Genomic DNA, 57,671 nt, shown 5'->3' on the forward strand with positions numbered 1-57,671 from the left:
CTACTTCTCCTGGTCGAAAGTGGTGATGCATTCACCGCCTGAACCTACCGTCTGAAAGTGTCATAAACTCACACAGTTTCAAATTTGCAGCCCTCAATTTTTGTTACGTAACCCTGTTGTGAGTTGAACTCAGAGCCGAAAATCCCCTGTCGGTGGAAGAAAAACTTCCGCCGACAGGGGATTTTTGTGTAGGGCCCAACCCCAGGCCCAGGCACCTACACCCAACGCCGGCGCGGCTAGTGCCGCTCAATCAGCACGATGGTCGAGCGGGCTGGGACACGGAGTTCTCCCTCCGGCTCAACGATGCGCTCGCGAGTCGGACGGCCGGTGATCTCTGTGGTGTCGATGATGATTTCCCAGCTGTGTGCGTATTCAGTGCCCGGAATTTGGAACATGATGTCCTCGTGGTGGGCGTTGAAGCACATCAGGAAGGAGTCGTCCTCAATCCTGTGACCTCGGCGATCAGGCTCAGTGATGGCATCGCCGTTGAGCCAGACCATCAGAGACTTACCAAAGTCGAAGTTCCAGTCATCGGTGGTCATGACACGGCCCTTGTAAGTCAACCAGGCAATGTCACGATCGTCGGTTTCCGCACCCAGCGGGCCACCGCGCAGGAAGCGACGGCGACGGAAAACCGGGTGCTCAGCGCGCAGCTCAGCCAGGAACTGGGTGTATTCGACCAGCTCAGAGTTGGTGCGAGTCTGATTCCAGTCCACCCATGACAAACGGTTGTCCTGACAGTAGACGTTGTTGTTGCCCTTCTGGCCACGTCCCATTTCGTCACCATGGCTAATCATCGGAGTGCCCTGGGACAGTAGGAGAGTGGTCAGGAAGTTACGATGCTGACGGGAGCGCAGAGAAAGAATGCGCTCGTCGTCGGTCGGGCCTTCCACACCGCAGTTCCACGAACGGTTGTGGGACTCGCCATCGCGGTTGTCCTCGCCGTTGGCCATATTGTGCTTTTCGTTGTAGCTGACCAAGTCGTTGAGAGTGAAACCGTCGTGCGCGGTCACGAAGTTAATCGACGCAGTGGGGCGGCGGTCATTGTTTGCATACAGGTCCGAGGAACCGGTGATACGTGACGCGAACTCGCCGAGCGTGGATGGCTCGCCGCGCCAGAAGTCACGGATAGTGTCGCGGTACTTACCGTTCCATTCAGTCCACTGTGGTGGGAAGTTACCGACCTGGTAACCGCCTTCACCGACATCCCATGGCTCTGCGATGAGCTTGACCTGGCTGACAATCGGATCCTGCTGCACCAAGTCAAAGAAGGCGGACAGGCGATCCACATCGTGGAATTCTCGGGCGAGCGTGGAGGCCAAATCGAAGCGGAAGCCGTCGACATGCATCTCGGAAACCCAGTAGCGCAGCGAGTCCATAATCAGCTGCAGGGAGTGCGGGTGGCGCACATTCAGGGAGTTACCGGTTCCGGTGTAGTCCATGTAGTGCTGGCGATCGCCTTCGACCAAGCGGTAGTAGGCCTCGTTGTCGATGCCTCGGAAACAGATGGTCGGGCCCATGTGGTTGCCCTCTGCGGTGTGGTTGTAAACCACGTCGAGGATGACCTCAATACCCGCATCGTGGAACGCACGCACCATGCCCTTGAACTCACTGACTGCGCCGCCTGGTTTTTGGGAAGCTGCGTAGTCCTGGTGGGGTGCCAGGAAGCCAAAGGTGTTGTAGCCCCAGTAGTTGCGCAGCCCCTTTTCACGCAGATGGTCGTCCTGGAGGAACTGGTGGACCGGCATCAGTTCGATAGCTGTGACACCAAGGTCCTTGAGGTAGTCAATGATTGCGGGATGAGCGAGACCCGCGTAGGTGCCACGCAGCTCCTCCGGAATTTCCGGGTGAGTCATGGTCATGCCCTTGACGTGGGCCTCGTAAATCACTGTTTCGTTGTACGGCGTGCGCGGTGCGCGGTCAGCGCCCCAGTCGAAAAACGGGTTGATGACCACCGAGGTCATGGTGTGTCCCAGGCTGTCCTCGGTGTTGCGCTTCGAGTGGTCGTGAATGTCGTAGTTGAACAGCGAAGGATGGCCGTCGAAATCGCCATCGAAAGCCTTGGCGTATGGGTCAACCAGTAGCTTGTTGGGGTCACATCGCTTACCGTTCGCTGGATCAAACGGGCCGTGCACGCGGTAGGCGTAGCGCTGACCCGGCATGATGGACGGGATGTAGCAGTGCCAAATATGTGCATCGACTTCTTCCAGCTCGATGCGGGTTTCTTCACCCTCGGCGCTAATCAGACAAAGCTCAACTTTTTCCGCAACATCGGAAAAGAGTGCAAAGTTGGTGCCAGCGCCGTCGTAGGTAGAGCCGAGTGGGTAAGGCTCACCCGGCCACACTTGATAATCGCCGACTGTATTTGCTTGGTTCATGTGACTACCTTAACCGTTTTGTAAAAAACATGAGCTGTTTTCGGTCCTGCGTGGGCGAGCAAATCGTCGCATCCGCCGAGCGTACTTCGAAAAAACGACCCCCGGGCAAAATGTCGAGTCGAACGGTTAAGTACGTAAACTGCGTGCGAAAATAAGTATTTAACCCTGCAAGTGGGCAATTTGACGCTCCAAACGCACCTTGGCCGGCACCGTATCCCCAATATTCGCGGTCACCAACGCGCGAAGATCTCCAAAGACCTTTAATTTTGGAATTATGAGTCCACGAACCATCGGTGTAACGGAAGTAGCGTTCCGAGACGCTCATCAGAGCCTCATGGCAACGCGAATGGCTATGGAAGACATGGTCGATGTCTGTGAAGAAATGGACAAGGCCGGTTTTTGGAGTGTGGAGTGCTGGGGTGGCGCAACCTTCGACGCTTGCATCCGCTTCCTCAACGAAGATCCCTGGGAACGCCTGCGGACATTCCGCAAGCTGATGCCGAACAGCCGCCTGCAGATGCTGCTGCGTGGCCAGAATCTCCTCGGCTACCGCCACTACGAGGACATGGTGGTTGACAAGTTCGTCGAAAAGTCCGCGGAAAACGGTATGGACGTATTCCGTGTTTTCGACGCTCTCAACGACCCGCGCAATCTCGAGCACGCCATGCGCGCAGTCAAGAACGTCGACAAGCATGCGCAGGGCACGATTTGCTATACGACGTCTCCGCTTCACGACGTCGACGGGTACGTTAAGCTCGCTGGTCGTCTACTGGATATGGGGGCAGATTCCATTGCGTTGAAGGACATGGCAGCACTGCTGAAACCCCAGCCGGCTTACGACATCATCCGCGGTATCAAGGAAACTTACGGCGAGGACACCCAGATTAACGTCCATTGCCACTCGACCACCGGAGTCACGATGGTGACCCTGATGAAGGCCATCGAAGCAGGTGCGGATGTTGTAGACACGGCTATCTCGTCGATGTCACTGGGGCCGGGCCATAATCCGACCGAGTCGCTGGTGGAGATGCTGGAGGGAACCGGCTATACCACCGACCTGAATATGGACAATCTGATTACCATTCGTGACCACTTCCGTAAGGTGCGTCCGAAGTATGCAGAGTTTGAGTCCAAGACCCTGGTCAACACCGACATCTTCATGTCGCAGATTCCAGGCGGCATGCTGTCGAACATGGAAAACCAGCTCAAGGCCCAGGGAGCAGGCGACCGCGTCGATGAGGTCATGCGAGAGGTGCCAATCGTCCGCAAGGACGCGGGTTACCCGCCGCTGGTGACCCCGAGCTCGCAAATCGTCGGCACGCAGGCTGTGTTCAATGTGCTGATGGGACGCTACAAGGTCATGACCGCTGAGTTCGCCGACCTCATGCTCGGCTACTACGGCCAGTGCCCGGGAGAGCGTAACCCAGAGCTGATCAAGCAGGCAGCGGAGCAGACTAAGAAGGAAGAGATCACGGTTCGTCCGGCTGATCTCCTCGAGCCAGAATGGGACGAACTGGTTAATCAGGCCAAGGAACTCGACGGTTACAACGGCACCGCCGAGGATGTCCTGACCAACGCGCTGTTCCCATCGGTCGCGCCGGGATTCTTCACCACTCGTGGCGAGGGGCCGAAGAACGTCGGCAAGACCGCCGAGCAGCTCAAGCGCGAGGCAGAGCAGGCCTCTGGTGCCGCCAATGCCATTCGTGAGCCAATCCGCTACAAGGTCACTGTCGGCGGTCGCTCGCAGACCGTCCAGGTGGAACCCGCCTAGGAACATCGGGAGAAGAGATAGCAATGTCGCAAAGTTCAGCAAACCAGCCGAATTCGGCGGATGCCGTCGCGCCGGGCGTCGATGCCTCGATGGCGGAGCGCCTGGAGTATTTGGATACTCAGCGTCGCCGTGTTGAAGCCGGTGGTGGTGAAGCCCGCCATGCCAAGCAGCACGAACGTGGCAAGATGACTGCCCGTGAGCGTATCGACACCTTCGTCGACGAAGGCACCTTCCGCGAAACCGGCATGTTCATGACTCACCGCACCACCGACTTCGGCATGGATACCGCCGACGCGCCTGCCGACGGCGTGGTCACCGGCACCGCCGCGGTTCTCGGCCGCGCGGTGCACGTCGCCTCTCAGGACTTCACCGTCATGGGCGGCTCCGCTGGTGAAACGCAGTCCCGCAAGGTTGCGGCCACAATGCGCGCCGCGGCCGACAACGGCACTCCGTTCGTCTTCATCAACGACTCCGGCGGTGCCCGAATTCAAGAGGGGATTGACTCTCTATCGGGCTATGGCCAGGTCTTCTACAACAACGTGTGGCTCTCCGGTCTGGTGCCGCAGGTTTCCATCATCGCAGGTCCATGCGCAGGTGGCGCGGCCTACTCGCCCGCGCTGACCGACTTCATCATCCAGACCCGCAAGGCGCAGATGTTCATCACCGGCCCGGGCGTTATTAAGTCGGTCACCGGTGAAGACGTTACCTCCGAGCAGCTCGGTGGCGCGGATGCACACATGGTCAAGGCGGGCAATATCGACTTCGTCGCTGACGATGACGAGCAAGCCATTCTGATTGCACAGAAGCTCTTAAGCTTCCTGCCACAGAACAACACGGAAGAGCCGCCAATCGTCGATCCGGTATTCGATGCCGAGCCGGATCCAGAGCTCCGCGACATCGTCCCTGTCGACGGCAAGAAGGGCTACGACGTCCGCGAGGTCATCATCCGTATCGCCGACAATGGCGACTTCCTCGAGTGCCAGGCGGGTTTTGCCACCAACCTGGTTGTCGGCTTTGGTCGAGTTCTGGGCCGTACCGTGGGCTTTGTCGCCAACCAGCCGAACGTGATGTCCGGTGTGCTGGACATCAATTCCTCGGACAAGGGCGCAAAGTTCATCCGCTTCTGCAACGCCTTTAATATCCCGCTGGTCACCCTGGTTGACGTTCCTGGCTTCATGCCGGGCGTCACCCAGGAGCACGGCGGCATCATCCGTCACGGCGCAAAGATGCTCTACGCGTACTCCGCAGCGTCTGTGCCCAAGGTGACCGTCGTCATGCGTAAGGCATACGGCGGTGCGTACCTGGCGATGTGCTCGAAGGATCTCGGCGCGGACTACGTGTTCGCATGGCCGACCGCAGAAATTGCGGTGATGGGCGCAGAGGGCGCGGTCAACGTGGTCTTCCGCAAGGAAATCGCCGGCGCCGGCGACGAAGAAGAGCAGGCCCGTGTGCGCGACGAGCGTATCGCCGAATACAAGACACGCTTCTCGACGCCATATGTCGCCGCCTCGCGCGGACTGGTCGACGATGTGATTGACCCGGCGGAAACCCGTCTGCGTGTGGCTGACGCGCTATCGGTTCTGCGTAACAAGCGCGAGGTTCGTCCGGCCAAGAAGCACGGATTGGGGCCACAGTAATGGGCGACAGCATCGGTGAAATCAAGGAGCTGCGAGCACTCGTCGCTGAGCTGACCGACCGGTTGGACGCGACCTCGACAAGCTTGCAGAAGGCCACCGCACGGCTGAACCAGGCGGAAAACGAACTGGCGGAACTGCGCAAGCGCGTGGATGCAGATATCCCCGAGGACACTGTCATCGCCATTTCCGCAGCGGTATCGGCGTACCTGGGCAATCGCGGCAAGGTGAAGGCAATTCGATACAACCGCCACAAGACGTGGGCTGCGCAGGGCCGCCAGGTTCAGCAGCAGCGCAACCTGCGCTAGTTGGGAATTTTCGCCAACCGACTTATTTGAGTCCGTCCCATTGACTTTTTGCTACGTGAAGGATTGTTGAGCCATGAAATTGAAAGTGACTGTCGGCGGCATTGCCTACGATGTCGACGTCGAAGTAGTCGAAGAGCCCAAGCGCCTTTCGCCCATCGTGTTGGGTGGATCGTCCAGTGCCTCCGTTGAGCCGGCCACCGCTAGTGTCTCCGGTGTCTCCGCCAATTCGGTGGTGGCTCCGCTGGCAGGTTCGGTCAGTAAGATCTTGGTCGAGGAAGGCCAGCAGATCGAGGCAGGGGAGGTGCTGCTCATTCTCGAGGCCATGAAGATGGAAACCGAGATCACGGCCCCGGCTGCAGGCACCGTCGGCGCTATTCACGTCGAAGTCGGCGACGCGGTGCAGGGTGGTCAGGGACTCGTCTCGATTGATTAGCTGCATTAGCCGGGGTGTAGAGATTTTGGGGTGAAATCTTTATAGCCCCGGTTGCTGGAAATGCTTAAGGTTGCCTTAATATTTTCCCTATGAATGCCGTTCTTCTCGCCGTTTTGGTGATGCTAATCCTGGCGGTCTGCCGGGTGCACGTTGTGCTTGCGCTGTTTATCGGTGCTTTGGTCGGTGGTCTCTCCGCCGGGATGGGGCTCGATGCTACCATGGTGGCCTTCCAGGAAGGTCTCTCTGGTGGTGCCAAAATCGCCCTGAGCTACGCCATGCTAGGTGCCTTCGCAATGGCTGTAGCATCCTCTGGGCTGCCCAAACTGCTCGCTGATTGGCTGATTGCCAAAATTGGCACCGAGAATGAGGGCACCAAATCTAAAGCGGAGGCATGGACTAAGTGGGGTATGGTGGCCGGTATTTTGGCCATGGCGATTATGTCGCAGAACCTAATCCCGGTTCACATTGCGTTTATCCCGCTGATCATTCCGCCGCTATTGCCGGTATTTAACCGTCTCAACATCGACCGCCGAATGATAACCAGCGTGATGACCTTCGGTTTGATCACCACGTACATGTGGGTTCCGGTCGGATTCGGTTCTATCTTCTTGAACGACATTCTGCTGGGCAACATCGAAAACGCCGGCCTTGATGTTTCCAATATCAACATCATGATGACGATGGGCATCCCGGCTCTCGGTATGCTGACCGGCCTGGCCATTGCGGTGTTCTTCTCCTACCGCAAGCCACGGCATTACGAAGACCTGCCGATCGCCGAGTCCTCGCATATGGAATCGCAGTCTGATGAACCTGTGTCGAAGTACCGAGTCATCGTTGCTCTCGTCGCCATTGTGGTGACCTTCGTCGTCCAGATTGTGATGAACTCCATGGACACCGATGCCGATCCACTGCTGATTGGTGCCCTCACTGGTTTGGCAATCTTCATGCTCACTGGTGCTGTGCGCTGGCGTGAGGCGGACGACATATTTACCGCTGGTATGAAGATGATGGCCCTGATTGGTTTCATCATGATTTCTGCACAGGGCTTCGCCTCTGTGATGTCTGAGTCTGGTCAAGTTGAGCCGCTGGTAACTGCCACTGCAGAACTATTTGCAGGCAACAAGCCTGCCGCTGCATTCGCCATGCTGGTCGTTGGTCTGGTGGTCACGATGGGTATTGGTTCGTCCTTCTCGACGCTGCCGATTATCTCCATCATCTACGTGCCGCTGTGTCTGTCGCTGGGCTTTTCTCCGATGGCCACTGTCGCCATCATTGGTACTGCAGGTGCGCTGGGTGACGCCGGTTCGCCGGCATCGGATTCGACCCTCGGCCCGACGATGGGTCTCAATGCCGATGGGCAGCACGACCACATTCGCGATTCGGTTATTCCGACCTTCCTGCACTTCAACCTGCCGCTTCTGGCAGCTGGTTGGGTGGCAGCACTGGTGCTCTAGTTCCAGCGCTTGTCCATGAGGGCAATTGCTCCAATGGGGCCTACTGGCCTGCGGCTCCCGTAATCCCCGCAACCCCTGCAATTCCGGCGATAAAGAGTTCGGTTCCCAGTGCAATGCGCTGGTGGCCGAGCTCTTTTGCTTGTGCAGCCGTATTCTCAGAAGCTGTCTCGGCCTCAGCGCCCTTACCAGCGGTGATGTCCGCGCCACCGGCGTCACCCTTGCCAGCAACGCCTTTGTCACCGTTCAGATTAAGCGCGCTCGCTGTCTGCTGGTCGACTGTCGCACCGAGGATGAAGTACACGAGGACTGATGCGGTATCAGATGCTGAGGTGATGCCGGTGGAAATTTCAGGTGCATTCTCCAGGACGTCGGCAAGCAATTGCTCGGGGCGAATCGTGGCGGTGCCCGTAGCGAGTGCGGCCGAGACGACCTCTGCGCCATCCCGATGAGCGGTGAGGCAGGAGTAGAGCAGCTCGGCGACGGCTTCGGTGTCGGCACGCCAGTCACCCGTGGCGGAAAACTCTGTGCAGGGAGCCAAAATGCGGTCAGCGACGGCGCCGAGTAGTGCCTGTTTGGAAGGGTAGTGCCAGTACATTGCGCCAGCGGCGGTACCCAAGTGGCGAGTCAAGCGGCGGATTGTGAGATCGCCGAGACCGTACTCGTTGAGAATGGTAAGAGCTGCGTCGACAATGATGTCCTTGGTCAATTGCACACTGCCTACCGTAGACGAAAGACGAAACATCCGGAAGAGTTCTTAAGCCTGAAGGCCGGGGTAAAAACCGCGACACGAGGGGATATGCAACGGCAATTGAACCCTGTTCGACATTCGATGGATGCGGTATTAAGTTTGAGAACTGAACAACTTTTAAAACACTGTTCAAGTTTTATCCCCAGCCTCAAGGAGCGTCATCCCCCATGACTCAACAGCAGCAGGACATTTTGGAACTCGCCCGAGAAAAGGTACTCGGCCGCGGCGAGGGGCTGAACTATGATGAGACCTTGGCAGTTCTCAACCTCGACGACGACAGCATCGAGCAGCTGCTGGCGCTGGCTCACGAGGTGCGCCTGAAGTGGTGCGGCGAAGACGTTGAGGTCGAGGGCATTATCTCGCTGAAGACGGGCGGTTGCCCAGAGGACTGCCACTTTTGTTCGCAGTCGGGTCTGTTCGAGTCCCCAGTGCGTTCGGCATGGCTGGATATTCCGGCGCTGGTCGACGCCGCCAAGCAGACCGCAAAGTCGGGTGCTACTGAGTTCTGCATCGTTGCCGCAGTGAAGGGGCCAGATGAGCGACTGCTGAGCCAGATGGAGCAAGCCGTCGCCGCCATTCAGGCGGAGGTCGACATCAATGTGGCTGCATCCATGGGAATCCTGACCCAGGAGCAGGTGGACCGCCTGGCGAAGGCCGGTATTCACCGTTACAACCACAACTTGGAGACCGCCAAGAGCTACTTCCCGCAGGTCGTTACCACCCACACTTGGGAGGAGCGCCATGACACCCTGCGCATGGTCGGCGAAGCCGGTATGGAGGTCTGCTGTGGCGGCATCCTGGGTATGGGCGAGACCCTTGAACAGCGTGCCGAATTCGCCCAAGACCTGGCGGCGCTCAACCCGACCGAGGTGCCGATGAACTTCCTCGACCCGCGCCCGGGCACTCCGTTCGCCGGTCGCGAGCCGATGCCAGCCAAGGATGCACTGCGTGCCATCGGTGCCTTCCGACTGGCACTGCCGAAGACCATCCTGCGTTTTGCTGGTGGTCGTGAGCTCACCCTGGGCGACCTGGGTGCAGAACAGGGTCTGCTCGGCGGTATCAACGCTGTCATTGTCGGCAATTACCTGACCACGCTGGGCCGTCCGGCGGAGCAGGACCTGGACATGCTTGGCAAGGTACGACTTCCCATTAAGGCCCTCAATGCAACTGTCTAAGCCTCGGACGTCTAACCCGCGAACCATGCGAACGAAGAAAATCGACTCCACAGAGCTCCTCCAGGCGATGGTGCTCGGAGATGAGCCCAAGTTTGATCCTTTCACCGGTGCAGACCTCGAAGCTGGTGAAGTGCGCGAACGCTCCTACGGCGCAAAGGCGGGGCTGGAGGCACCTCGGTTCTGTCAGCTCTGTGGCCGTCGCATGGTGGTGCAAGTGCGTCCGGACGGTTGGACCGCGTCGTGCTCGCGGCACGGTGAGGTTGACTCCGTTATGTTGGAACAGCGCTAAAAGGCGCCGGTCGTGCTAGTGCACCACTCAGGCACGCTAGTGCTGGTTGTGCACTGCCACGCTAGTGCTGGTTACGTGCTGTGAGGTAAGTTAGTCAACTATGACTATGAAAAATACCCGAGTCCCACACGTTGAGAAGCAAAGCGTGGCGATGGCCTCGGGTATTGTTCTCTTTTCCGTTGTAACGGGAACGATAGCGGGAGTGGCCTGGGCATTTTTGCGCCCAAAGCAGCAAGTGCAAATGCTGCCCAACAATCAGCTGGCGATTATTCAGGAAACCGTTGACGCTGGTTTCATCGGGCTGCTCTGGTTTGTTGCTGTCACTGCAATCAGTGGCCTGGTGCTGGGAATTACTACGTTCCGAAATCGCGCCATCACTACTCCTGTGCAGATGCTCACAGCAATTGGGTGGGCAGGTTTCTCCGCTTTGATGAGCGCAGCAGTGACGTACGTCGTCGGTCAGTCGGTTGCGGCATTGCTACAGCCGGATCTGGCGGGAATGCAGCCGGGCGATAAGTTCTCGGTGATTCCGGACTTCACCACGTATGTGGCACTGCTGGTCGCGCCTCTGGTTGCCATGCTCGCACTGTGGTCGCGGGTGCTGTTCCAAACGGATTTCACGGAAAACAACGAGAGGTCTGAGGTCGCCGCCAAGGGCTCAGAAGTTGGCACGGATGATGCCGCAGAGGCGACCGACGTGACACCGGATACGAACGCAGATTCGGCCACTAAGTGAGGCGGTGAGGCTCTGGCGCTGGGGTCGTCGTAAAGCGCTGTTTTCGACTGAACAGGGGTAGTTATTGGGAAATAGGCTTATACAAGCCTTACAATTTTGGAAAATAGGTTCGTCCTCGATGTCGGTATTCGCCCCGTTTTAGGGGCTTTTTCGATATTGAGCGGCGAGCTTAGGCCTCTTGCACTTGCCCGTTTGAGTCCGCTGCGAATGCCTCCGGGAACTGTCATCGGTAACGGTGACGACGTTGTTTTCGGTCGTAGCCACAGCCCATTGAAGTAAGGACGTAGTTTTTCCGTGAATACCAGCCCTGCGGCCAATGCTCATGCTTCCAGCCTGCCGCGCCTTGAATCGGATTTGTACGCATCTGTAGTCGATAAAGATGGCCGCTACGGTGGCGTGGTCGCAGACGAACACTGGGGCCAGGAAATCAAACGCCTCGCCCGCGAACGCAATGCCGTAATCCTCGCACACAACTACCAGCTACCGGAGATCCAGGATATTGCCGATTACACCGGTGATTCCCTCGGGCTCTCTCGTATCGCTGCGGAAACCGATGCTGACGTCATCGTCTTCTGCGGCGTCCACTTCATGGCGGAAACCGCCAAGATTTTGAGCCCTGAGAAGACCGTCCTGATCCCAGATGAGCGCGCTGGCTGCTCTCTGGCGGACTCCATCACCGCTGACGAGCTGGCCGGGTGGAAGGCTGAAAACCCGGATGCGCTGGTGGTTAGCTACGTCAACACCACCGCAGATGTGAAGGCCCTGACTGACATCTGCTGCACTTCCTCCAACGCCGTCGACGTGGTCAAGTCCATTCCGGAAGACCAGGAGATCCTGTTTAACCCGGATCAGTTCCTCGGCGCACACGTTCGTCGTGAGACCGGCCGCGACAACATCAAGGTGTGGGCTGGTGAGTGCCACGTCCACGCCAACATCAATGGTGAGGAACTCGCGCACCGCGCGGAAGAGAATGCCGATTCGCAGCTGTTCATTCACCCGGAGTGTGGTTGCGCGAACTCTGCCATTTACCTCGCAGGTGAGGGCACCATCGAGCCGGAGCGCGTGCAGATGCTCTCCACCGGCGAGATGCTGACTGAGGCGCAGAAGCTGAAGGAGAATAAGCCGAACAGCAAGGTGCTCGTGGCCACTGAGGTGGGCATGCTCCACCAGCTGCGCAAGGCCGCGCCCGATGTCAACTTTGAGCCGGTCAACGACCGCGCCTCCTGCTCGTACATGAAGCTCATCACTCCGGCGGCTCTGCTGCGCTGCCTCGTCGAAGGCGCCGATGAAGTCGACGTCGACCCCGAGGTCGCCAACAAGGCACGCGCCTCGGTAGAGCGCATGATCGCCATCGGTAACCCCGGCGGGGGCGAGTAACACGTTTGGTCTGCGCCCTTCATTCGACAGTTGGACACTGACGTGTGACTTCCTCGTCATCGGCGGGGGAGTCGCGGGTCTTAGTGCTGCGCGCCGAGCCATTGAGCTCGGCCTCGACGTGCTGGTCATCGACAGCGTCGAGTGGCGCACCGGGGCCCGCAAACAGCTGCGTTTCGCCGATGCCGCCACGAATCTCGCCCAGGGTGGGCTCGCGGTGGTCGGGCTTGACGACGACCCCAGCGGCCATGTGGCCAATGGGTTCGATGACACCACTGATTCCCACATCGCGGATACTCTTGATGCCGGTGCCGGACACTGCGATGCAGAGGCCGTGGCTTCCATCATCCGCGCCGGTGCCGCTACGACCGAGTGGCTGATTGGGCTGGGTGCCACATTCGACCCGGCGCCGGATAACCCGGCCGTCTATTCCCGTACCAAAGAGGGCGGACATCACGCGCGGCGCATCATTCACGCCGGTGGTGACGCCACTGGTGCTGAAATTGAGCGTGCCCTAGAGGCATCTGTTACCGGCGTGCGAGTGCTGCAAAACGCAACAGCACGCCAGCTCATCGTTGATAAAGACGGTTCCGTACTGGGGGCGCTGGTAGCGGATCCCCGTGGTGGCGGCGCTATTCGCGCTGGCGCAACCCTGCTGGCTACTGGCGGCGTGGGCCATATTTACCGCGCAACCACGGCACCCTCGGGCGCCCGCGGCGAAGCTATTGGCATGGCCGCCGATGCCGGTGCGGAGATTCGGGATATGGAATTTATCCAGTTCCACCCGACCGTGCTCTATGACGAGCGCTCAGCAGCAGACGGCACCGGTCGCCGGCATCTCATCAGCGAAGCTGTTCGCGGTGAGGGAGCTATTCTCGTCGATTCCCGGGGCAACAGTGTGACCGCCGGCGTTGACCCACGCGGTGACCTGGCACCGCGCGATATCGTCTCGCGCGCCATCGCGACCCGCATGCGCCAGCTCGGCGAAGACCACGTCTTCCTCGATGCACGTCATATTGACAACTTCGCCACCCGCTTTCCGACGATTACAGCGGGCTTGACCGCAGCGGAGATTGATCCGACTAAGGAGCTCATTCCCGTGGCCCCGGCGGTCCACTACACCTGTGGTGGCATTGCCGTCGACCCATTTGGGGCCACCACGGTGCCTGGTCTCTTTGCGGCCGGCGAATGCTCTGCGACGGGACTCCACGGTGCCAACAGGTTGGCATCCAATTCGTTGCTGGAGGGACTGGTCGTCGGCAAGCGTGTGGCCGAAAAAGTCGCTGAAACAGGCGCTATGCCGGTCGGGGACGAGGAGTTTGGAACGGCGATTGCGAGCCTGCCGCAGCCGCGCCCGGAGCTGGAACCGCGACAGCTTTTCCGGTTGCAGACTGCGATGCAGGAAGGCGCTGGTGTGACGCGCAACGAGCAGAGTTTGCGGCAGGCGTTGGAGGTTATCGACCGGCTCCCGCAATCGGTTCAGGTTGTGGCAGCAAGGAAAGTTGTCGAAGCAGCATTGGCACGGCCATATACTTTGGGGTGCCACACTTGGTTTGAAAAGGACGAGGATTAGCTAACCATGACTCTTGAGAAGGACACTTTGCGCGGGGAGTTGAATGAAAACATCACGCGTGGCCTCATTCGGACGGCGCTGCAAGAGGATATGAGCTTCGGACCGGATGTGACCTCGCTATCGACGGTCTCGGCATCTGCGCAGGCACGCGCTCGACTCGTGGCTCGGCAAGAGGGCGTTATCGCGGCTATCGATGCGGTGGAGTGGACGCTGCAAGAGGTTATCTCGGGTGAGTTCGCCGTCGAAAAGCACGTTGAAGATGGCACCCTGGTGCATCCTGGCACAGTGCTGGCAACGATTTCTGCGCCGACTCGGGGGTTGCTGACTGCTGAGCGCACAATGCTGAATATCCTCACACACGCCAGTGGCGTAGCTACTGCGACGCGCCAGTGGGCTGATGCGATTGTCGGCACCGGTGCGCGGGTGCGAGATTCCCGGAAGACGCTGCCGGGTCTGCGCAACTTAGAGAAGTATGCGGTGACCTGCGGTGGTGGTATTAACCATCGCTACGCATTGGGTGATGAGGCCCTGATTAAGGACAACCACGTGGTGGCCGTTGGTTCGGTGTCGGGTGCGCTGAAGAGGGTGCGTGCTCAGTACCCGGAGCTACCGTGCGAGGTGGAAGTCGATACGCTTGCGCAGCTCGACGAGATTCTGCCGATGAAGCCGGACATCGTCATGTTGGACAACTTCGAGGTCTGGGAAACTCAGATTGCAGTGCAGCGCCGCTCGCAGATTTCGCCGGCAACCCAGCTGGAGTCCTCCGGTGGGTTGACCATCGATGTGGCGCGTGAGTACGCATCCTGCGGTGTCGACTACCTGGCCGTGGGCGCGCTGACTCACTCGGCCAAGGTCTTCGATGTCGGACTCGACTTCGACGAGCAGTAGCTGAATCCGGCAGTGAGCTCGGTGGGAGAGACGGGGCTTAACGGTGCCGAGCGGGGATCGCTGCGGTTGTGATGGTTGAACTTACAGGCGACGGGCGATTTCCGCGCCAATCTCGCTTAGTGCCGACCCCCAGCGCTCCCGTGACGGCTCGTCGCAGGTTTCCTGCGCGCGGTAAAGCGCCTTTTCTGCAGCACCGATATCTCCCAAATGCAGGTGGCACTGCGCAATCTGTGCAAGCAGCGGCACGGCCTGGATATTGAGCTTGTCGGACTGGAAAAGTCCCGCCGCTAGCTCCAGGTGATCAATGGCGCGGCCCTGATGGCCTCGACGAATCTCCGCCTGGCCGTTCAGGGTGTGCCACATTGCCCAGCGCAGGTGGCGCGGCGGGGTGCCGTTAGTCGGCTCGAAGCCGTCTTTTTCCAGGTTATCCAGCAGATCCAACCAGTCCGCGGCCTTGTCCATCAGCTTTGGCGCAGAGCCACGGATGGGGCGCCCCAAGCCGTCAGTCTGCGGGGCATCAGCCTTGTCGCCGAGCTCCTCGAACCCCTGCATCAGAGTCAGGGCTGCTTCCCAGAGATTGTTTTCCTCAGCCAATGCCGTGGCGGCATCGAAAAGCTGCTGCGGGCTAGAAGTTGCGGAATCACCAGAAGTAGTCATGGCTTAACACTCTACTTTGTGCCACCGACAGCACCGAAGTGGGCGCGACGCTAGTAACCGTCGTCAAGCGACTGAATGATGATGACGTCAAGGGCATCGAGAACAGGATGCCCCTCCCACACGTCGCGGGGCAGAAGCTCTTCGACGCGCCGGGCATAGGCGGCAGCGCCGTCGGAATCACCCGCGTCGAGACGGTAGCGAACGCCGGCCAACAGTGCGCGAGCGGCTTCCTCGCCATCGCCGGACTGTAGGTAGCCTTCAGCGGCGGCTTCGACGTGGTTGATGGCCAACGTGTCGCGGCCAGCGGAGTAGAAGACGTAGGCGGCATCGTCGTGCCAGTCGGCGAGTGACCAGTCGTCGGTGATGAGCTTCTGGGAGCGCAGCAGAAGGTCCTCAGCCTCGTTGAGTGCGTGGTCGATAGTGGCGGAAGCGTCGTCGGAGACAATCTCAGCGGTGAAAGTGGCCTCGATGTTTCCGGTCTCATCGATGTCATCGGATTCTTCGGTAGAAATGACCAGGTCAATGACATGAATGATGGAACGCGCAGCCTGCCGGTAGGCCTTGGCAGCGCCCTTGGCATCGCCGTTGCGTTCAAGGTGCTCGCCGTGTTCGATGAGCAGCTTTGCCGCCAGGCGGGGATTCTTGCCGAGCCCCGCGGCTGTGGCGGCAATGGAGAATGCCGCATCGGTGCGTTCTTCATCGGCGGTAAATGCTGACCAGTGTGCAACCGGTTCGGCGAAGCGCAGCGCCTCGTCGATCTCGTCTGCATCGAGGAGGCTACGGGCTAAAACGAGCTGGATGTCCATGGTGATGGGGTTAACCGGCATGCCCTCGGCGCTGGCGAGGGCGCGGCGGGCAATCTCGGCGGATTCCGCGAAATCGCCGTGGGCGTTGAGAAGCGCACAGAGCAGACGCACGCTGCGAAGCACGGCGACCGTGAGCTCCGCATCGAGGCCAGCCTGCACGATTGGACGCAGCTGGCGGATAGCCTCCGCCTCCTCGTCGGCTTCCAGAGAGAGGAAAGCCAGGAATTGACGCGCTTCGATCGTGGTGGTGACGGGCTCTGACTGAGGGGCTGCCGCGACACTGGCGGCGATGCGGGCGGCCTTTCGCAGTTCACCCCGGCTGTGCGCGAGCTGCGCCTCCAGCAGCTTGCGGTCGTCGAAACTGCTTCGCTTTGGTGCCCAGCGTGCGGACCACTCAGAAAGCCGACCGGCGATTTCCGCCCGGCGCGCCAGTGATGCGGCGGCACCGGCGACAGCAGCGCTGACCAGGTAGTAATAGGCCTCGCCGGGCTGGGGAGTGGTGGCGACGATTTCCTTAGTAAGGCTAATCAGTTCGGGGATTTCAGAGTCCTCGGGGCGACGGCCGGTGATGGCATCACCGGGGTTGGCGTCAATGAAGGCCTCAGCCTCGGCGAATGCTCCGTAAGAGCGAGCGTGCAGGATTGCGGGGCGGATGTTGGCCTCAGTGGCCCAGCGCAGCCACTCGGCGCGTGCGGCGGCGGCTTCTTCTACTAATTCCAGCTGATCGGCAACTGCGTGCCTGAGTGCGTGGAACTCGCCAATGATATCGGGGGAGTTGGTAGGCGCATCGGCCAGCCAGTGCGTGTGAGCGAACTTGGTGACAGCGCGCCAACTGGTGACATGGTCGAGTGTGGCACCGGCTTTGCGGGAGATAGCCAGCAGCTCCGGGAGAGAGTCCGGCAATGCCTTCAGCGGGGTCGGCAGGGGAGGGAAGACCAGGGGCGCGGACGCGTCCTCAGTCGCTGACATATTTTCCGGATTTACTGACGTGTAGTCAGCGTCGATGTCGGCAGCATCAGGGCTGGCATCCGCAGAGCCAACAATTTCAGAGCTAACAGTCCCATCGCCAGCCTGAATTCCGGACTCAGAGTGATCTTCTTCCCACCACGCCATTGGACTATCTTCACCCGTGGCATCGGAAAGATGCAAAAACTGCCAACGGTCGCGGTTCTGAATATTCCCGAAAACGGTTCCTAAGAGCCGTTCGTCAGGCTCTGCATTAGTCCACGAACTTCATCGCGCACCGGGTGACCCGGGCCAACTAGGTCGCCGATGCGCGTCGCGAACCGGCGGGCGCGATCTTCATTGTTATCACTAACAGCAGCGCGCACTGCGATAGTCAGAGTGCGGGCGGCGTCGGCTGGGGCATGGGCTTCTAAGAAAAGCTCGGCAGCTTCATCGGCGTACTTGTACACGCCGTCGTTGTCCCAGACCGACCAGCACAGCAGCGCCTGGGCCTCGTGCCATTTGGCCGCTTCCCAGGATCCAACGACGTAACCGCGTGAGCGCTCCATCAGGTGGTCAGTCAATTCGCTCTCGGCGCCGACGTTACTGAGGGATAGCGCGGCATCCATCAGAGTTTCCGCAGGCGAAATCGGTGAAGAATATCCGGCGCGAATATCGGCCAGGGCATCGAAGAGCACTGCTGCATGCTCAACATTTCCCTCTTGGACTGCTGATTCCGCAGCAATGGCGCAGGAAAAATCAGTGCGTGCGGCATCCTGAGTAGGCTCAGACCACTTTGCGACCGACTCCGCCTCCTGACCGGCATTGCGGAAATCGCCAAGCTCGTACAGGGCCGTTGCCTTCAGCAGCGCGATCTCCATGGTGACTTCACAGTCTGGGTAGTCCGCTGACACCTCTTGTGCGCGCTGAGTCAGCTTCAGCATTTCATCGGCATCGGGCTTGTTGTGTGCCACTTCGAAGTTGATATCGGCCATCTCACGAACGGCGAGAATATGGTCAGTGTCCAGTCGGTGCTGGTCGGCGACTGCGATATTGTTCGACAGCATTCGGAACGCGGTATCGCTATTGCCGGTCTCTATCGAGTACCGCGCCAGATTCTGACGCAGCTCAAGGCCTGCGATTACGGAGCGGCTACCGATTACATTGAGCTGTGAGGCGCAAAGTCGCGCTGCATCGACAACTTTCCCGGCCCGATGCAGCAGCGATGCCTCCGTCAGTGTCTTCGCCAGCGCAATCGACTCAAACTTATCTTCGTTCGGCAGCTGGCGAATCATCTCGTGCAGCTCTCGTGCCAGGTCCTCACGGTTGACCTTCCGCAAGGCGCTAGCAATCCGAATCAGCGCATCAGTCAATGCCGCCCGCTTCTTCCACTGGCGGGGGCTAAACGGTTCATCCGCTTCATTGCTTGTCGACGTTTCCTGCGACCGCGGCCCATTCCCATCCACGGTCACCGTACTGTGACTGCCAGTTGGGGCATCGAGATCGTCGGCAAGCACGAGTGCCCGGTACGAAGTGATTTCCCTGCTCATGCGAGCGATGAGCGGAATTTCAGTCTCTGCGGCGGCGGAGCTGGGGCCGTCTGCGATGAAGGTGGTAAAGCGGCGAGCTTCGTCGGCGGCCAGCCGAGCCCGGGCGCGCCAGTACTCCGGGACATTGTCGTTATCGGACGCCCAGACCATCCAGTTCAGGGCGGCATCGTGCGCGGCCGTCATCATGCCGAGAGATTCGGTGACCTCGCGGACTAGGCGGTAAAACGCGCCGACGTTTTCGGTAACGCCGTGGGCTTCCGGATCGGAAAAGAGCTGTGGGTTGTAGAAATGATGCGCGAAAACTGACTCCAGTTGGCGCGTGGCCAGGGAATTGTCGGCGGCGGTCGCTTCTGCGTAGTCTGCGACGAGCTTCCGCAAATCCGGGCTGTTTCCGTCCTGGTTCAACAGCTGGCCTTTCTACGACTGGTTACTACTTTCCCTAACACTGTAATGGGTCACTGTGGCAGAGCTAACTTGCGCCACAGTATGAGGGGTTAAATGGGGCAATCGGTATGAATCGGGCATGAGAAAGATATGCTTAGTTCATACTCAAGGGTGCCTTTAAGGGCGAATAGTAGCGAACTTGGTGGATAAAGTCTCTGGCTTTAGCCCATATTGTTCAATACTCTGGTGCCATTATTTCGTCACCCTGAAGTGCTCACGTATGAATCCAGCGTGCGAATAGGCGGTTTCTAATTAATTATGTTGTCCACTATTGATCTTCGCGGTCAGACCCCCACCACCGCCACTCTTCGTCGAGTGTTGCCCCGTGGTGCGGCAGACGTTGATTCGATGATTCCCACGGTCAAGCCCGTTGTCGATGACGTGGCAGCCCGCGGCGTGGAAGCGGCGATGGAGTACTCCGAGAAGTTCGACCGGATTCGTCCGGCATCCATGCGCGTGCCAGCAGAGGTTATCGACGCCGCAGAAGCCGCGCTGGAAAACGATGTCCGCTCTGCCCTCCAGGAGTCCATCCAGCGTGTACGCGCGTTTCACGCTGCTCAGAAGCCGGATGACAAGACCGTCGAGATCCTGCCCGGCGGCATTGTCCGCGAGAAGTGGATTCCGGTTTCGCGCGTCGGCCTCTACGTCCCCGGCGGCAACGCCGTCTACCCGTCGTCGGTGTTGATGAACGTCATCCCAGCTCAAGAAGCTGGTGTGGATTCCCTCGTCGTCGTCTCTCCGCCGCAGGTCGACAACGACGGCTGGCCGCACCCGACCATTCTGGCTGCCTGCAAGTTGCTCGGCGTGACCGAGGTATGGGCTGTCGGCGGTGCACAGGCCGTCGCACTGCTCGCATACGGTGATGAAAACGAGAACCTTGAGCCGGTCGACATGGTCACCGGCCCGGGCAATATCTTCGTTACCGCCGCCAAGCGCCTATGCCGCTCGGTCGTCGGCATCGACGCCGAAGCCGGCCCGACCGAGATTGCCATTCTCGCCGATAACACCGCTGATCCAGTCTCGGTCGCCTACGACCTGATCTCCCAGGCAGAGCACGATGTCATGGCCGCCAGTGTGCTCATCACCGATGACGCCGATTTCGCCGCCGCTGTCGACCGCGAGGTCGAGAGCCGCTACGAGGTCACCATGAACGCCGACCGCGTGCGTGAGGCGCTCACCGGCACGCAGTCTGGCATCGTGCTTGTCGACGACATGAATATCGGTGTCCAGGTTGCAGATGCCTATGCCGCTGAGCACCTGGAGATTCACACTGAGAATGCGGCGGTTGATGCCGAGCGCATTACCAACGCTGGCGCAATCTTCATCGGCCGCTTCTCGCCGGTGCCGCTCGGTGACTACTCGGCTGGTTCCAACCACGTGTTGCCGACCTCAGGCACTGCCCGCCACGCCTCTGGTCTGTCAACACACACCTTCCTCAAGTCGGTCCACATGGTTGACTACGACGAAACCGCGTTGAAGGAAGTTGCTGACAGCGTGATAATCCTGGCCAACGAAGAACGACTGCCCGCCCACGGCGAGGCCATCCGCGCCCGCTTTGAGGCGCTCCTCGACTCTGAGGACAATGGTGCAGAAAAGGGGAACGACAACTAATGAGCAACCAGTCTGAGAACCAGTCACAGCCGTCGGTAGTCAAGTTGGCACTGGCGGATTTGCCACTGCGCGACGAGCTGCGTGGTGAGGAAGCCTACGGCGCGCCGCAGCTCGATGTCGATGTTCGCCTGAACACCAACGAAAATCCGTACCCGCCGTCCGATGACCTCATCGCCGATCTGGTGGCGGAAGTGGAGAAGGTCGCCTCTGACCTCAACCGCTACCCAGACCGCGACGCGGTAGCACTGCGCACCGCACTCGCCGACTATGTCACCCGCCAGACCGGCGTGGATGTCTCCGCCGACCAGGTGTGGGCCGCCAACGGCTCCAATGAAATTCTCCAGCAGTTACTGCAGGCGTTCGGTGGTCCGGGGCGCAGCGCGATGGGCTTTGTCCCCAGCTACTCGATGCACCCAATCCTCTCGTCCGGCACACAGACGGAGTTCATCGGCATCGACCGCAACCCAGAGACCTTCGACATCGACATGGACAGTGCACTCGCGGCAATCGCTGAGCACCGACCGGATGTCATCTTCATCACCACGCCGAACAATCCGACTGGCAACCTGACCGCGCTCGATGACCTGCGCCGCATTATCGATGCCGCGCCGGGCATCGTCATCGTCGATGAGGCCTACGCCGAGTTCACCGACGAGCCGTCGGCAACGACGCTGCTGGCTGAGTTTCCGGCGAAGCTGGTTGTCTCCCGCACGATGAGTAAGGCTTTCGACTTCGCAGGCGGCCGCCTCGGTTACTTCGTTGCCAATCCGGCTTTTATCGATGCTGTGATGCTTGTGCGTCTGCCATACCACCTGTCAACGCTGACTCAGGCCGCTGCCACGGTTGCACTTCGCCACTCGGATGCGACGCTGTCGACCGTCGCAAAGCTTGCCGACGAGCGTGACCGCGTCGTCGCCGCCCTGAACAGCTATGGCTACGACGTGATTGACTCGTACTCGAACTTTGTCTTCTTCGGTCGTTTCACCGATGCCCCGACGGCATGGCAGAGCTTCCTGGACGAGGGGGTACTCATTCGCGATGTTGGCGTACCCGGTCGTCTGCGTGCCACTATTGGTCTGCCCAGCGAAAACGATGCGTTGCTGGCAGCGGCCAAGAAATTGGCGGCGACCGCGCTGGCTTGAGCGGAAATGCTGCTGGTACATCCCACTACGCTGGTACATCCCACTACAAGGAGAGATCTGACTTATGCACGCCAGTGATAAGGACCATCTGGAGGCGGAGCGCCCTGAGCGCGTTGGCCGTGTGGAGCGCGCCACCCGCGAATCGAGCATCGTCTGCTCTGTGAACCTCGATGGCACTGGCAAGACCGATATTTCGACAGGTCTGCCGTTTTTTGATCACATGTTGACCGCTTTCGGTTCCCACGGCAGCTTCGATCTGACGGTGCACGCTAATGGCGACACCGAGGTCGATGCGCATCACACGGTGGAGGACACCGGCATTGTGATGGGGCAGGCCTTCGCTCAGGCGCTGGGGGATAAGTCCGGTATTCGCCGCTTTGGCGACTGCTATATCCCGATGGATGAAACCCTGGCACACGCAGTGGTTGACGTGTCGGGTCGTCCGTACTTCGTTGGCACCGGCGAGCCGGAGCAGATGTTGACGGCCGTCATCGGCGGGCACTACGCGACTGTTATCAACGAGCATTTTTTCGAGTCCTTCGCCCTAAATGCCCGTATTGCGCTGCATGTTCGCTGCCTCTACGGCCGCGATCCGCACCACATCACCGAAGCCGAGTACAAGGCCGTGGCCCGCGCGCTGCGCGCCGCTGTCGAGGATGACCCCCGAGTCCACGGTGTGCCGTCGACTAAGGGCACTCTGTAGAGCGCAGCTGTAGTAGGCAGCCGCAGTAGGCAATAGTAAAAATCCGCCTTAGCTGGTATTTTAGAGGAATCGATGGTAACAACGTCTGTAGACGTGCTTCTAGCGCAGGTGTCTACCGCATCGACGCTAAGCACTTATTTTTTGTTCATTGTCGCTGGTCTGCTGGTGGGCGGAACATGGTCACTCTATAAGTCCGGATCGAGGGTTGGAACAATTATCCTCGGGCTCTTATCTGTGATTGCGCTCGCCGGCGCGATTTTGTGGTTGATAGGAGTGATGGAGTAAATGGCGTCCCGGGTGATGGACCGCAGGCAGCTAGACGAACTGGACAGCATGTGGAAAGCGCCCGGACTAGTACCTACGCTAGTCGCCGTGATGGCCGCCTTCGGTGGCTGGTCACTCCTCATGCCTGTCATCCCGCAGGCAATTCTTGACGATGGCGGTGGAACTTCGCTCGCCGGTGCCTACACCGGTGTCTTCATGGCCGCCACAGTTCTGACACAAACTCAGACTCCACGTATGTGTCGCCGTCTTGGCTACGGCATGACCATGCTGATTTCAGGTCTGTTTCTGGGCTTGCCGACGATTCTGCACATGTTCGGCACCGATGCTGCTTTGGTGCTCATCATTGCGGTTCTCCGCGGTATGGGCTTCGGTGCGTTGACTGTCGCCGAGTCCGCATTGATTGCAGAGCTTGTGCCACTGAAGTTCCTGGGGAAGGCCTCCGGTGCGCTTGGTGTGGCCGTTGGTTTGTCCGAGCTCATTTTCCTGCCACTTGGTCTCATCATTGCAGATAAGACTGGCTCCTACACTCCGGTTTATATTCTGGGTGCCGTCATTTCGCTCGTTGGCTCGGTGATGGCCCTATTCATTCCGAAGATTAAGCCAGCGCCGAAGGAGGGCAAGGGCGGCAACGAGGATGTCGGTGACCCCGTTCCTGGCTCTGCAGCAACGCAGCCGAGCCCAGTTGAGCATGTTGCCACTTGGAAACTGGTGGCCATTCCCGCGCTTGCAATCTCCACGATTGCTATGGGCTTCGGTGGTATTTCCGCTTTCCTTGCACCGGCAGCTCGAGAGGTTGATGCTGTTTCTGGTGCAATTGTCGCTGGTCTGGCGCTATCGGTTCTCGGTGGCGCGCAAATGGTGTTCCGCTACTTCGCAGGCATCTATGCGGATCGTAAGTCCGAGGCTGGAATTCTGCTGATTCCGGCATTGATTAGTGGTTTTATTGGCCTGCTGATGATGTCCGGCGTTGTCTTTTTCGATTTGTCGGCCTGGCTGCTGCTGATTGCGGCAATCTTCTACGGCGCGGGCTTCGGCATCGTGCAAAATGAGGCCCTACTGCTGATGTTCGCCCGCCTGCCGCGTGACCGTACGGCCGAGGCCAGCGCCTTCTGGAACATGTCGTTCGACTCGGGCACAGGTATTGGTTCGTTCGTGTTGGGCGCAGTTGCCGCGGCTGCACTCCGTCCGTACCCTGCCGTGTTCGCCTTTGCCGCAGCACTGCTGGCGGTGGGCCTCATTGGTGCGGTGCTCGATCGAGTCATCGGAAAGCACCGCGTTGCGGAGTACCAGAACACCCGCGCTACGTTGCGTCGCCTGGGCGACGCGGTGAAGCGTCATACACCTGAGGCAGCTGTGCGCGTCGCCCGTCCGGCCAAGAACGCCGTGACACGCCTGACAGTGCGGGATCGCAAGAAGAAGTAGCGTTATGCGACGGCAACGTCCATCTCGGCCAGGAGAGCCCGCAGGCGAGTTTCGATGTCGTCGATAAGCGACTGGAGCTCATCGTCTGCGAGTGTGTCTGGGTCGACGATATCCCACTCGATGTAGCGGTCGCCTGGGACTGCCGGTGTCTCCTCGATGCCCATGAGCACTACGACATCGGCGCGGTGGGAAACACGGGGAGTAATCGTTTTTTGAGTGAGGCGCGAGGTGTCCACCCCGCGGTCATGAAGAGCTTCGACGACGCGCGGATTCAGGCCATCCTCTGGGTTCAGGCCGATCGTGCGGATAAAGACTTCGTCACCGGCCAGATGGTAAGCCAGGGCAGTGGCAATCTGGCTGCGGCCGGAGCCGCGGCTGTCGGCAAAGAGAATTTCCTGGCGAGGGGCGAAGTCCTTGCAACTACTGGAGGCCTTAATGCGTTCGATGGCTTCGCGTTCAGCGAGGACCGGAAGGAAGTTGGTCACCTTGGCGGAGTCGGACAGCTCTGCAATCACATCATCGAGAATGGAATCGATAGTCGTAGCGTCGCAGGCCGCACCATAGAGCCGGTGAAGGTCCTCACGAACAATGGCAAATGATTTACTGAGGACAGATGCGGTAGTCATAGCGTCGGAGCCTCTCTGTGAAAGTAATTTGGGCTAGTGGGAATAAATTAATAACTTACTTAACCTGTTGTTAACCTAGAGTTTACCAAGTTATTTTTCGGTTGTATACCAGCGCTTTTTCCTGTCCGTCCAGCTTTCTTGGGGTAAATAGCAAAGGCCGCCCCTTAGCGCCTTAAAATGACCAACTATGGAACAAGTCTCACCATCGACGAAGACCCCGACCGTTGCCATCCTCGATTACGGCTCCGGTAATTTGCGTTCGGCTGAGCGCGCTGTGGCCACCACGGGCGCCGAGGTTATTGTGACCGCTGACCCGAAGATCGTGATGGAGGCCGATGGTCTCCTCGTTCCCGGCGTCGGTGCCTATGCCGCATGCATGGAGGGTCTGCATCGAGTTCAGGGGCCGCGTTTGATTGGCTCTCGGCTCGCCGGTGGGCGACCGGTGATGGGGATCTGCGTTGGTATGCAGGTGCTCTTTGATCGCGGTGTCGAGTACGCCGACGGTATCCACGCAGCGGAGACCGACGCTTCTGCGACCGTTACCGGCACCCCAGGTTGCGGTGAATGGCCGGGTACTGTCGAGCGTCTCGAAGCATCAATCCTGCCGCACATGGGCTGGAACACGGTCGATGTGCCGGAAGGCTCGAAGATGTTTAAGGGGCTGGAGGGCCAGCGTTTTTACTTCGTCCATTCCTACGGTGTGCGCAAGTGGGACCTCGACACGGATTCTCGCATCGCTCCGCCATTGGTGACCTGGTCCACCCACGAATCCGATCGGTTCATCGCGGCAATCGAAAATGGCCCGCTGTGGGCTACACAGTTCCACCCGGAGAAATCCGGTGAAGCAGGGCTGAAGCTGCTGCAGAACTGGGTAGATACGCTGTAATCACGCAGTCGGTAGTATCTGCCCTAACCGCACTACCTGGTAGGTGACGGAATTTCACCACCTAGACCACCTATACTGAGATAACTAGCAATAAGCGTCGTGGCGGGAATGGCCACTTCGCTCAGAGTCGAAGAGAGTAGAGCCCCCATGAGTTTGACCCTGCTGCCCGCTGTAGACGTAGCCGACGGCCAGGCTGTGCGCCTTGTCCAGGGTGCTGCTGGAACCGAGACTTCCTACGGTGCACCACTGGAAGCAGCCATGAACTGGCAGAATGCAGGCGCCGAGTGGATCCACCTGGTTGACCTCGATGCCGCATTCGGTCGTGGTTCGAACTACGACCTGCTTGCCGACGTCGTGGGCAAGCTCGACGTGAAGGTGGAGCTCTCCGGCGGTATTCGTGACAACGCTTCGCTCGAGGCTGCGCTGGCCACCGGCTGTGCTCGTGTCAATATTGGCACCGCCGCACTGGAGAATCCGGAGTGGTGCCGCGAGGTTATCGCCAACTACGGCGACCGTGTGGCAATCGGTCTGGACGTTCTCAACGAAGAGGGACAGTGGCGCCTGCGCGGCCGCGGCTGGGTCTCCGACGGTGGTGACCTCTGGGAGGTGCTGGAGCGCCTGGATGCTCAGGGTGCATCCCGTTTTGTGGTGACTGATGTCTCCAAGGACGGCACCCTGCGGGGGCCGAATGTGGAACTGCTGCGCGAGGTCGCCGCTGCCACCGATGCTCCAATCGTCGCTTCCGGCGGTGTCAGCAGCCTGGACGACATTGCAGCTATCGCCAAGCTGGTCGATGAGGGCGTCGACTCCGCAATTGTGGGCAAGGCACTCTACGCAGGTCGTTTCACCCTGGAAGAAGCCCTGGCAGTAGCCCGCGGCTAAAGACAACACTTTCGTGGCCGGGCTGGGGAGACGTCGTAAAGCGGAAGCGTCAACGAGCAGACGGTGCCCTGGCCGAGACGGCGGATGAAGGACTTAGAAAACTATGGATGCCCTGGAACCGCGGGCGATGCTCGCTATCGCTGAAGCAGCGCTCGATGAGGTCGAAGGCCTGTTTACGCAGCAGGTGGGCGCGGACCCGGTCGTCATGAAGCCGCGCGGGGATTTCGCGACGGAGACTGACCTGGAAATTGAGCGTCGTCTGCGCCAGCTCCTCACGCAATATTCCGGCTTGCCTGTTTATGGCGAGGAATTCGGCGGCAAGGTTCCCGAGGAACACACAGCCTGGGTCATCGATCCGATTGACGGCACCACGAACTATTCCAACGGCTTTCCGCTGTGCGCTATGCTGCTCACACTCATGCATGAGGGGGAGCCGGTGGTCGGCATCACCTCCATGCCTCTGCTGCGTCGTCGTATCACCGCAGCTAAAGGCAGTGGCACCTTTGTCAACGGCCGTCGCGTCAACATCGACGCCGAGGCTGGCCGGCCGGTTTCGATTGCTTTCGGGTCTGTCATAGCGCGTACCGACGGCACATTCCCCCGCAAGTGGCGCCAATTGCTGCTGTCAAAGGTGGGCGAGCGCTATCCGACGATTCGAATTACCGGCTCTGTCGGAGTAGACCTGGGATCCACCGCGATGGGGGCCTTCGGCGGCACCGTGACTTTCTCACCGCATGTGTGGGATAACGCAGCTGGTGTATTGCAGATTTCCGAAGCCGGTGGCGTGGTCACAGATCTGGCGGGCAAACCTTGGCGACATGATTCCGTAGGTGTGCTGGCAGGCACACGGGATGTCCATGCCACACTGCGGTCGATTATTAATCAGCTAGGTCATCCGGAAACTTTCCGGAGCTAAATCTTGAGCAATCCCCGCATGGGCGATTTGCACAAACCGTCGAGCCACAACTTTGAGCTAACACGAGGAGAACTTAAAAACTATGTCTCTGGCAGTACGCGTGATTCCCTGCCTGGATGTCAACAATGGGCGGGTCGTCAAGGGAGTTAATTTTGAAAATCTCCGCGATGCCGGCGATCCGGTGGAGTTGGCCCGCCGCTACGGCGAGGAGGGCGCTGATGAGCTGACCTTCCTGGACGTCACAGCTTCCAAGGATGGCCGTGGCACCATGCTCGACGTGGTGCGCCGTACCGCAAGTGAGGTCTTCATTCCGCTGACTGTCGGTGGCGGCGTGCGCAGCGTTGAAGATGTCGATCAACTGCTGCGTGCCGGTGCCGACAAGGTCAGTGTCAATACCGCTGCGATTGCACGCCCGGAACTGCTCAGCGAGCTGTCGCGCCGCTTTGGCGCGCAGTGTGTCGTCCTGTCGGTCGATGCCCGTCGTGTTCCCGAGGGAGGCACGCGGCAGCCGTCAGGCTTCGAGGTCACCACACATGGCGGTTCACGCTCGGCCGGAATTGATGCCGTCGAGTGGGCACGCCGTGGCGAGGAACTCGGCGTCGGCGAAATTCTGCTGAACTCCATGGACGGCGACGGCACCAAGGATGGCTTCGACCTGGAGCTGCTGGAAAAGGTCCGCGCCGCTGTCGATGTCCCGGTGATTGCTTCCGGCGGTGCCGGCAAGGCGGAGCACTTCCCGCTGGCCGTGCGTGCCGGTGCTAACGCGGTTTTGGCCGCGTCCATTTTCCACTTCGGCGAGGTCAGCATCGCCGAGGTCAAGGAAGAGATGGCGCGCGAGGGAATCGAGGTACGTCAGTGACGGGTCTAGCCCCAGGCGCTGCAGCTCACGGTGCAGGAGATGATCCGCGTGAGTACACGCTCCCCGAGGACATTGAGAACATCGCCAAGTTCAATGCTGACGGGTTGATTCCCGCCATTGTGCAGGAAGAATCCACTGGTCGCGTGCTCATGATGGCCTGGATGGATTCCCACGCCCTGGCGTACACCATCGCTACCAAGCGCGGCACCTACTGGTCGCGCTCCCGGTCGGAGTACTGGATCAAGGGCCTGACCAGTGGCCATTTCCAGACGGTGACATCGCTGGCGTTGGACTGCGATGGCGATACCGTACTGATGCAGGTGGTGCAGGACGGCGCGGCATGCCACACTGGCTCGCACAGCTGCTTTGACGTGCATCCCGTGTTCGAGGGCTAAGCAGTCAATCCGGGTTGCCGGGGTGGGGATTTCGTCGTCAAGCGTGCCCGCCTCCGGTGAAGTACGGGGTTAAGTGATGTGCAATCCGGGGTGCGTGGCACAATAGCGGCTATGACTCGTATCACCATGACCACGCGTGAGCGCTTCCGCGAACTGGCAGCACACCATCGGGTTGTGCCCGTGGTTCGCAAGGTTCTGGCGGACGGCGAAACGGCGTTGTCGGCTTACCGCAAGCTCGCGGCCGATCGTCCCGGCACTTTCTTACTGGAGTCCTCCGATGTGGGGCAGTCGTGGTCGCGCTGGTCGTTTATCGGTTGCGGCAGTCGCGCCGCGTTGACGGTGGATGATGCGGGGGAGGCCACGTGGATTGGCAACGCGCCATCGGGTGCGCCAGAGGGCGGAAATCCGCTGGATGCGCTGCGTCGCACACTGGAGCTGCTGCACACGGAACTTCCGCTTGCCGACGATGCCTCGGTACCCAAGCTCACTTCTGGTCTCGTTGGCTACTTCGGGCATGACATTGTCCGCTACATCGAACCGCAGCTGCCGGATACCACTGACAATGATTTGCAGATTCCGGAGCTCATGCAGCTGCTGGTGGAGGACCTGGCTGCTTTTGACCACCACGAGGGTGTGCTGTGGCTGATTTCCAATGCCGTCAACTGGGACGGCTCGGATGAGCGGATTGATCAGGCGTATGACACCGCCTGTGATCGTGTCAATGCGATGGTGGAGCGGCTGTCGGAACCCTCTGATCTGCGTCCGGCGGAAGTTAGCTTCCCAGAGCCGGTGATTCGTCGCCAGCGCACTGCCGAGGACCACATGGACCGCATTGAGCGTTGCAAGGACCACATCCGCGCCGGCGATGCGTTCCAGATCGTGCTTTCACAGCGGTTCGAGATGGACACGCAGGCATCGGCCTTTGATATCTACCGCATTCTGCGAGTTTCCAATCCGTCGCCCTACATGTTCCTAGTCAATGTCCCGACCAAGGACTTTTCCGATACCGCTTTCCAAATTGTCGGTTCCTCCCCGGAGTCGCTCGTGGCAGTCCAAGGCAGTGAGGTCATCACCAATCCCATCGCGGGCACACGTCCGCGCGGTGCCACGGTGGAGCAGGACAATGCGCTGGAAGCTGATTTGCTGGCAGACGAGAAGGAAAATAGTGAGCATCTGATGCTCGTCGATCTTGGTCGCAATGACCTCGGACGTGTCTGCCGCCCGGGCAGTGTTGTTGTGCACGACTTCCGTCATATTGAGCGCTACAGTCACGTTATGCATCTGGTTTCTACGGTCACCGGCGAGCTTTCCAGCGACGCCACGGCCGTCGACGCATTCGCGGCAACCTTCCCAGCGGGAACGCTCTCAGGTGCGCCGAAGCCTTCCGCGCTGAGCATTATCGACAAGTTCGAAGACACGCGCCGGGGTGTTTATGGCGGCACTGTTGGATATTTTGACTTCCGGGGCAATACCGATCAGGCAATTGCCATCCGCACAGGCGTGAAGAAGGACGATACCGTCTACGTCCAGGCCGGTGGCGGAATTGTCAGTGATTCTGACCCAGCTGCTGAGGATGAAGAGACCCGCAACAAGGCCGCGGCTGTGCTGCGAGCTGTCGCAGCAGCTGAGACACTAGTCCCAGCGGAAAGGAGCTAGGTTTTCGATGAAGTCGACAACGATGCTCTCCGGTGGCCTCATTGGTGTGGCCGCAGCGGGAATGTGGTTGTGCAGCCGAAGTGCGTGGCTGACAGTCGATACTGTCGACGACAAGTCCGGTCCTGCGACCACAGATTTGGTGGGCGCAGTATGGGCTCCAGAGTTGACCTCGATTGCGCTGGCAATGGTGGCCGCGCTTTTTGCCACCACCATTTTGGGCGCACTCGGCCGCCGTATCGTCGGTGGGCTTGCGGCGCTGCTCGCAATTGCGGCGTCGTGGACTCCGATGACTCTGCTTGCCAGCGGAGAAGACGGTGTGGACTCCCAGCGGGCACTGGACTTGTTGACGTCGGGAAGCGCCTCACAACGCGCCAGTGATGCGGTGACTGTGGCAGACTGGGCGCAGGTCGAAGCAATCGAAGTGCATGCGATGGGGCCAGCCCTGGCCTTGTTGTGGTGCGCATTGGCGCTGGTCGGGGCGGTATTGATGGTGCGTCGTCCGGGTGCCGTGAAGAAGCAGAAGTCCAGCGCGTATGAGACCCCGGAGGTCCGCCGCCAGCGTATTGCCGAGGACCTGGAGGAAGACCCGCAGTCGGGTCGCGTTCTGTGGGATGCTTTGGATGCCGGTGTAGATCCTACGGATCTGGATAAGGAGAAAGACCGTGGCTAACGTTCTGGACAAGATTATTGAGGGCGTGCGGGAAGATCTCGCTGCTCGGGAAGCCAAGATTTCCTACCGTGAGATCAAGGAACTCTCGCTGAAGGCACCGTCGCCGATTGATGCTGTGGCGGCACTGGCTAAGCCCGGTGTGCAGGTGATTGCAGAGGTCAAGCGTGCTTCTCCGTCGAAGGGTGAGTTGGCTGACATTCCTTCGCCGGAGGTCTTGGCCGCTGAGTACGAGCAGGGTGGCGCCGCTGTTATTTCCTGCCTGACTGAGGAGCGCCGCTTCCGCGGTTCGCTGGCTGACCTCGATGCCGTGCGCCGCGCGGTGAATATTCCGGTGCTGCGCAAGGACTTCATCGTTACTCCGTACCAGGTCCACGAGGCCCGTGCGCACGGTGCCGACCTGGTACTGCTGATGTGCTCGGCTCTGGACCAACCGACGCTGGAGTCCCTGCTGGATCGCACGGAATCACTCGGCATGAACGCTCTCGTTGAGGCGCACACCGCCGAAGAGGTTGAGCGTGCCGAGGCCGCTGGCGCTAAGATTCTCGGTATCAATGCCCGCAATCTGAAGACTCTCGACGTGGACCTCGCCGTGTATGAACGCCTTGCGCCGATGTTGCCAGATCACGTTGTGAAGGTGGCAGAGTCCGGCGTTAAGGGGCCGGAGGAATTGCGCTACTACGCTTCTCATGGCGCCGACGCGGTGCTGGTGGGCGAGGGGCTGGTTACCGCGGGCAAGCCGGGTGAGGCTTGCCGACGTCTCGTTGCCGCCGGTGTCCACCCGACATTGCGCAGCGAATAGTGGCAGTTCGCGGTCGCGATGATCAGCTGCATCGCACCGCGAATTCCGCCTCATTTGGTTGCGTGTCACACCTGTTGTGCTGGCACACCACAGTTTCTTAGGCCTTATGTCCCCGCAATAGGTGGGGATAGTCCACAATAGATAACTGTGAGTGACCAAGATTTCAAGAATCATGATGCCCGCGGTGACCGTCTGCCCACGATGGGTGAGGTTATCGCGGAGACAACGAACCACGAGTCAGATGCCATTGGGCACTGGGGTAAGTGGGGCGGCCAGTTTGTGCCAGAGGCGCTGATGGCCGTCATCGGTGAGGTCACCGATGGCTACGCGAAGGCCCGCGTTGATCAGGATTTTCTGGATGAACTCGACCGGCTGCAGCGTACTTATGTCGGCCGTCCCTCGCCGCTGTACTACGCGGAGAAGTTCTCCGCTGACATCGGCGCTGACGTCTGGCTCAAGCGCGAGGATCTGAACCATACTGGCAGCCACAAGATTAATAACGTCTTGGGCCAAGTCCTGCTTGCCAAGCGTATGGGCAAGAAGAACATCATTGCCGAGACCGGTGCCGGACAGCACGGTGTCGCAACCGCGACTGCTTGTGCGCTGCTCGGCCTTAACTGCCGTATTTACATGGGTAAAGTCGACGCAATCCGCCAGCGGCTCAACATTGCCCGCATGCGACTGCTTGGCGCTGAGGTCATCGAGGTCGAGATTGGCTCGAAGACCCTCAAGGACGCGATTAATGAGGCCATGCGCTTCTGGGTTTCGCATGCTGATGACACTTACTACTGCTTCGGTACGGCCGCCGGACCGCATCCGTTCCCAACGATGGTGCGCGACTTCCAGCGCATCATCAGTGCGGAGGCGCGCCAGCAGATTTTGGCCGAGACCGGCTCGCTTCCCGACGCCGTCGTGGCCTGTGTCGGCGGCGGTTCTAATGCAATCGGCGCGTTCCACCACTTCATCGATGATGAATCGGTTCGCCTGATTGGAGCTGAAGCCGGTGGTGACGGTGTTGAGACCGGTCGCCATGCAGCCCCGATTTCGGCTGCCGGTAATCCGGGTGTGTTCCAGGGCTCTTTTGCCGCCCTGATGCAGAACGAGGATGGCCAGATTACGGAGTCGCACTCGATTTCCGCCGGCCTGGATTACCCTGGCGTGGGCCCAGAGCACTCCTACCTGGCTGATATTGATCGCGCCTCCTACCTGCCGGTGACCGATACCCAGGCGATGCAGGCATTCCAGGATCTGACTCGGATGGAGGGCATCCTGCCCGCTATCGAGTCCGCACACGCGGTAGCTGCGGCTCGTCTCATCAGTGATGACCTGCGCGAAGAGCTGGGCCGTAAGCCGCTGATTATTGTCAATGTTTCCGGTCGCGGTGACAAGGATGTCGACACCGCTGCTAAGTGGTTTGATCTGATGGAGGAGTCCTAAATGAGTCTGAGCGACGTCTTTGCCAAGGTCCGTGAGGAAAACCGCGCAGCATTTATCGGCTACTACCCAGCAGGTTTCCCGACCACCGATAAGTCGATTGAGAACATCAAGGCGATTGTTGACGCCGGCGCCGACATCATCGAGGTTGGTCTGCCTTTCTCCGATCCGATGATGGACGGCCCGACTATTCAGGATGCCGCCAACGTAGCTCTGGATGCGGGCTTCCGCACCCGCGAGATTATGCGTGTGGTCCGCGAAGTCACCGAACACGGCGGAACCTGTGTGGTGATGAGCTACTGGAACCCGATTCTCCAGTATGGTCCGGAGCGTTTCGCCGAGGACCTGGCCGCTGCCGGTGGTCGTGGCACCATCATCCCAGACCTCATCCCCGAGGAGGCCGGCCAGTGGCAGCGTGCAGCTGAGGCCAATGGCCTGTCCAACATCATGTTGGTGGCTCCCTCATCGACCAACGAGCGTCTGCAGCTAACCGCTACCGCGTCGACCGGCTTCGTCTATGCCACCAGCCACATGGGTGTCACAGGTGCCCAGGCCAGTGTCGACTCGGCCGCTGGCAAGCTGGTTGCACGCACGCGAGAGGTCACCGACACCCCGGTGTGCGTTGGTCTGGGCGTCTCCAATGGGGCACAGGCCGCCGAGATTGCCGAGTTCGCAGATGGTGTTATCGTCGGCTCGGCACTGATTAAGGCTGCGATGAAGAGCACCGATGACCTGGTAACGCTCGCCCGTGAACTCGCTGCGGGCGTACGAGGAGAGAGCTAGCGCACCTATGAGTTCCACCCTTGTCCTCGCTGAGGCAGCAACGACGTATTTGGCCAACATTCCCTCCCCGTCGCAGGGCGTGTGGCAGTTAGGGCCGCTACCACTGCGCGGTTACGCGATTTCCATCCTGGTTGGCGTACTCGTTGGCATTTATTGGATGCAGCGCCGCTACGCAGCCAGGGGTGGAGACCCGGAGTTGGTCCTCGACATTGCCATTGCAGTCATTCCTGCGGGCATTATCGGTGGCCGTCTCTACCACGTCGCCACCGACTGGGAAAAATACTTCGGCCCCGGCGCTAATCCCGCCGATGCGCTGAAAATCACCAACGGTGGGCTCGGTATCTGGGGAGCTGTGGCGCTGGGGGTGCTGGCGGCGTGGGCGGTCGCCAAGTGGCGGAAGGTTCCGTTCGCGCCTTTGCTCGACGCGGCTGCACCCGCCATCATTCTTGGACAGGCCATTGGGCGCCTGGGCAACTGGTTCAATCAGGAACTCTACGGTGGCCCAACATCGCTCCCATGGGGCCTGGAAATTTACCAACGAGTAGATGAGTTCGGCAGGGTTGCCCCGGTCACCGGAACGTCGACAGGCGAAGTGCTGGCTGTTGTGCACCCGACGTTCCTCTACGAGATGGTGTGGAACATCCTCGCTTGCCTGGTCATTGTCTGGGCAGATCGAAAGTTCAAGATGGGCGGCGGGCGAGTCTTTGCACTCTATGTGGCGGCCTACACTTTGGGGCGTTTCTTCATTGAGCTCATGCGCGTCGATGACGCAACGTTGGTATTCGGTGTGCGTATTAACAACATCACCTCGCTGGTGGTCTTCCTGAGTGCCGTGATTACCCTGTGGATTCTGCGGGGCAAGAGCCGCGAATCTGCAGATGAAGTAAGGGGACAGGATGACGCTGCCGAAGCCCGTAGTGTTTCCAACTGACGCATAGCCCCGTAAGGGACTAGGCTAGAGTCCGTGCTTAGACGAACGAAGATTGTATGTACTCTCGGTCCAGCAGTTGCTTCGCTGGAGGGGATTACCGGGCTGGTCAACGCCGGCATGGATGTTGCCCGTCTGAATTTCTCTCACGGTGAGCATGAGGACCACGCTCAGAACTACCGCTGGGTGCGTGAAGCATCCGATGCTACGGGACGTGCAGTCGGTATTCTCGCCGACCTGCAGGGACCAAAGATTCGCCTTGGTCGCTTTAAGGACGACTCCACGTACTGGGACGACGGCGAGATTGTGCGCATCACCGTCGACGATGTCGAAGGCACGCACGACCGCGTCTCCACCACGTACAAGAACCTCGCTGATGATGCCCGTCCGGGCGATCGCCTGCTTGTCGACGACGGTAAGGTGGGCTTGGAGTGCATCGAGGTAGATGGCAATGACGTGGTATGCCGCGTCATTGAAGGCGGCCCAGTCTCCAATAACAAGGGTGTTTCCCTGCCGGGCATGAACATCTCGGTGCCGGCTCTGTCGGAGAAGGATATCGCCGACCTGCGCTTCGCCCTCAAGCTAGGGGTGGACTTCATTGCGCTGTCCTTTGTCCGTTCGCCTTCCGACGTCGAACTGGTCCATGCGGTCATGGATGAGGTTGGCCGTCGTGTTCCGATTATCGCCAAGCTGGAGAAGCCAGAGGCAGTCGAGTCTCTCGAGGCCATCATCTTGGCCTTCGACGCCGTGATGGTTGCCCGCGGTGACCTCGGTGTTGAGGTGCCGCTGGAAGATGTTCCGCTGGTTCAAAAGCGCGCTATTCAGATTGCTCGTGAGAACGCCAAGCCGGTCATCGTGGCCACCCAGATGCTCGACTCCATGATTTCGAACTCGCGCCCGACTCGTGCGGAGGCCTCCGACGTGGCCAACGCTGTGCTCGATGGCGCAGATGCCGTGATGCTCTCGGGTGAGACCTCGATTGGTAAGTACCCGCAGGCCACGGTTAAGACCATGGCTCGCATCGTCACCGCGGCTGAGCGCGAAGGCGAAGTTCCTGCGCTGACTCACATGCCGCGTACTAAGCGTGGTGTGATTTCCTACGCCGCTCGCGATATCGGTGAGCGTTTGAACGCACGCGCTATGGTTGCTTTCACCACCTCGGGTGATACCGCTCGCCGTGTGGCACGCTTGCACTCTCGCCTGCCGCTGCTGGTATTTACTCCGAATCAGCAGGTTCGTTCGCAGCTTGCGCTGACGTGGGGCGCGGAGACCTTCTTGGTGCGCGAGGTCGGCAGCACCGACGAGATCATGCAGGTCATCGATGAGCAGCTCTTGACCATGGAAATCTACAACGCTGGTGACACGCTGGTCGTTGTTGCTGGTACCCCTCCAGGAAATGAGGGCAATACCAACATGATTCACGTCCACGTTATTGGTGAGGACGCACGCTAGCGCTCTGACATGTTCGAAAAGCCGGTAGCCCTTTTGGGCTACCGGCTTTTGCTTGGGCTTTCAACCTGGGCTGTTTTGGTGGAGCTTAGCGCTGGGCAAACAGCCGGCACACGACCTCTACTTCGCCAGGTAGGACAGCACGGCGGCAGCGGCGGCAAAAGTTGCGGAGGTAGCCGTCGGCTCGAAGTCCGGCAGGAATGTCGGCATGTGGTTCGACGGCACGTCTTCGACCACGCGGTCTGCTGCAACGGCGGCTTCCCACGTACCTCGAGGCGTGGCACCAACTGTCCAGTAGACATATGGGGAGTTCAGGCCACGCGGAAGATCTGAGAAGTCCTCCGACGCGGTCCACGGGACAGCATCGGTGGAGTCTTCGCCGAGCACAGCGTCCATGACCGGGCGAATCGTGGCAAACGCCTCCGAATCATTGTCAGTGACTTCGCCGTGATCGGAGTACTCAATCACTGGCTCAACCTCAGTGCCGGAAGCCAGGCACTCGCCGCGAACAACGCGCTCAATGCCGGCAATGAGCTTGGCTCGCACCTCGTTGGAGTAGTAGCGAATGTTCAGCACAATCTTGGCCTGACCGGGGATTGTGTTATTCGAATTGCCGGACTGCAGCGTGCCGACGGACAAAACACCAAACTCGTGGGGAGGAATTTCGCGCCCCACAATTCCCTGCAGGCGCAGAACGATTGCGGCGGCCAAGTATGTCGGGTCAATGGCGTTGTGCGGCATGGAACCATGTGCGGAGCGGCCAGTCAGCGTGATGCTGATGGTGTCGCAGCCAGCTAGCGCCGGGCCGGGCATGGTCATAACCTGACCGGCGGGGCCGGGAACAATGTGCTGGCCGAAGCACACATCTGGGGTCGGGATGAGTTCTGCCAGGCCGTCGTCAATCATGGCCTGTGCACCGCAGGCGAGTTCCTCGGCGGGCTGGAACAGTGCAATGAAAGTACCCGACCACTCAGATTTGGCAGCCGCCATCAAACTAGCCAGACCAAGGCCGGCCGTCATGTGCATGTCATGACCGCAGGCGTGCATGACGGCGGTGGCGGAACCATCGCGGGCGGTGCCAGTGGCGGAGGAAGCGAAGTCCACACCGGTTTCCTCGGAAACCGGAAGCGCATCGATATCAGCACGGAACAGCACGGTGGGGCCGGGGCCATTTTCCATGACACCAACCAGTCCGTGGCCGCCGATTCCCTCATGCACTGTGTAGGTGCCCATGTCGCGAAGAGCACCGGCGAGGTATGCGGCTGTTTTCTCCTCCGCTTGCGACAGCTCCGGGTGCTGGTGCAGGTAGCGGTAGATTTCCCACTGCCTGTCCACCGGCACCCGGTGAGTCGAGATGAGGTCGCGAATGCGGCTCAGTCGTGCTTCATTATTGCTCACCTGGATTAAGACTCCTTACTTCTTTCTCTACTCTGCCCAGAGGCCTATAGTCGCGTTCCGTCCTCGACAAGCGGGTTGTACTTCAGGGAATTCGGCAGGCACTGGCACTCGGTCGCAATGTGAATGCTGTCCGAGATCTTCCCGGTCTCCCGTAGACGGTACATCTCTGGTACGACGCGGTCGCGCAGATCCCATGGGGAGATGGTGTTCAGATAAATCTTGGTGCCACCTTCAAAGCCGGCCAAGTTCGAGGTGCGCCACTTAATCATCACCCGCCATGGCATGCGGGCATCCAAATCGACAGGACGGTGATGCCATTCCTCATTGCATGGAATGGTGGGGCCGGCAGCGGCATGACAGGCGTGAATCAGGTCCGACATGGCGTCGATTTCAGCGCGGGTTTGCAGCCACGGTTCGCAGATGTCCGACTTCGAGAAAATCTCCAGCGTGGGGTAGCGGTGTCCGAATCCGGCAAAGGCCACTGCATGCTCATTTTCCGCGATGATCAGATTGCGGCGGGCAGCATAGTCCACTGCGAACTCGTTGTAGATATTCGGGTTCTTGCGCACCGCCTGCACTTCGCGCTTGAGCTGCTCGCCGTGCTCATCGATGGCCACAAGCTGCTTGTGCAAGTGATCGAAGCTTGCGCCTGCCGGCTTTAACCAGTTTTGGAAAGCGGCCACATAACGCACGTAGCGGTTACGTCGGTACAGGTCAGCAATTGACTCGACGGTAAACGCAATGAGTGCGCGGTGCTCAGCGACGGTGAGAGTGCCAGAAGAAGCCAGCTGGTTGTCGTGCGTGGCACCATCGACAAAGTGACGACGGGCAACGATTACATCGTGGCCGCCGGCGAAATAGCTTGGGGCTCGGCGCAGCAACTCCTCGTCGGAAAGCGAGCTGATTTCCTCTTCGCTGCGTCCAGCGGCGCGGTAGCGCGTGCGAATGATGTTGAGCACATGCTCGCGGCCTTGCGGGTCGTCGAGGTAGGCCTCCATACGCTGCTGAGTCTCGCGGTCGGGCTCGAATCCGTAGTTGTCCGCCCAGTAGTCATACGAGACGATTTCGAACAGGTTGGGCACGCGGCGGAATTCCGCGGTGGTGTCGAAGAGCTGGTCAGGCAGTACTCCGGTCACTGTGGTGTAACCGCCGAATACTGAGTCATCGAGGACAACGCGGGCCTTCTCTGGTGGGGTTTGCAGCAGATTGTTCCAGCCGAAGGAATCGCGGGAACCAAAATCCTCCTCGCTCAGTGGCTGCGGATCCGGGTGCTTAATTCCCAGCGGCCGATTACCACGACCGGGGACTGTCCACACCTGGGTACCGGAAAAAGGATTGACTTGCTTCACCGTGCCGTCGGCAAGCGTGATGAGAGGATTGCTGAAAGCCTGCATAAATTCAACACTACGTCGTTGTCAGCGGTGGGCGCGCGCCAACGCAGGGGACAGGTGCTTTACGACGGTTAGTTATTGTCTGGCCGTCTCGCGTGGCTTAGCCTGTGAAGTTATGTCGAAGATTGTTTTTCACTGCCTTGTGAAGCCGACCGAATCGGAGGCGCTGGCCGAGGCATTTCGTACTAAGTTGAGTGAGTTTGACCGCGCCGGGGGCGTCAGTGATGTGGATGTCTCCATGGCAGCGGCGGACACCGACGCGCAGTTGGTGGAGCAGTGGGAGCGTGAGAACCCGAAGGAACCGCTAGGAGATAGGAAGGTATTCCGCTATCTCTTGAGCTTCGAGCAGCGCGGCGGTTCGCTTAATGAACTCGCTATGGACCTCTCTGAGCTACTGACTCCGCGTGCAGAATTGCCCCCGGACCCGGTGCTGCGTGAGTTTGACGAATTGCTCGAATCTGTCGCGACGTATCCCTGGAATGTTGCCGTATTTAGGTAATTTCCTACCTAATCGGTGAAAAGTGTAAGCCTCCACAGAGTTGGTGATTGGCTTGGCCAGCGGGTGTAGCGCGTAACACTGCGAGTTTTTCCAGCAATATGCCGTTGTATAATTATGTCCGCTTCAATATCTACAGTTGCCCAGTCCTTGTGCACACAACCTGTGCCACCGAGTTACGGCAGCCGAGAAGTGGTATACAACCGCTGACGGTATGTTCTTCGTGGGCGCCATAATGGTTTCGCAGAGAGGTTTATTTTGAATATCGAGCAGAAGGTTTCGGGACTCTATGACCAGATTCTTACCCGAAACGCCGGTGAGCCGGAGTTCCACCAGGCAGTGGCAGAAGTTCTGGAGTCCCTGAAGGTCGTCCTGGAAAAGGATCCACACTACGGAGACTTCGGCTTGGTTCAGCGTCTGTGTGAGCCGGAGCGCCAGATTATTTTCCGCGTGCCGTGGGTCGACGACCAGGGCCAGGTCCAGGTCAACCGTGGCTTCCGCGTTCAGTTCAACTCTGTGCTGGGCCCGTACAAGGGCGGTCTGCGCTTCCACCCGAGCGTGAACCTTGGCATCATCAAGTTCCTGGGCTTCGAGCAGATTTTCAAGAACTCCCTGACCGGCCTGCCAATCGGTGGCGGCAAGGGTGGCTCCGACTTCGACCCGAAGGGCAAGTCCGAGCTGGAGATCATGCGCTTCTGCCAGTCCTTCATGACTGAGCTGCACCGCCACATCGGTGAGTACCGTGACGTCCCGGCCGGTGACATCGGCGTCGGCGGCCGCGAGATCGGCTACCTGTTCGGTCAGTACCGCCGTATGGCCAACCAGCACGAGTCCGGCGTTCTCACCGGTAAGGGTCTGACTTGGGGCGGTTCCCTGGTTCGTACCGAGGCCACCGGTTACGGCTGCGTTTACTTCACTGAAGAGATGATGAAGGCCAACGGTGCTGACATCAACGGTGCCAAGGTCATCGTTTCCGGTTCCGGTAACGTCGCCATCTACGCCATCAAGAAGGCTCAGGAGCTCGGCGCTACCGTCGTCGGTTTCTCTGACTCCTCCGGTTACGTCTCCACTCCGAACGGTGTCGACGTCGAGCTGCTGAAGGAGATCAAGGAAGTTCGTCGTGCTCGCGTCTCCGAGTACGTGGCCGAGGCTGAGGGCGCTGAGTTCCACGAGGGTGGCAACATCTGGGAGCTCAAGGCCGATGTTGCACTGCCGTGTGCAACTCAGAATGAGCTGAGTGGCGAGTCCGCCAAGCTGCTGGTCGAAAACGGCTGTCGCTTCGTTGCCGAGGGTGCAAACATGCCGTCCACCCCGGAGGCTATCGAGGTCTTTAAGTCCAACGGTGTCTACTTCGCACCGGGCAAGGCTGCCAACGCTGGCGGTGTTGCTACCTCCGCTCTGGAGATGCAGCAGAACGCGACCCGCGATTCTTGGTCCTTCTCCTACACCGATGAGCGCCTGAAGCGCATCATGACCAACATCTTTAAAAATTGCGAGACCACCGCAGCTGAGTACGATCACGAGGGTAACTACGTGCTCGGCGCCAACATTGCAGGTTTCAAGAAGGTCGCTAACGCAATGCTGGCTCAGGGCGTCATCTAGTCCGCTAAAGATTCCGCTAACGTCTCCGCTTTACGACGGATCCCCGGAGACCCCGCCCGTCGAGTAGCCAAAAAGCCCACGCTGTAAACTCCCTCCCATGGAGTTATCAGTGTGGGCTTTTGTCTTTATCGTGGCAACGATTTTCATCGGGGCACTGATGCAGCGAGTAGCCGGCATGGGACTCGGCCTGCTGGGAGGCCCGGTTCTCTCACTGATTGCAGGTCCAGTAGCAGGTATTTTGATTATCAACGTGCTCGCATCGGTCAATGCGGTCATGCAGACCGTCTCGGTGCGGGAAAACGTCGACTGGAAGAAGTTCTGGCTGATTGGTCCGGTGATGTCCTTAGGGGCGCTGCCAGGCGCCTGGGTGGTTCACAACACTCCCAGTGGGCCACTCCAGGTTCTGGTAGGTAGTCTGGTTCTGCTCGCGCTGCTGGTGACATCGTTTATGCCTCAGCGCATGCGTGTTGACGGCCCACAGTACGCCGTCGCCTCTGGCGTGGCCGGTGGCTTTATGAATACGCTGGCCGGCATCGCGGGTCCAGCCATTACCGTTTACGCGCAGGCCTCTCGTTGGCCAGCGCAGACGTTTGCGGCCACCTTGCAGCCGCTTTTCTTTGTCTCCGGCGTATTGTCCTTGCTGTTCAAGGAAGTCAGCGCCGACGTCTCCGTCTTCGCCACCACCCCGGTTATGCTCTGGCCACTGTGTCTGGCTGCCATGGTTGTGGGTATATTTTTGGGCACTCGCGTTTCTCGACGAGTGCCCATTATGCAAGCCCGAAAGCTTGCGGTCATTCTGGCTACTACCGGTGCGGCCGTCACCTTGATTCGCGGTATCTCCGCAACTTTTGGTGCTTAGGCTTGCTGTTCCGCCTTCCAGCCTCTCGTTGCTGTTACTTCCACGGTTATTACTTCAACAGCGAAGACAGGAAGTTGCGGGTGCGTTCGTGCTGCGGATTACCCAGCACCTCATCCGGAGTGCCCTTTTCCACAACCACGCCATCAGCCATGAACACAACCTGGTCGGCGACTTCGCGGGCAAAGCCCATCTCGTGCGTCACGACGACCATGGTCATACCCTTATCGGCCAAACCACGCATGACATTGAGAACCTCACCAACGAGCTCCGGGTCCAGAGCGGAAGTCGGCTCGTCGAAGAGCATTAGCTTCGGCTCCATGGCCAGAGCTCGAGCAATGGCAACACGCTGCTGCTGACCGCCCGAGAGCTGAACAGGGTAAGCATCGGCCTTGTGAGCCAGACCAACAGTCTCCAGCAGCTCCATGGCACGCTTTTCAGCCTGCTCCTGGGAGACACCCTTTACCAGCACTGGTGCCTCGGTGATATTTCCCAGCACCGTGCGGTGCGGGAACAGGTTGAAGTTCTGGAACACCATGCCAATGTCGCGACGCTGACGGGCAGCTTCGGCCGCAGAGATTTCGTAGAGGCTGCCGTTCTTTTCGCGGTAGCCAATCAGGGAATCATCGACGTAGAGACGGCCTGCATTGACCTTCTCCAGGTGGTTGATACAGCGCAGCAGTGTGGACTTGCCGGAGCCCGAAGGGCCAATGAGGCAGGTAACCGTACCGCGTGGAACCTCCAGGTCGATGCCCTTGAGGACCTCGAGCCGGCCGAAGTTCTTACGAACCTTTTGGGCCTCAACCATCAAATCTTTGGTAGTCATTTACTGCGGATCCTCTCGGTAGAAGTGCTCTTCGTCCTTATCGACAACGCGAGTATTAGCAAGTGGCACACCTTCGGCATCGGCAAGCGCGGCCAGCTGGCGGGCGGTGAGCTGACGTGTGGCGCCGCGGGCGAAGTAACGCTCAAGGTAGAACTGGCCGACCATCAGAATTGATGTGATGACCAAGTACCAGGTGGCGGCGACAAGCAGCATCGGCACCGGCAGGAACAACGCGTTGGCGATGTCCGTGGAGCGACCGTAGAGCTCCAGCGAAAACGGCACCGCGATGACCAGGGAAGTGGTCTTCAGCAGGGAAATGAACTCGTTGCCGGTTGGCGGGATGATGATGCGCATAGCCTGCGGCAGGATAGTGCGGCGGACGGTCTGCCACCAGCTCATACCCAATGCCTTCGATGCCTCGGTCTGGCCCTCTGGGACAGCCTGGATGCCGGCACGGACAATTTCAGCCATGTATGCGGACTCGTTCAGACCGAGACCGACGAATGCCAGCACGAAGGTATTGGAGAGGATGGTGCTGAGGTCGACCTCGGTAACGCCCAGGTCAATCGTCGAGTAGATAGTGCCGAGGAGACCCCAAAAGACCAGCTGCACGTAGACCGGCGTTCCTCGGAAAACCCACAGGTAGAACCAAGCAACTGTGGACAGCACGGGGTTTTCCGACATGCGGAGCACTGCGACGATGGCACCGCCGATGATGCCGATAAGCATGGCCAGGACAGTAAGAGCAATGGTCCAGCCAGCGGCAGCGGCGATTCGCGTGTCGAACAGGTACTGGAAGTAAACATCCCAGTGGTAGGCCTCGTTGCGGGCGGCACCGATGATGAACCACAGGAAGAGCAGCAGCAGAATCGCTGCGGTAATCCAGCGACCCGGGTGCGGCAGCGGTTTGGCCTTAATTTCTTCGTTGAGTTCCGCCTGTGTGGCCTCGTAGCGGGCGCCAGACGCAGATGAGTCGCTCACTTAAAGTTCCTCTCCGTTAATAGTGGCGCGTTCCAAAGCACCGTCTTCCAAACCCCATGTGGTCAGGATTTGCTTGTACTGGCCGTTGTCGATGAGGTACTGCAGTGCCTGCTGCAGCACTGGGCCGAGTTCTGAATCCTTCGGAATAGCGAAGCCGAACGGGGCACCATCGTAGATATCTCCGGCAAGTTCGAGCTTGCCTTCAGAACGGTTGACTGCGTAGGCACTGACTGGTGAGTCAGCGGCCAATGCATCAGCACGCCCCAGCACCACAGTGGTAGCGGCGGTACCAGCATCCTGGTAGGCCAACTTGTTAATTGGTGGCAAACCACGATCCAGACAGTCCTGGTTCTTTACCGGCAAATCGTCCATATCTGCGACGGTATTGCGCTGAACAGCGACAGTCTTGCCACAGTAGTTTTCGGAGCTCGCGTCACTGCCCGGGCGGCGCGCCCACTGCAGGCCGGTATCCAGGTAGTCGACGAAGTCGTAAGTCTTGCGGCGCTCCTCGTTTGAGGTGAAGCCGGATGCGCCAACATCGACTGCGCCGGCCGACAGGGCCGGCAGAATCAGTGCGAAATCCTGTTCTTGGATTTCAATCTTCAGGTCCAAGACACTGGCCATGGCTCGGATGAGATCGATGTCGAAGCCGATGATGGAACCGGCGGAATCCTTAAACTCTGCCGGGGCGAAGGTGGGGTTGGTGCCGATGCGTAACACTTCGCGCTTACGAAGATCTGCCGGGACCTGTTTCGCCAGTTCGGGGACCGCTGCCGGTTTAATCTCCGACCAGCCCTCGGGGTTACCGCTTTCGTCATTGGTGACGCAGCCTGTAAGCCCTAAGAACAAGGTCGCAATCAGCGTGGCAGCCGCCAATGCGATGGGTCTTTTCATATCTGAATATGTTACCCAGGCTCACTAATACCTTAAATTTCGGTACCCCTATTCAGCTGCGCTTCAGGCTGGTGTAGGAAAACCGCACACTTTTCAGGCTTCCCAGAGGATAGGCAGTGTCGGTTTCCTAGTTAGCTTCAGCTGCGGCAAAACCATTGCCAGTGACATCGAGCGCGCCGACCGCGCCGGAGGCCGGGTCGCTCAGCGCAGCATCGCGGACAGCCTTCGCCACGGCCGGCATGACGCGCGGGTCCAGCGCCGACGGGATAATGCGGTCGGCACTCAGGTCTTCTACACCGACATTTGCAATCGCCTGAGTAGCAGCCAGCTTCATGGCCTCGGTGATCCGCTTGGCGCCCGCCTCCAGTGCGCCGCGGAACAGACCCGGGAAGGCCAGCACATTATTAATCTGGTTCGGATGATCCGAGCGGCCGGTGGCCACGACGGCTCCGTACTTGCGAGCGATTTCCATTGGAATCTCAGGATTCGGGTTGGCCAGCGAGAACAGAATCGGGTCGGCGGCCATCTGGCTAATCGCATCCTCGCCGATACGGCCGGCAGAGACGCCGATGAACACGTTAGCGTCGACAAGCGCATCGTTGATCGAGCCGGTGATGCCACGTGGGTTGGTCATGGCGGCGACCCACTGCTTGATGTCGCTCAGCGGCTCGCGGTCCGGGTGGATGATGCCGCGCGAATCGACGACAACGATGTCGGACACGCCAGCGGACAGCAGCATCTTCGTCGCAGCGACACCAGCGGCACCAGCGCCGGAGATGACCACGCGGAGATCCTGGAAGCTGCGGCCCGTCAGTTTACAGGCGTTGATTAGGCCGGCGGCGATGACAATGGCGGTGCCGTGCTGGTCGTCGTGGAAAATGGGAATATCGAGCTCTTCGTCGAGACGCTGCTCAATCTCGAAGCAGCGAGGCGCGGAGATGTCTTCGAGGTTCACCCCGCCAAACGACGGTGCCAGCGCCTTGACCGTCTGGATGATTTCCTCCGTGTCGAGGGTATCCAGGACGATTGGCACCGCGGAGATACCGGCGAACTGCTCGAAGAGTTGGGCCTTTCCTTCCATAACTGGCAGTGCAGCCTTGGGTCCGATGTCGCCGAGGCCGAGGACTGCGGTGCCGTCGGAGATCACCGCGACGTTCTGGCCGGTCCAGGTGTAGGTGCGGGCCAGGGCCGGATCTTCGTGGATGGCCTCACAGACACGGGCGACACCTGGGGTGTAGCCGATGGAGAGGTCGCGAATCGTCTCGAGCTTCATGGTCGAGTGCGAGCGGAGCTTACCGCCGCGGTGTGCCTCGAAGATTTCCGCATCTGTGATGGACGACGGATCTGTGGGGGCGGTGTCCTCCGGCACGGCGTGAAGCGGCGTCTTAGCGGAGTTCGCGTTCGCAGTGTGGTCGGATGAGCTAGAGGAAGAATTCGCAGCAGGCATGATGACAGTCCAAAACGTGTTGAGTACTGAGTACTTTGTACTTTGAGAAAACTCGACCGCGGCGAGAGCTGCTGGTGGGCAGTGCGCAAAGCCGGGAGCAAGGCTGGCCGCTGATACGTAGTGGTGTGCGTAAAAACTAAACCTGTCTTGCTATACGGGATTGGTATCTCATTATATGGACGGTGGGGTGGAAAATAAAACCGGCGGTTGGGGGCGGGGGCGGAACCTTTCTGCTGAAGCTCAGATTGCGCCACTTCGCGCTCTATAATCAGAATTCAATCGATTGAAAGGTCCATTTCGTCCCATGCAAGATCAGACCAAGCTCATCCACTCCGGCTACGTTCCAGGCAATAAAGACCCACGTCAGGTGCCGATCATTCAGTCGACGACCTACACGTTCGACTCTTCCGACGACATCGCTGCGGTCTTCGACGAGCCAACTCACGCACTGATTTACTCCCGCTTCGCCAATCCAACGGTTATGGCTGTCGAAGAGAAAATCGCTGACCTTGAGGGCGGCGCCGCAGCAATGGCTACCACTTCCGGCCAGGCGGCAACTGCACTCGCAATCATGAACCTGTGCTCCGCGGGCGACTCGTTTGTCACCTCTTCTGAGATTTACGGCGGTACCTCAAACCTCTTCGCTACCACTCTGAAGCGCTTCGGTATCGAGGCGATCTTCGTCGATCAGAATGCCTCCGAGGAGGAAATCGCCGCAGCATTCAAGCCGAACACCAAGGCGCTATTTGGTGAAATTATCGCCAACCCGGCGATGAGTGTGCTCGATGTCGAGAAGTTCGCCCGCATCGCCCACGGCCAGGGGGTACCGCTGATCGTCGACAGTACCTTCGCCACCCCGATCCTGTGTAAGCCCATCGAGCACGGCGCAGACATCGTCGTCCACTCCACTTCTAAGTACATGGACGGCCACGCAATCCAGGTCGGCGGCGTCATCGTCGACTCTGGCAAGTTTGACTTCACCAACGGCAAGTTCCCCGACTTTACCGAGCCCGACGAGTCCTACCACGGCGTCGTGTACACCAAGGACTACGCCGTCGCGCCGTTCGTCATTAAGGCGCGCATGCAGCTACAGCGCGACTTTGGCGCGTACCCAGCTGCTCACTCAGCCTTCATGCTGAATCAGTCGCTCGAAAGTCTCGACGTTCGCATGCGTCGTCACTGCGAGAACGCACTGAAGGTCGCCGAATACCTCGAATCGCGCACGGATTTGCTTAACGACGTTCGTTACCCCGGCCTGAAATCTTCTCCATACTACGAGCTTGCTCAGAAGTACCTCGACGGAGCTTCCGGCGTGGTCACGGTTGACCTCAAGGGCGGCCGTGAAGCTGGTACGACCTTCATGGATGCGCTGCAGCTGGTGACCCGTCAGGTGCACGTGGCCGACTCCCGTTCCTGTGTGCTGCACCCGGCTTCCACTACGCACCGCCAGGTTCCGGATGAGCAGCTTCCGGCGGTGGGAATTACCCCTGGTCTTGTTCGGCTGTCCATTGGTTTGGAAAATGTTGACGATATTATCGCCGACATTGAGCAAGCGCTGGCCAAGGTTGAAGGCTAGGTTTTAGAGAGTTTAGCCAGGTCCATGCCCTGTTTTTGTGGGCAAGGCCTGGTTTTTTCTTACCTTCAGCGGCGTCTTATGGTTCGTGAATCGAAAATATTTGTGTAGTGCGGAGGATCGAATCCGGGGTTGCTGAGATAGTTCCAACTGACGACAGAGAGCTGTTCGTTTATTGCAACTTCTACATAGGAGGCTTCTTACGATGTCCGATTCCACTTTCCCTCAGAACCCGCAGGGCCCACAGAACCCGTATGGCCCCGAGGGGTCATATGGTTCCAAGGGGACGTATGGCTCCCAGAATCCGCAGGCTTCGCTGGGGCAGCAGTCCTACCAGCACAACCCGCAGGATCCGCTCGGCCAGCAGTCCTACCCGCAGGGGCCGTCGGCGGCTGGGCAGGTGTCTCCGGAACCGAAAGAAAAGAAGAAGGGTGGCTGCTTCAAGTGGGGCGGTATCGCCGCGGGTGCTGTTGTGGTCCTCGCTGTGGCGGCCAGCTTGACCGGTGGCGGCGATGCTGATTCGGGCTCCGATTCTGAAGCTGCGTCTCTCTTTGGTTCGGATACTGCAGTTGCGGCTGATTCTGGCTCTGTTGAGAATGCCGATATCGCTGAGGACCCTGGGGCTGCTGTAGAGGGGCAGCAGGACCAGGCGGAGGGGCAGGAAAAACAGGATAAGCAGGATGAGAAGGTTCCGACCGAGTACAAGAATGCTCTCCGAAAGGCCAAGAGCTACTCGGATCTGATGCACATGTCCAAGGCCGGCATCTATGACCAGCTGACCTCGGAATATGGCGAGAAGTTCTCGCCGGAGGCTGCCCAGTATGCAATGGACAACCTTGAAGTGGACTGGAATAAAAATGCACTGGAAAAGGCGCGCTCTTACCAGGATTCGATGGCAATGTCCCCGGATGCGATTTACGAGCAGCTGACGTCGGAATATGGCGAGCAGTTTACCGCGGAGGAAGCTCAGTACGCGGTGGATAACCTGTAGCAGCGGGTTTCGTTTGTTGATGACGCCAATTGGCCAGAGCCCGTTTGGATGCATGCTGCAAAAGGACGGCTTCCGCTTCACCAGAATGCATTTGCTGCACACTGAACGGCTGCTGGTGAAGCGGAAACCGTCTTGGCTGTTTTAACGCGTGACCTAGCGGTTGCGCGCATGGCGGCATTGGAGGCGGAAAAGGCCGCAGACGTGGACGAACCCCGGTCACCACGATCAGCCCGAAGGCACCGGATCATCGCCCGGACCTGGTGCAGCGAAACTTTCGTGCACACGGACCGGGCAGGCTTTGGGTTGCCGATATTACTTACGTTCGCGCCCTGTCCGGATTCGTCTACACCGCGTTTGTCGTTGATGTCTTCAGCCGGAAAATTGTTGGTGTTGCTACTCGCTCGACGATGCGTACCGATGGAGGCCTTGGAGCATGCGTTAACGACTGCTGGGGCGGATTAATGGCAACCAGTTGATTCACCATAGTGATCGGAGCAGTCAGTACGTGTCATTGAAATATTCCACGGCTTTATCTGAGCCTGGAATTCGCCCGAGTGGGGGAACAGTCGGCGCTTCTTATGACAATGCTCTGGCCGAAACAGTCAACGGTTTCTACAAAGTGGAACTCATTCATGCCCAAGGCCGATGGACGTCGGTCGGAGAAGTCGAACTGGTCATCTTGCGATGGGTGCATTGGTGGAATACCAAGCGCCTTCACGAAGCATTGGACTACGCTGCCCCACAAGAGATAGAAACTGAGTACTATCTCACCCAGCCGGTTAGTACAGGGCAGTAAAAGAAGCGGAACTAAACCCAGGACGCTTCGCACCGCAGCCGGACTTGGCGAGACTGACCGGGATTGTTGGGGATTCGCAGGCGCTACCGACGGCCCGGAATCCACCGAGCGAGGAATGAGTCAAGAATCTTTGCCCCGCTAGTTTGAGTTGTTCGGTTTTCTCGAACGGCTTGGCTGGCGGGGCGTTTTTTCATGCCTACAAGGCGGGGCTAGGCAACGATACTGTTTTCGAAAAGTACGATTTCACAGCCGAACTCTTGAGTTCGGAAATCGTACTGCTTTACGGCGCAATTGTGTGGTGCGTTCGTGGTGCATTTTTGGCTCAAAATACCCGTGAAAGTGCGTGAAAAAGAGTGAAAGATAGTGAATACTAACCCAAGCAAAAACCCGCCCCCACCAGGCTAAACACCAGGTGAAAGCGGGTTTTGAAATCGTGCCCCCGGTGAGACTCGAACTCACACTGGACGGGTTTTGAATCCGTTGCCTCTGCCAATTGGGCTACAGGGGCGCAAAGCCGTCGATAAGCGAAAATGCTCTATCGAAGCGACTTTGACTAGTTTAGTCCATCGACCCCGAATTAGAAAAACGGCGCTGCGCATAAGCGACGACGCTGACGATTGCGGCGCCGAGAATGAACAGTCCGAGGGCGAGTCCCCAGTCGGAGCCGATGCCCTGGAGCTCGTTGTTTTCGGTCTGCCACGGCCAGAGAGCGCGCAGCGAACCGAGCATGAGTCCGGACATGGCGACCAGCGTGAGCGCCTGGTGTGTACTCAGCAGCCATTCGAGGAGGCGGATGAACAGGACGATGCCGATCAGTGCGCCGACGAAGAAAGTGCCGATGTAGGCGACGTCACGGTCATGAATTGCGCCCATGGTCGGTGCGTAGAGACCGATGACCAACAGGAAGAAGGAACCGGAAACGCCCGGCAGGACCAGCGCACACACGGCAATCGAAGCGGCGATGAGCACGAGCCACAGAGGTGGCTGTGTCGGTGCGGCCTGCGGTAGGGAAGTCAGCGCGAACAGAGCGACGCTGAAAAACAGGAAGACTGCGATGGCCTTGCCTCGCATACCCGGCTGACGCAGGGCACCCGGCTGCAGCTCGTTCAGTGGCATGGTGATTGAGGCGGCGATCATGCCCATGAACAGTGCTCGGGAAGCGACTGGCTGGTTGGTGACAAAGTCCTCCATGACACCGGCCATGGAGAAGACTACGGCAACCATGCCGATAGCCACTGGGATGAGCAGCCACCAGTCAACCCTGCGTAGGTCCTCTTTGAAGGTGCCCTTGGAGATCGCCCGCGGCAGGTCGGTGATGCGCTTTGCCGATTCAATCAGGCGTCCGTAGATGCCCGTGATTAGCGCAAGGGTGCCGCCGGAGACACCTGGAATAGTCTCGGCGAGACCAATGAGGCCACCACGCACCGCATTGGCGAGGACGCCCAGCGGGGTTGGCTTCGGGATTTCGGAGTAGGGGCTCGTGGTCGGCAGCGTGGTCGACTCTGCGCCAGGAGCGCTCGTATTTTCAGTAGACATCGCAGGCCATTGTATGTCTTCCACCTGAGAAGAGGCATATTTCCGCGTGTGTATAAGCGGCTTCTGGCTGCGATTAAGGACACAAAATAAAAAAGCAGCGCCTGGGGCGGCGCTGTCAATCTAGTGAGTTACGCAGGGGTAGGCGGTATGCGGTGGGTGGTGGGTGATGGGCGGTGGAGCTGCTTCCTGAGCTGTTGAGCTGTGCTCGGACCTTAGCCGTGCTCGATAATCTGCTGCAGGCAGCTCCCCAGGGCCTCCACCGAGATCTTCGGCGCGTTGGCCTCGTCGATCAAACCGGTATCGGAAAGAACTAGGTATCCGACGCAGAGGGAAACAACCATCTGGCTACGGTACACAGCAGTTTCGTGGCTGATGTCCTCTGGGCCGTCTTCTTCGATGCGGTGAATCAAGTCGTCGGCGATAGCTTCATTGAACCGTTCGGCGATGACTTTTGCAGTTTCCTTGGAGTCAAGGGATCCGACAATCAGCGGAATCATGGACTGTCCGGCCATTCCTTGACCAGTCAAAATAGCGCTGGCCATCCGCTGACCAAGTTCATTGAAGGGGGCTCGGCGGAGCGCGCCTTCGAACTGGCTGAAGTCAATCAGTTCGGCCATGAGACCTTCTTTGGAGCCGAAGTACTTGATGATGAGCGGCGCGCTAACACCCGCATCGCTGGCAATCTCCTTCAGTGGCACGCTTCGCAAAGGCTTGCGCGCGAAGTGCCGAGCTGCAGCCGCGATAATGCGCTCGCGGGTGGAATGGGCACTCCGTTGGAAATTGGTCGAATCGAACTCACTCATGCTGACGAGTCTAAAGCCATGAAAGCGTAACTTCGCCAATTGCTTTCAAGTGCACGCGCAGGACGTGGCGATATGTTTTCGCGGCCACCTCAAAGAGGGGGTAATTTCTAGACGCCTCATTTGGGGCAGGTTCTATGCATGTTGTTGAACAAAGGTTGGAAAATATGGAAAAACTCCAGGAAAAATAAAGCGAATCTTGAATTTGGGTTACAGCATTTCGGAAACTGCAACCAAGCGCCAAGCGACGCTTAGGGGGCGTAACCTTGCGAAGCATTGTTCAAGTGGACTAAGGGGCGTTTGAGCGCTTTTCAAAATGCCGCTTGATTACCGTAATTATTGTTCACTGAAGCAGGCCGACCAACAACTCATCCTCCGTAGCTCGCGTATACCAGCGCGGATCTCAGTTTTCCTACGCTGTTCAATATTTTCCTACACTGGGATGTCATGAAGAAGACCCTCATGCTTATCGACGGTCATTCCATGGCCTTCCGCGCGTTTTTTGCCCTTCCGGTGGATAACTTCTCAACCACAGGTGGGCAGACAACGAACGCGGTGTACGGCTTCCTCTCCATGCTGTCCAATATCCTCAGCGAGGAAAAGCCCACGCATGTGGCGGTCGCATTCGACGTCGCTCGCGAGACCTTCCGTAACGAGATTTTCCCGGAGTATAAGGCCCAGCGTGAGAAGACTCCTGAGGAATTCCGTGGTCAGGTGCCACTTATTCAGCAGGTGCTGAAAGAGATGGGCATTGTCACGCTGGAAAAGGACAACTACGAGGCCGACGACATCATCGCGACGTTGGCTACCCAGGCCAAGCCCGAGGGCTTCGAAACTCTCATTGTCACCGGCGATCGCGACTCGTTCCAGTTGGTCAACGACACCACCACCGTGCTCTATCCAATGCGTGGCGTCACTACGCTTCATCGCTTCACGCCAGAGGCTATTGAGAAGAAGTACGGTCTGACACCGACGCAGTACCCGGACTTCGCGGCACTCCGCGGCGACCCCTCCGATAACCTCCCGGGCATTCCGGGGGTCGGCGAGAAGACCGCGACCAAGTGGATTGTTCAGTACGGCACACTGGAAAACCTCATCGATCACGCCGACGAAATCCGCGGCAAGGTCGGCGACAACTTCCGCGAGCGCGTCGCAAATGTCCAGCTGAACCGAGACATCACCGAAATGGTCAAGGACCTGCCCTTGCCATACGGTCCGAACGAGCTCGAGCTCCGTCCCGCTGATGCCCAGGGAATTATCGACTTCTTCGACCGCCTCGAATTCGGCGATAACCTCCGCGAGCGCGTCTTCCGCACTCTTTCTATCGAAGGTGCGGGCGTCACCGCCTCCACCAGTGACAGCGCGACAAAGCTCGAGGCTGTCTCGCTTGACGACGGCGCCCTGGCTGCCTGGCTCGATAATTTGCACGAGCCGACCGCATTGCAGGTCGGGGAGCACACCCTGATGATTGGCTCCGCCGATGAGAAGGGCAAGACCTCTGGTCAGGCCGTTTCTCTCGACCTCGGCGAGCTATCCGCCGAAGATGCCGACACACTGCGTGAGTGGTTCGCTGGCGACCACCCGAAGCTCGTGCATGACTGTAAGTCGGCCATGCACGCACTCTGGAACTACGACTTCGAACTGGCAGGGGTTATCCACGACACCTTCTTGGCTGCGTATCTATTGCGCCCGAGCCAGCGCAGTTACAGCTTGGACAACGTCGTCCAGCGGCACCTGGGGCAGACTCTTTCGCAGGCCGACGGTCAGATGACTCTGCTCGACGGTCCGGCCGAGGATGCTTCCCATGTCGCCGCCGTCATCGACCTGGCGGAGCGGTTGGCTGTCGAACTCGATGAGGCCGGGCTCTACAGCGTGTACGCCGACTTGGAAGTTCCGCTTGCTCCAGTGTTGGGCCGGATGGAACGTACCGGCATCGCTGTGGATGTTGATGCGCTCGAGGAGCTTCGCAAGCAGGCGCAGGCGGCTACCGATGAGGCGGAGAGTGAGGCTCGCAACCTCGTCGATAAGCCTGAGCTGAATCTCGGATCGCCGAAGCAGTTGCAAGAAGTGCTGTTTGACCAGCTGGGGATGCCCAAGACGAAGAAGACGAAGACGGGCTATTCCACGGCGGCGAAGGAAATTGAGGGGTTGGCGAAGGTCAACCCGCATCCGTTCTTGGACTACCTGCTGAAGTTCCGCGAGTCGCAAAAGATGAAGTCAACCGTCGAGGGGCTGATTAAGGCTGTCGCTGATGATGGCCGTATTCATACGACCTTTAATCAGACGGTCGCTGCGACGGGGCGCCTGTCGTCGACGGAGCCGAATCTGCAGAATATTCCGGTGCGCACGGAGTTCGGGCGACGGATTCGTGAGGCGTTTGTGGTGGGCGATGGCTATGCGCAGCTGATCACCGCGGACTACTCGCAGATCGAGATGCGTGTAATGGCGCACTTGTCGCAGGATCCAGGGCTGATTGAGGCCTACCGGCAGGGCGAGGACTTGCATAACTACGTCGGCTCGAAGGTCTTCGGCGTCGGTATCGATGAGGTCACGCCTGAGCTGCGTCGTCGTGTCAAGGCGATGAGCTACGGCCTTGCCTACGGTCTGAGTGCTTTTGGTCTGGCGCAGCAGCTCGATATCCCGCAGCGCGAGGCGAAGAAGCTCATGGAGGACTACTTCGAGCGCTTTGGTGGCGTGCGCGATTACCTGCACAAAGTTGTTGAGCAGGCGCGCAAGGACGGCTTTACGGCCACGATGTTCGATCGGCGCCGCTACCTGCCGGAACTCAACGCCGACAACCGCATTGCTCGCGATAACGCGGAACGCGCGGCTTTGAACTCGCCGATCCAGGGGTCGGCGGCAGACATTATTAAAATCGCGATGCTCCGGGTCGACGATGCTTTACGACGAGGCGGGTTGCGCTCACGTGTCCTCCTGCAGGTTCATGACGAACTGGTCGTTGAGGTTGCAGATGGGGAAGAGGCGGCCATCAAGGAGCTGTTGCATCGTGAGATGGACTCGGCGGCTGAATTGTTGGTGCCGCTGGATGTTTCCATCGGTGCTGGTGTGAACTGGGATGCTGCTGCGCATTAGTGGTGCGGAGGCGGGGCGGCGGTCGCGGCCGGCAGACCTTTTGCGGACTTGCCGGGCATGAGTTGCGAACTTGAATGTCGCAGCTCAAATCGGTATTGTTCGCTAGGTATGCATTAGCGTGCCGACTTTGCAGCCTCGAGCTTCAAGGACACCGGGTTAACTAATTGCCAATGGCGAGATTCGCCGAAAGCGGATTTGGCCCGGTTGTCCAGGAGTTTCTTTGAGGGGCAAGGCCGAAATTGTCCGTTTTTCGATTTCTATCCGCTTCGGAGCACATCTTATATGTCCACTTCTAACGTCCCTCAGGTTGCCATCAACGACATTGGCACCGCTGAGGATTTCCTGGCCGCTGTCGACTCGACGATGAAGTACTTCAACGATGGTGACATCGTTGAGGGCACCGTCGTTAAGGTTGACCGCGACGAGGTTCTTCTCGACATCGGCTACAAGACTGAAGGTGTCATTCCTTCCCGCGAACTGTCCATCAAGCACGATGTCGACCCTGACGAAGTGGTCGAAGTTGGCGATGAGATCGACGCGCTGGTCCTGACCAAGGAAGACAAGGAAGGCCGCCTCATCCTGTCCAAGAAGCGCGCTCAGTACGAGCGTGCTTGGGGCACCATCGAGCAGCTCAAGGAGAACGACGAGCCGGTTACCGGTACCGTCATCGAGGTCGTCAAGGGCGGCCTGATTCTCGACATCGGCCTGCGTGGCTTCCTGCCGGCTTCCCTCGTTGAGATGCGTCGTGTCCGTGACCTCCAGCCGTACATCGGCCAGGAGATCGAGGCCAAGATCATCGAGCTCGACAAGAACCGCAACAACGTCGTTCTGTCCCGCCGTGCATGGCTCGAGCAGACCCAGTCTGAGGTCCGCTCTGAGTTCCTGCACCAGCTGCAGAAGGGCCAGGTCCGCAAGGGCGTCGTTTCCTCCATCGTCAACTTCGGCGCATTCGTCGATCTCGGCGGTGTTGACGGCCTGGTTCACGTTTCCGAGCTGTCCTGGAAGCACATCGACCACCCGTCCGAGGTTGTCCAGGTTGGCGACGAGGTCACCGTCGAGGTTCTCGAGGTCGACCTGAACCGCGAGCGCGTCTCCCTGTCCCTGAAGGCTACCCAGGAAGACCCGTGGCGCGTCTTCGCCCGCACTCACGCAATCGGCCAGATTGTTCCGGGCAAGGTCACCAAGCTGGTTCCGTTCGGTGCGTTCGTCCGCGTCGAAGAGGGTATCGAGGGCCTGGTTCACATCTCCGAGCTGGCTTCCCGCCACATCGACGTTCCGGACCAGATTGTCTCCGTCGACGAGCAGGTCATGGTCAAGGTCATCGACATCGACCTCGAGCGTCGTCGTATCTCCCTGTCCCTCAAGCAGGCTGACGAGGACTTCACCGAAGAGTTTGACCCGACCAAGTACGGCATGGGCGACTCCTACGACGAGCAGGGCAACTACATCTTCCCGGAGGGCTTCGACCCGGAGACCAACGAGTGGATGGAGGGCTTCGAGACCCAGCGCGCAGAGTGGGAGGCTCGCTACGCAGAGGCAGAGCGTCACCACCAGCTGCACGCTGCCCAGATCGAGCGTCACCGCGCTGCAGCTGCCGAGGCTGCAGAGACCGCTTCGAACTACTCTTCCGAGTCCGGCGAGGCAGCTCCGGCTGCTCCGGCCGCACCGGCTGCAGACAACGCTGGCGGCACCCTGGCTTCCGACGAGCAGCTCGCTGCTCTGCGTGAGAAGCTGGCCGGCAACTAAGCTAGATTGCTAAGGGCTTATACGGCCCTTTGAGAAATCGCCCCGGCGAGGTTTTCCTCGCTGGGGCTTTTTCGTGCTTTCTTTGCTTTACGACGGGCACCTGCTCGGCCCTGTTTTTCTAGAGGTGACTTGGGTGCTTGTTGCATTTTTGGTCCTGGTGTTGGGGCTTCGGGCGATGAAGGTGGCACCGCTGTTGCCTAAGGCGGGCTTGTGCTTCACCAGAAGTGGCTTGCTGCATAGTAACCGGCCGCTGGCGAAGCGCAAGCCGTCCTAATGGCCCTGGTGTCCCTGTCGATTTTGGTGGCTCTGCCTGTCCTGACCGCCGTTGACAGCCTGTCTGCCTACCCATATGATTGGTGACATGACAACAAAGAATGAAGCTAATCAGGTAGAGGATTCCTCCCATTCCACCGGCGGTGTGTACTCCCAGGAAGGGAAGGATTTTAACCGCGACACTCGCTATATCAATGACCGCATTGTCAAGAACGGTCGCGAGGTAGGCGAGGGGATTAAGACGTGGCCCGTTGAAGCCGGGCGCTACCGTCTTGTTGCGGCTCGTGCGTGCCCGTGGGCACACCGCACGCTTATCGTTCGCAGGTTGCTCGGCCTGGAAGATGCAATTTCGGTCGGTATTCC

General features: G+C 59.2%; 49 protein-coding genes, 1 tRNA gene and 1 pseudogene (1 of these 51 running past the window's edge). 36 read left to right on the forward strand and 15 right to left on the reverse strand.

Translation table 11 applies throughout. The features are described 5' to 3' along the window. Positions 1-236: 236 nt before the first annotated feature. Positions 237-2,378, reverse strand: a complete 2,142-nt coding sequence (gene glgX, locus ADA16_RS00005; protein ID WP_048758271.1) for a glycogen debranching protein GlgX — start codon at positions 2,376-2,378, stop codon at positions 237-239. 274 nt (positions 2,379-2,652) lie between these two features. Between glgX and ADA16_RS00010 the strand changes: the two genes are divergently transcribed. The 5 genes from ADA16_RS00010 to ADA16_RS00030 all read left to right on the forward strand — a co-directional run bounded on the left by ADA16_RS00010 (position 2,653) and on the right by ADA16_RS00030 (position 7,978). Then, positions 2,653-4,149, forward strand: a complete 1,497-nt coding sequence (locus ADA16_RS00010; protein ID WP_048758272.1) for a methylmalonyl-CoA carboxytransferase subunit 5S — start codon at positions 2,653-2,655, stop codon at positions 4,147-4,149. Between the two features lie 23 nt (positions 4,150-4,172). Beyond that, entirely contained in the window at positions 4,173-5,786 is a 1,614-nt protein-coding gene (locus ADA16_RS00015) for an acyl-CoA carboxylase subunit beta (protein ID WP_048758273.1), read from the forward strand. Next, on the forward strand, positions 5,786-6,091 hold the full coding sequence (locus tag ADA16_RS00020) for a hypothetical protein (RefSeq protein WP_239659277.1): 306 nt from the start codon (positions 5,786-5,788) through the stop codon (positions 6,089-6,091). Before ADA16_RS00015 ends, ADA16_RS00020 begins: the two co-directional genes overlap by 1 nt. A gap of 73 nt (positions 6,092-6,164) precedes the next feature. Further along, positions 6,165-6,524, forward strand: a complete 360-nt coding sequence (locus ADA16_RS00025; protein ID WP_048758274.1) for a biotin/lipoyl-containing protein — start codon at positions 6,165-6,167, stop codon at positions 6,522-6,524. 89 nt (positions 6,525-6,613) lie between these two features. After that, positions 6,614-7,978, forward strand: a complete 1,365-nt coding sequence (locus ADA16_RS00030; protein ID WP_048758275.1) for a Na+/H+ antiporter family protein — start codon at positions 6,614-6,616, stop codon at positions 7,976-7,978. 40 nt (positions 7,979-8,018) lie between these two features. Here the strand turns inward: ADA16_RS00030 and ADA16_RS00035 are convergent, their stop codons facing one another. Then, a complete protein-coding gene (locus ADA16_RS00035; protein WP_239659278.1) occupies positions 8,019-8,690 on the reverse strand; it encodes a TetR family transcriptional regulator in 672 nt (223 codons plus the stop codon). Positions 8,691-8,893: 203 nt separating this feature from the next. Between ADA16_RS00035 and bioB the strand changes: the two genes are divergently transcribed. The 6 genes from bioB to nadC all read left to right on the forward strand — a co-directional run bounded on the left by bioB (position 8,894) and on the right by nadC (position 14,761). Next, on the forward strand, positions 8,894-9,901 hold the full coding sequence (gene bioB / locus ADA16_RS00040; protein ID WP_048758276.1) for a biotin synthase BioB: 1,008 nt from the start codon (positions 8,894-8,896) through the stop codon (positions 9,899-9,901). Continuing rightward, positions 9,888-10,190 carry a hypothetical protein gene (locus tag ADA16_RS00045; RefSeq protein ID WP_048758277.1) on the forward strand — a complete coding sequence of 101 codons (303 nt, stop codon included), beginning with the start codon at positions 9,888-9,890 and terminating at the stop codon, positions 10,188-10,190. The genes bioB and ADA16_RS00045 overlap by 14 nt, the downstream gene beginning before the upstream one ends. A 100-nt stretch (positions 10,191-10,290) precedes the next feature. Next, positions 10,291-10,926: a hypothetical protein gene (locus tag ADA16_RS00050; protein ID WP_239659279.1), complete on the forward strand. Its 636-nt coding sequence runs from the start codon at positions 10,291-10,293 to the stop codon at positions 10,924-10,926. A gap of 294 nt (positions 10,927-11,220) precedes the next feature. Further along, positions 11,221-12,303, forward strand: a complete 1,083-nt coding sequence (gene nadA / locus ADA16_RS00055) for a quinolinate synthase NadA (RefSeq protein ID WP_048758278.1) — start codon at positions 11,221-11,223, stop codon at positions 12,301-12,303. 10 nt (positions 12,304-12,313) lie between these two features. Beyond that, positions 12,314-13,873 (forward strand): L-aspartate oxidase, encoded by a 1,560-nt coding sequence (gene nadB, locus ADA16_RS00060; RefSeq protein ID WP_048758279.1) that lies wholly within the window; start codon positions 12,314-12,316, stop codon positions 13,871-13,873. A gap of 6 nt (positions 13,874-13,879) precedes the next feature. Continuing rightward, positions 13,880-14,761: a carboxylating nicotinate-nucleotide diphosphorylase gene (gene nadC, locus ADA16_RS00065; protein WP_048758280.1), complete on the forward strand. Its 882-nt coding sequence runs from the start codon at positions 13,880-13,882 to the stop codon at positions 14,759-14,761. Between the two features lie 81 nt (positions 14,762-14,842). Here the strand turns inward: nadC and ADA16_RS00070 are convergent, their stop codons facing one another. The 3 genes from ADA16_RS00070 to ADA16_RS00080 all read right to left on the reverse strand — a co-directional run bounded on the left by ADA16_RS00070 (position 14,843) and on the right by ADA16_RS00080 (position 19,124). Beyond that, positions 14,843-15,418, reverse strand: a complete 576-nt coding sequence (locus tag ADA16_RS00070; RefSeq protein WP_048758281.1) for a hypothetical protein — start codon at positions 15,416-15,418, stop codon at positions 14,843-14,845. Between the two features lie 50 nt (positions 15,419-15,468). Further along, a complete protein-coding gene (locus ADA16_RS00075; RefSeq protein WP_048758282.1) occupies positions 15,469-17,337 on the reverse strand; it encodes a hypothetical protein in 1,869 nt (622 codons plus the stop codon). Positions 17,338-17,417: 80 nt separating this feature from the next. Further along, positions 17,418-19,124: a hypothetical protein gene (locus tag ADA16_RS00080; protein WP_048758283.1), complete on the reverse strand. Its 1,707-nt coding sequence runs from the start codon at positions 19,122-19,124 to the stop codon at positions 17,418-17,420. A 297-nt stretch (positions 19,125-19,421) separates the two neighbouring features. Between ADA16_RS00080 and hisD the strand changes: the two genes are divergently transcribed. From hisD to ADA16_RS00105, 4 genes are all read left to right on the forward strand, one after another. Next, positions 19,422-20,774 (forward strand): histidinol dehydrogenase, encoded by a 1,353-nt coding sequence (gene hisD, locus ADA16_RS00085; RefSeq protein WP_048758284.1) that lies wholly within the window; start codon positions 19,422-19,424, stop codon positions 20,772-20,774. Then, positions 20,774-21,916 (forward strand): histidinol-phosphate transaminase, encoded by a 1,143-nt coding sequence (locus tag ADA16_RS00090; RefSeq protein ID WP_048758285.1) that lies wholly within the window; start codon positions 20,774-20,776, stop codon positions 21,914-21,916. The genes hisD and ADA16_RS00090 overlap by 1 nt, the downstream gene beginning before the upstream one ends. Before the next feature lie 64 nt (positions 21,917-21,980). Then, a complete protein-coding gene (gene hisB / locus ADA16_RS00095; protein WP_048758286.1) occupies positions 21,981-22,619 on the forward strand; it encodes an imidazoleglycerol-phosphate dehydratase HisB in 639 nt (212 codons plus the stop codon). Positions 22,620-22,904: 285 nt separating this feature from the next. Then, complete coding sequence (locus ADA16_RS00105; RefSeq protein ID WP_048758287.1) at positions 22,905-24,326, forward strand: MFS transporter; 1,422 nt, start codon at positions 22,905-22,907, stop codon at positions 24,324-24,326. Positions 24,327-24,328: 2 nt separating this feature from the next. On the opposite strand, the gene ADA16_RS00110 is transcribed toward ADA16_RS00105, so the two are convergent. Continuing rightward, complete coding sequence (locus ADA16_RS00110) at positions 24,329-24,952, reverse strand: low molecular weight phosphatase family protein (protein WP_048758288.1); 624 nt, start codon at positions 24,950-24,952, stop codon at positions 24,329-24,331. Between the two features lie 187 nt (positions 24,953-25,139). Between ADA16_RS00110 and hisH the strand changes: the two genes are divergently transcribed. The 12 genes from hisH to pyk all read left to right on the forward strand — a co-directional run bounded on the left by hisH (position 25,140) and on the right by pyk (position 36,612). Then, on the forward strand, positions 25,140-25,838 hold the full coding sequence (gene hisH, locus ADA16_RS00115; protein ID WP_048758289.1) for an imidazole glycerol phosphate synthase subunit HisH: 699 nt from the start codon (positions 25,140-25,142) through the stop codon (positions 25,836-25,838). Positions 25,839-25,985: 147 nt separating this feature from the next. Continuing rightward, positions 25,986-26,720 (forward strand): bifunctional 1-(5-phosphoribosyl)-5-((5-phosphoribosylamino)methylideneamino)imidazole-4-carboxamide isomerase/phosphoribosylanthranilate isomerase PriA, encoded by a 735-nt coding sequence (gene priA / locus ADA16_RS00120; protein WP_193387460.1) that lies wholly within the window; start codon positions 25,986-25,988, stop codon positions 26,718-26,720. A gap of 103 nt (positions 26,721-26,823) precedes the next feature. Then, positions 26,824-27,636 carry an inositol monophosphatase family protein gene (locus ADA16_RS00125; RefSeq protein ID WP_048758291.1) on the forward strand — a complete coding sequence of 271 codons (813 nt, stop codon included), beginning with the start codon at positions 26,824-26,826 and terminating at the stop codon, positions 27,634-27,636. A gap of 82 nt (positions 27,637-27,718) precedes the next feature. Then, positions 27,719-28,495, forward strand: a complete 777-nt coding sequence (gene hisF, locus ADA16_RS00130) for an imidazole glycerol phosphate synthase subunit HisF (protein ID WP_048758292.1) — start codon at positions 27,719-27,721, stop codon at positions 28,493-28,495. Next, positions 28,492-28,890, forward strand: coding sequence for a phosphoribosyl-AMP cyclohydrolase (gene hisI / locus ADA16_RS00135; RefSeq protein ID WP_048758293.1), 399 nt, complete (start codon positions 28,492-28,494; stop codon positions 28,888-28,890). The genes hisF and hisI overlap by 4 nt, the downstream gene beginning before the upstream one ends. Positions 28,891-29,001: 111 nt before the next feature. After that, positions 29,002-30,546, forward strand: a complete 1,545-nt coding sequence (locus tag ADA16_RS00140; RefSeq protein ID WP_048758294.1) for an anthranilate synthase component I — start codon at positions 29,002-29,004, stop codon at positions 30,544-30,546. Positions 30,547-30,553: 7 nt separating this feature from the next. Beyond that, a complete protein-coding gene (locus ADA16_RS00145; protein WP_048758295.1) occupies positions 30,554-31,216 on the forward strand; it encodes a TIGR02234 family membrane protein in 663 nt (220 codons plus the stop codon). Further along, on the forward strand, positions 31,209-32,015 hold the full coding sequence (gene trpC, locus ADA16_RS00150) for an indole-3-glycerol phosphate synthase TrpC (RefSeq protein ID WP_048758296.1): 807 nt from the start codon (positions 31,209-31,211) through the stop codon (positions 32,013-32,015). The genes ADA16_RS00145 and trpC overlap by 8 nt, the downstream gene beginning before the upstream one ends. A 147-nt stretch (positions 32,016-32,162) precedes the next feature. Next, positions 32,163-33,452 carry a tryptophan synthase subunit beta gene (gene trpB / locus ADA16_RS00155; RefSeq protein WP_082150608.1) on the forward strand — a complete coding sequence of 430 codons (1,290 nt, stop codon included), beginning with the start codon at positions 32,163-32,165 and terminating at the stop codon, positions 33,450-33,452. Next, complete coding sequence (gene trpA, locus ADA16_RS00160; protein WP_048758297.1) at positions 33,453-34,232, forward strand: tryptophan synthase subunit alpha; 780 nt, start codon at positions 33,453-33,455, stop codon at positions 34,230-34,232. It begins immediately after the preceding gene. Between the two features lie 7 nt (positions 34,233-34,239). Then, complete coding sequence (lgt, locus tag ADA16_RS00165) at positions 34,240-35,163, forward strand: prolipoprotein diacylglyceryl transferase (RefSeq protein WP_048758298.1); 924 nt, start codon at positions 34,240-34,242, stop codon at positions 35,161-35,163. Between the two features lie 33 nt (positions 35,164-35,196). Continuing rightward, positions 35,197-36,612, forward strand: a complete 1,416-nt coding sequence (gene pyk / locus ADA16_RS00170; protein ID WP_048758299.1) for a pyruvate kinase — start codon at positions 35,197-35,199, stop codon at positions 36,610-36,612. A gap of 117 nt (positions 36,613-36,729) precedes the next feature. On the opposite strand, the gene ADA16_RS00175 is transcribed toward pyk, so the two are convergent. Both ADA16_RS00175 and ADA16_RS00180 read right to left on the reverse strand, forming a co-directional pair. Beyond that, positions 36,730-38,007 carry an amidohydrolase gene (locus tag ADA16_RS00175; RefSeq protein WP_048758300.1) on the reverse strand — a complete coding sequence of 426 codons (1,278 nt, stop codon included), beginning with the start codon at positions 38,005-38,007 and terminating at the stop codon, positions 36,730-36,732. Between the two features lie 44 nt (positions 38,008-38,051). Beyond that, complete coding sequence (locus ADA16_RS00180) at positions 38,052-39,401, reverse strand: DUF4921 family protein (protein WP_048758301.1); 1,350 nt, start codon at positions 39,399-39,401, stop codon at positions 38,052-38,054. 112 nt (positions 39,402-39,513) lie between these two features. Between ADA16_RS00180 and ADA16_RS00185 the strand changes: the two genes are divergently transcribed. From ADA16_RS00185 to ADA16_RS00195, 3 genes are all read left to right on the forward strand, one after another. Next, the gene (locus ADA16_RS00185) at positions 39,514-39,897 is read left to right on the forward strand and encodes a hypothetical protein (protein WP_048758302.1); all 384 of its coding nucleotides are present in this window, start codon (positions 39,514-39,516) and stop codon (positions 39,895-39,897) included. Positions 39,898-40,152: 255 nt separating this feature from the next. Continuing rightward, positions 40,153-41,496 carry an NADP-specific glutamate dehydrogenase gene (gene gdhA / locus ADA16_RS00190; RefSeq protein ID WP_048758303.1) on the forward strand — a complete coding sequence of 448 codons (1,344 nt, stop codon included), beginning with the start codon at positions 40,153-40,155 and terminating at the stop codon, positions 41,494-41,496. 97 nt (positions 41,497-41,593) lie between these two features. After that, on the forward strand, positions 41,594-42,355 hold the full coding sequence (locus ADA16_RS00195; RefSeq protein ID WP_048758304.1) for a sulfite exporter TauE/SafE family protein: 762 nt from the start codon (positions 41,594-41,596) through the stop codon (positions 42,353-42,355). A gap of 49 nt (positions 42,356-42,404) precedes the next feature. Here the strand turns inward: ADA16_RS00195 and ehuA are convergent, their stop codons facing one another. The 4 genes from ehuA to ADA16_RS00215 form a co-directional block, all read right to left on the reverse strand. Beyond that, positions 42,405-43,178 carry an ectoine/hydroxyectoine ABC transporter ATP-binding protein EhuA gene (ehuA, locus tag ADA16_RS00200; RefSeq protein WP_048758305.1) on the reverse strand — a complete coding sequence of 258 codons (774 nt, stop codon included), beginning with the start codon at positions 43,176-43,178 and terminating at the stop codon, positions 42,405-42,407. Beyond that, a complete protein-coding gene (locus tag ADA16_RS00205) occupies positions 43,179-44,096 on the reverse strand; it encodes an amino acid ABC transporter permease (protein WP_414629635.1) in 918 nt (305 codons plus the stop codon). 63 nt (positions 44,097-44,159) lie between these two features. Beyond that, positions 44,160-45,053, reverse strand: a complete 894-nt coding sequence (locus tag ADA16_RS00210) for an ABC transporter substrate-binding protein (protein ID WP_048758307.1) — start codon at positions 45,051-45,053, stop codon at positions 44,160-44,162. 127 nt (positions 45,054-45,180) lie between these two features. Beyond that, positions 45,181-46,500 (reverse strand): NAD(P)-dependent malic enzyme, encoded by a 1,320-nt coding sequence (locus tag ADA16_RS00215; protein ID WP_048758308.1) that lies wholly within the window; start codon positions 46,498-46,500, stop codon positions 45,181-45,183. Between the two features lie 304 nt (positions 46,501-46,804). On the opposite strand from ADA16_RS00215, the gene ADA16_RS00220 reads away from it, so the two are divergent. From ADA16_RS00220 to ADA16_RS11075, 3 genes and pseudogenes are all read left to right on the forward strand, one after another. Further along, the gene (locus ADA16_RS00220) at positions 46,805-48,076 is read left to right on the forward strand and encodes an O-acetylhomoserine aminocarboxypropyltransferase/cysteine synthase family protein (protein WP_048758309.1); all 1,272 of its coding nucleotides are present in this window, start codon (positions 46,805-46,807) and stop codon (positions 48,074-48,076) included. Positions 48,077-48,473: 397 nt separating this feature from the next. Next, entirely contained in the window at positions 48,474-49,064 is a 591-nt protein-coding gene (locus tag ADA16_RS00225; protein WP_048758349.1) for an Ltp family lipoprotein, read from the forward strand. A gap of 176 nt (positions 49,065-49,240) precedes the next feature. Next, positions 49,241-49,860, forward strand: a pseudogene (locus ADA16_RS11075) (IS3 family transposase); the annotation flags it as partial. A 434-nt stretch (positions 49,861-50,294) separates the two neighbouring features. Here ADA16_RS11075 and ADA16_RS00235 read toward each other — a convergent pair. The 3 genes from ADA16_RS00235 to ADA16_RS00245 all read right to left on the reverse strand — a co-directional run bounded on the left by ADA16_RS00235 (position 50,295) and on the right by ADA16_RS00245 (position 52,199). After that, a tRNA-Leu gene (locus ADA16_RS00235) sits at positions 50,295-50,368 on the reverse strand. A 50-nt stretch (positions 50,369-50,418) separates the two neighbouring features. Further along, positions 50,419-51,396 (reverse strand): DUF368 domain-containing protein, encoded by a 978-nt coding sequence (locus ADA16_RS00240; protein WP_048758311.1) that lies wholly within the window; start codon positions 51,394-51,396, stop codon positions 50,419-50,421. A gap of 212 nt (positions 51,397-51,608) precedes the next feature. Beyond that, positions 51,609-52,199 carry a TetR/AcrR family transcriptional regulator gene (locus ADA16_RS00245; RefSeq protein WP_048758312.1) on the reverse strand — a complete coding sequence of 197 codons (591 nt, stop codon included), beginning with the start codon at positions 52,197-52,199 and terminating at the stop codon, positions 51,609-51,611. Positions 52,200-52,658: 459 nt separating this feature from the next. Between ADA16_RS00245 and polA the strand changes: the two genes are divergently transcribed. The 3 genes from polA to ADA16_RS00260 form a co-directional block, all read left to right on the forward strand. Further along, positions 52,659-55,289, forward strand: coding sequence for a DNA polymerase I (gene polA, locus ADA16_RS00250; RefSeq protein ID WP_162837140.1), 2,631 nt, complete (start codon positions 52,659-52,661; stop codon positions 55,287-55,289). 282 nt (positions 55,290-55,571) lie between these two features. Next, positions 55,572-57,035 (forward strand): 30S ribosomal protein S1, encoded by a 1,464-nt coding sequence (gene rpsA / locus ADA16_RS00255; RefSeq protein WP_005510285.1) that lies wholly within the window; start codon positions 55,572-55,574, stop codon positions 57,033-57,035. 361 nt (positions 57,036-57,396) lie between these two features. Beyond that, positions 57,397-57,671 carry the beginning of a glutathione S-transferase family protein gene (locus ADA16_RS00260; RefSeq protein ID WP_239659280.1) on the forward strand. It continues 817 nt past the right edge of the window, so the window shows 275 of its 1,092 coding nt (coding positions 1-275); the start codon lies at positions 57,397-57,399; its stop codon lies off the right edge, out of view.

Origin of the sequence: Corynebacterium vitaeruminis (genome assembly GCF_001054325.1) — a bacterium.
Taxonomy (GTDB): Bacteria; Actinomycetota; Actinomycetes; order Mycobacteriales; family Mycobacteriaceae; genus Corynebacterium; species Corynebacterium vitaeruminis_A.

What these genes read in the sequence shown, in the direction of transcription:
- glgX (WP_048758271.1), bottom strand. Translation starts at nt 2,378, where the DNA reads ATGAACCAAGCAAATACAGTCGGCGATTATCAAGTGTGGCCGGGTGAG.
- ADA16_RS00010 (WP_048758272.1), top strand. Translation starts at nt 2,653, where the DNA reads ATGAGTCCACGAACCATCGGTGTAACGGAAGTAGCGTTCCGAGACGCT.
- ADA16_RS00015 (WP_048758273.1), top strand. Translation starts at nt 4,173, where the DNA reads ATGTCGCAAAGTTCAGCAAACCAGCCGAATTCGGCGGATGCCGTCGCG.
- ADA16_RS00020 (WP_239659277.1), top strand. Translation starts at nt 5,786, where the DNA reads ATGGGCGACAGCATCGGTGAAATCAAGGAGCTGCGAGCACTCGTCGCT.
- ADA16_RS00025 (WP_048758274.1), top strand. Translation starts at nt 6,165, where the DNA reads ATGAAATTGAAAGTGACTGTCGGCGGCATTGCCTACGATGTCGACGTC.
- ADA16_RS00030 (WP_048758275.1), top strand. Translation starts at nt 6,614, where the DNA reads ATGAATGCCGTTCTTCTCGCCGTTTTGGTGATGCTAATCCTGGCGGTC.
- bioB (WP_048758276.1), top strand. Translation starts at nt 8,894, where the DNA reads ATGACTCAACAGCAGCAGGACATTTTGGAACTCGCCCGAGAAAAGGTA.
- ADA16_RS00045 (WP_048758277.1), top strand. Translation starts at nt 9,888, where the DNA reads ATGCAACTGTCTAAGCCTCGGACGTCTAACCCGCGAACCATGCGAACG.
- ADA16_RS00050 (WP_239659279.1), top strand. Translation starts at nt 10,291, where the DNA reads ATGACTATGAAAAATACCCGAGTCCCACACGTTGAGAAGCAAAGCGTG.
- nadC (WP_048758280.1), top strand. Translation starts at nt 13,880, where the DNA reads ATGACTCTTGAGAAGGACACTTTGCGCGGGGAGTTGAATGAAAACATC.
- ADA16_RS00070 (WP_048758281.1), bottom strand. Translation starts at nt 15,418, where the DNA reads ATGACTACTTCTGGTGATTCCGCAACTTCTAGCCCGCAGCAGCTTTTC.
- ADA16_RS00075 (WP_048758282.1), bottom strand. Translation starts at nt 17,337, where the DNA reads ATGGCGTGGTGGGAAGAAGATCACTCTGAGTCCGGAATTCAGGCTGGC.
- hisD (WP_048758284.1), top strand. Translation starts at nt 19,422, where the DNA reads ATGTTGTCCACTATTGATCTTCGCGGTCAGACCCCCACCACCGCCACT.
- ADA16_RS00090 (WP_048758285.1), top strand. Translation starts at nt 20,774, where the DNA reads ATGAGCAACCAGTCTGAGAACCAGTCACAGCCGTCGGTAGTCAAGTTG.
- hisB (WP_048758286.1), top strand. Translation starts at nt 21,981, where the DNA reads ATGCACGCCAGTGATAAGGACCATCTGGAGGCGGAGCGCCCTGAGCGC.
- ADA16_RS00105 (WP_048758287.1), top strand. Translation starts at nt 22,905, where the DNA reads ATGGCGTCCCGGGTGATGGACCGCAGGCAGCTAGACGAACTGGACAGC.
- ADA16_RS00110 (WP_048758288.1), bottom strand. Translation starts at nt 24,952, where the DNA reads ATGACTACCGCATCTGTCCTCAGTAAATCATTTGCCATTGTTCGTGAG.
- hisH (WP_048758289.1), top strand. Translation starts at nt 25,140, where the DNA reads ATGGAACAAGTCTCACCATCGACGAAGACCCCGACCGTTGCCATCCTC.
- priA (WP_193387460.1), top strand. Translation starts at nt 25,986, where the DNA reads ATGAGTTTGACCCTGCTGCCCGCTGTAGACGTAGCCGACGGCCAGGCT.
- ADA16_RS00125 (WP_048758291.1), top strand. Translation starts at nt 26,824, where the DNA reads ATGGATGCCCTGGAACCGCGGGCGATGCTCGCTATCGCTGAAGCAGCG.
- hisF (WP_048758292.1), top strand. Translation starts at nt 27,719, where the DNA reads ATGTCTCTGGCAGTACGCGTGATTCCCTGCCTGGATGTCAACAATGGG.
- ADA16_RS00140 (WP_048758294.1), top strand. Translation starts at nt 29,002, where the DNA reads ATGACTCGTATCACCATGACCACGCGTGAGCGCTTCCGCGAACTGGCA.
- ADA16_RS00145 (WP_048758295.1), top strand. Translation starts at nt 30,554, where the DNA reads ATGAAGTCGACAACGATGCTCTCCGGTGGCCTCATTGGTGTGGCCGCA.
- trpA (WP_048758297.1), top strand. Translation starts at nt 33,453, where the DNA reads ATGAGTCTGAGCGACGTCTTTGCCAAGGTCCGTGAGGAAAACCGCGCA.
- lgt (WP_048758298.1), top strand. Translation starts at nt 34,240, where the DNA reads ATGAGTTCCACCCTTGTCCTCGCTGAGGCAGCAACGACGTATTTGGCC.
- ADA16_RS00180 (WP_048758301.1), bottom strand. Translation starts at nt 39,401, where the DNA reads ATGCAGGCTTTCAGCAATCCTCTCATCACGCTTGCCGACGGCACGGTG.
- ADA16_RS00185 (WP_048758302.1), top strand. Translation starts at nt 39,514, where the DNA reads ATGTCGAAGATTGTTTTTCACTGCCTTGTGAAGCCGACCGAATCGGAG.
- ADA16_RS00195 (WP_048758304.1), top strand. Translation starts at nt 41,594, where the DNA reads ATGGAGTTATCAGTGTGGGCTTTTGTCTTTATCGTGGCAACGATTTTC.
- ehuA (WP_048758305.1), bottom strand. Translation starts at nt 43,178, where the DNA reads ATGACTACCAAAGATTTGATGGTTGAGGCCCAAAAGGTTCGTAAGAAC.
- ADA16_RS00210 (WP_048758307.1), bottom strand. Translation starts at nt 45,053, where the DNA reads ATGAAAAGACCCATCGCATTGGCGGCTGCCACGCTGATTGCGACCTTG.
- ADA16_RS00215 (WP_048758308.1), bottom strand. Translation starts at nt 46,500, where the DNA reads ATGCCTGCTGCGAATTCTTCCTCTAGCTCATCCGACCACACTGCGAAC.
- ADA16_RS00220 (WP_048758309.1), top strand. Translation starts at nt 46,805, where the DNA reads ATGCAAGATCAGACCAAGCTCATCCACTCCGGCTACGTTCCAGGCAAT.
- ADA16_RS00240 (WP_048758311.1), bottom strand. Translation starts at nt 51,396, where the DNA reads ATGTCTACTGAAAATACGAGCGCTCCTGGCGCAGAGTCGACCACGCTG.
- ADA16_RS00245 (WP_048758312.1), bottom strand. Translation starts at nt 52,199, where the DNA reads ATGAGTGAGTTCGATTCGACCAATTTCCAACGGAGTGCCCATTCCACC.
- polA (WP_162837140.1), top strand. Translation starts at nt 52,659, where the DNA reads ATGCTTATCGACGGTCATTCCATGGCCTTCCGCGCGTTTTTTGCCCTT.
- rpsA (WP_005510285.1), top strand. Translation starts at nt 55,572, where the DNA reads ATGTCCACTTCTAACGTCCCTCAGGTTGCCATCAACGACATTGGCACC.